This window comes from Streptomyces olivaceus (assembly GCF_000721235.1).
GTDB classification, from domain to species: domain Bacteria; phylum Actinomycetota; class Actinomycetes; order Streptomycetales; family Streptomycetaceae; genus Streptomyces; species Streptomyces olivaceus.
In genome coordinates this window covers 1-57,671 of the sequence record NZ_JOFH01000021.1, presented here as the reverse complement: position 1 = coordinate 57,671, position 57,671 = coordinate 1, and the positions used below count along the sequence as shown (strand labels likewise).

At 72.8% G+C, this 57,671-nt stretch carries 42 protein-coding genes, 1 tRNA gene and 1 pseudogene (1 of these 44 running past the window's edge); 30 read left to right on the top strand and 14 right to left on the bottom strand.

Going from position 1 to position 57,671, the window contains the following annotated elements; all coding sequences use genetic code 11:
• Positions 1 to 341, top strand: partial view of an MBL fold metallo-hydrolase gene (locus IG94_RS0123555; protein ID WP_031040554.1) — the 3' end only. The gene continues 502 nt to the left of window position 1, outside the view; 341 of the gene's 843 nt are visible here — the last part of the coding sequence; its start codon lies off the left edge, out of view; the stop codon is at positions 339 to 341.
• Between the two features lie 22 nt (positions 342 to 363).
• Here the strand turns inward: IG94_RS0123555 and IG94_RS0123550 are convergent, their stop codons facing one another.
• Positions 364 to 1,038: a Crp/Fnr family transcriptional regulator gene (locus IG94_RS0123550; RefSeq protein ID WP_003975365.1), complete on the bottom strand. Its 675-nt coding sequence runs from the start codon at positions 1,036 to 1,038 to the stop codon at positions 364 to 366.
• A 369-nt stretch (positions 1,039 to 1,407) separates the two neighbouring features.
• On the opposite strand from IG94_RS0123550, the gene nth reads away from it, so the two are divergent.
• Genes nth through IG94_RS0123535 form a run of 3 tightly spaced genes read left to right on the top strand, consistent with a single transcriptional unit; the run spans position 1,408 to position 4,618 of the window.
• On the top strand, positions 1,408 to 2,490 hold the full coding sequence (nth, locus tag IG94_RS0123545) for an endonuclease III (protein WP_372459483.1): 1,083 nt from the start codon (positions 1,408 to 1,410) through the stop codon (positions 2,488 to 2,490).
• A 52-nt stretch (positions 2,491 to 2,542) separates the two neighbouring features.
• Positions 2,543 to 3,373: an NUDIX hydrolase gene (locus IG94_RS0123540; protein WP_031040550.1), complete on the top strand. Its 831-nt coding sequence runs from the start codon at positions 2,543 to 2,545 to the stop codon at positions 3,371 to 3,373.
• A 45-nt stretch (positions 3,374 to 3,418) separates the two neighbouring features.
• Positions 3,419 to 4,618 carry a MarP family serine protease gene (locus IG94_RS0123535; RefSeq protein ID WP_031040547.1) on the top strand — a complete coding sequence of 400 codons (1,200 nt, stop codon included), beginning with the start codon at positions 3,419 to 3,421 and terminating at the stop codon, positions 4,616 to 4,618.
• 111 nt (positions 4,619 to 4,729) lie between these two features.
• Here the strand turns inward: IG94_RS0123535 and IG94_RS43625 are convergent, their stop codons facing one another.
• The 6 genes from IG94_RS43625 to IG94_RS0123510 all read right to left on the bottom strand — a co-directional run bounded on the left by IG94_RS43625 (position 4,730) and on the right by IG94_RS0123510 (position 13,032).
• Positions 4,730 to 4,915, bottom strand: a complete 186-nt coding sequence (locus IG94_RS43625) for a hypothetical protein (RefSeq protein ID WP_078892405.1) — start codon at positions 4,913 to 4,915, stop codon at positions 4,730 to 4,732.
• A 158-nt stretch (positions 4,916 to 5,073) separates the two neighbouring features.
• Entirely contained in the window at positions 5,074 to 6,063 is a 990-nt protein-coding gene (locus IG94_RS0123530; RefSeq protein ID WP_031040544.1) for an alpha/beta fold hydrolase, read from the bottom strand.
• Complete coding sequence (locus IG94_RS0123525; protein WP_031040541.1) at positions 6,060 to 6,548, bottom strand: phage holin family protein; 489 nt, start codon at positions 6,546 to 6,548, stop codon at positions 6,060 to 6,062. The genes IG94_RS0123530 and IG94_RS0123525 overlap by 4 nt, the downstream gene beginning before the upstream one ends.
• Before the next feature lie 136 nt (positions 6,549 to 6,684).
• A complete protein-coding gene (gene nhaA / locus IG94_RS0123520; RefSeq protein WP_031040537.1) occupies positions 6,685 to 8,109 on the bottom strand; it encodes a Na+/H+ antiporter NhaA in 1,425 nt (474 codons plus the stop codon).
• Positions 8,110 to 8,345: 236 nt separating this feature from the next.
• Complete coding sequence (acs, locus tag IG94_RS0123515; RefSeq protein ID WP_031040534.1) at positions 8,346 to 10,301, bottom strand: acetate--CoA ligase; 1,956 nt, start codon at positions 10,299 to 10,301, stop codon at positions 8,346 to 8,348.
• Between the two features lie 310 nt (positions 10,302 to 10,611).
• A complete protein-coding gene (locus IG94_RS0123510) occupies positions 10,612 to 13,032 on the bottom strand; it encodes a bifunctional SulP family inorganic anion transporter/carbonic anhydrase (RefSeq protein ID WP_031040530.1) in 2,421 nt (806 codons plus the stop codon).
• Between the two features lie 292 nt (positions 13,033 to 13,324).
• Here IG94_RS0123510 and IG94_RS0123505 point away from each other — a divergent pair, with 292 nt between their 5' ends.
• Positions 13,325 to 14,647, top strand: a complete 1,323-nt coding sequence (locus IG94_RS0123505; protein WP_052410820.1) for a polysaccharide deacetylase family protein — start codon at positions 13,325 to 13,327, stop codon at positions 14,645 to 14,647.
• A gap of 52 nt (positions 14,648 to 14,699) precedes the next feature.
• Here IG94_RS0123505 and IG94_RS0123500 read toward each other — a convergent pair whose 3' ends face one another.
• Positions 14,700 to 15,680 (bottom strand): ATP-binding protein, encoded by a 981-nt coding sequence (locus IG94_RS0123500; protein ID WP_031040523.1) that lies wholly within the window; start codon positions 15,678 to 15,680, stop codon positions 14,700 to 14,702.
• Between the two features lie 111 nt (positions 15,681 to 15,791).
• Between IG94_RS0123500 and IG94_RS0123495 the strand changes: the two genes are divergently transcribed.
• Positions 15,792 to 16,616 (top strand): Fic family protein, encoded by an 825-nt coding sequence (locus IG94_RS0123495; protein ID WP_031040520.1) that lies wholly within the window; start codon positions 15,792 to 15,794, stop codon positions 16,614 to 16,616.
• A gap of 493 nt (positions 16,617 to 17,109) precedes the next feature.
• On the opposite strand, the gene IG94_RS0123490 is transcribed toward IG94_RS0123495, so the two are convergent.
• Entirely contained in the window at positions 17,110 to 17,967 is an 858-nt protein-coding gene (locus tag IG94_RS0123490) for an HAD family hydrolase (RefSeq protein ID WP_078892402.1), read from the bottom strand.
• A 661-nt stretch (positions 17,968 to 18,628) separates the two neighbouring features.
• Between IG94_RS0123490 and ssd the strand changes: the two genes are divergently transcribed.
• The 7 genes and pseudogenes from ssd to IG94_RS40705 all read left to right on the top strand — a co-directional run.
• Positions 18,629 to 19,795 carry a septum site-determining protein Ssd gene (gene ssd, locus IG94_RS0123485; protein ID WP_031040514.1) on the top strand — a complete coding sequence of 389 codons (1,167 nt, stop codon included), beginning with the start codon at positions 18,629 to 18,631 and terminating at the stop codon, positions 19,793 to 19,795.
• 544 nt (positions 19,796 to 20,339) lie between these two features.
• Positions 20,340 to 21,512, top strand: coding sequence for a TadA family conjugal transfer-associated ATPase (locus IG94_RS38820; protein ID WP_043484388.1), 1,173 nt, complete (start codon positions 20,340 to 20,342; stop codon positions 21,510 to 21,512).
• Positions 21,509 to 22,408 (top strand): type II secretion system F family protein, encoded by a 900-nt coding sequence (locus tag IG94_RS0123475; protein WP_031040509.1) that lies wholly within the window; start codon positions 21,509 to 21,511, stop codon positions 22,406 to 22,408. Before IG94_RS38820 ends, IG94_RS0123475 begins: the two co-directional genes overlap by 4 nt.
• Positions 22,405 to 23,202, top strand: a complete 798-nt coding sequence (locus tag IG94_RS0123470; RefSeq protein WP_031040507.1) for a type II secretion system F family protein — start codon at positions 22,405 to 22,407, stop codon at positions 23,200 to 23,202. Before IG94_RS0123475 ends, IG94_RS0123470 begins: the two co-directional genes overlap by 4 nt.
• 210 nt (positions 23,203 to 23,412) lie before the next feature.
• Complete coding sequence (locus IG94_RS40710) at positions 23,413 to 23,640, top strand: DUF4244 domain-containing protein (protein WP_031040499.1); 228 nt, start codon at positions 23,413 to 23,415, stop codon at positions 23,638 to 23,640.
• Between the two features lie 85 nt (positions 23,641 to 23,725).
• Positions 23,726 to 24,091: a TadE family type IV pilus minor pilin gene (locus tag IG94_RS0123460; RefSeq protein WP_031040497.1), complete on the top strand. Its 366-nt coding sequence runs from the start codon at positions 23,726 to 23,728 to the stop codon at positions 24,089 to 24,091.
• Between the two features lie 20 nt (positions 24,092 to 24,111).
• A pseudogene (locus tag IG94_RS40705) lies at positions 24,112 to 24,480 on the top strand (Rv3654c family TadE-like protein); the annotation flags it as partial.
• Positions 24,481 to 24,626: 146 nt separating this feature from the next.
• Here the strand turns inward: IG94_RS40705 and IG94_RS0123455 are convergent.
• Positions 24,627 to 27,017, bottom strand: a complete 2,391-nt coding sequence (locus IG94_RS0123455) for a DEAD/DEAH box helicase (RefSeq protein WP_052410819.1) — start codon at positions 27,015 to 27,017, stop codon at positions 24,627 to 24,629.
• Positions 27,018 to 27,181: 164 nt separating this feature from the next.
• Here IG94_RS0123455 and bldG point away from each other — a divergent pair, with 164 nt between their 5' ends.
• From bldG to IG94_RS0123395, 12 genes are all read left to right on the top strand, one after another.
• Complete coding sequence (bldG, locus tag IG94_RS0123450; protein WP_003975386.1) at positions 27,182 to 27,523, top strand: anti-sigma factor antagonist BldG; 342 nt, start codon at positions 27,182 to 27,184, stop codon at positions 27,521 to 27,523.
• A 109-nt stretch (positions 27,524 to 27,632) separates the two neighbouring features.
• Positions 27,633 to 28,064 (top strand): ATP-binding protein, encoded by a 432-nt coding sequence (locus IG94_RS0123445; protein WP_031040490.1) that lies wholly within the window; start codon positions 27,633 to 27,635, stop codon positions 28,062 to 28,064.
• 401 nt (positions 28,065 to 28,465) lie between these two features.
• Positions 28,466 to 30,886: a sodium-translocating pyrophosphatase gene (locus IG94_RS0123440; RefSeq protein ID WP_031040487.1), complete on the top strand. Its 2,421-nt coding sequence runs from the start codon at positions 28,466 to 28,468 to the stop codon at positions 30,884 to 30,886.
• 226 nt (positions 30,887 to 31,112) lie between these two features.
• Positions 31,113 to 31,685, top strand: a complete 573-nt coding sequence (locus IG94_RS0123435) for a hypothetical protein (protein WP_031040485.1) — start codon at positions 31,113 to 31,115, stop codon at positions 31,683 to 31,685.
• Positions 31,686 to 31,817: 132 nt separating this feature from the next.
• Positions 31,818 to 33,335: a DUF7059 domain-containing protein gene (locus IG94_RS0123430; RefSeq protein ID WP_031040483.1), complete on the top strand. Its 1,518-nt coding sequence runs from the start codon at positions 31,818 to 31,820 to the stop codon at positions 33,333 to 33,335.
• A 267-nt stretch (positions 33,336 to 33,602) separates the two neighbouring features.
• Positions 33,603 to 33,800, top strand: a complete 198-nt coding sequence (locus IG94_RS0123425) for a hypothetical protein (protein WP_031040481.1) — start codon at positions 33,603 to 33,605, stop codon at positions 33,798 to 33,800.
• 268 nt (positions 33,801 to 34,068) lie between these two features.
• Positions 34,069 to 36,948 (top strand): type I DNA topoisomerase, encoded by a 2,880-nt coding sequence (topA, locus tag IG94_RS0123420; RefSeq protein ID WP_031040478.1) that lies wholly within the window; start codon positions 34,069 to 34,071, stop codon positions 36,946 to 36,948.
• Positions 36,949 to 37,135: 187 nt separating this feature from the next.
• Complete coding sequence (tmk, locus tag IG94_RS0123415) at positions 37,136 to 40,534, top strand: dTMP kinase (RefSeq protein ID WP_031040475.1); 3,399 nt, start codon at positions 37,136 to 37,138, stop codon at positions 40,532 to 40,534.
• A gap of 199 nt (positions 40,535 to 40,733) precedes the next feature.
• A complete protein-coding gene (locus IG94_RS0123410) occupies positions 40,734 to 41,939 on the top strand; it encodes a DNA polymerase III subunit delta' (RefSeq protein ID WP_031040472.1) in 1,206 nt (401 codons plus the stop codon).
• A 101-nt stretch (positions 41,940 to 42,040) separates the two neighbouring features.
• Entirely contained in the window at positions 42,041 to 43,657 is a 1,617-nt protein-coding gene (locus tag IG94_RS0123405) for an alpha/beta hydrolase (RefSeq protein WP_031040468.1), read from the top strand.
• Positions 43,658 to 43,770: 113 nt separating this feature from the next.
• Positions 43,771 to 43,844 (top strand) — tRNA-Thr (locus tag IG94_RS0123400).
• A 210-nt stretch (positions 43,845 to 44,054) separates the two neighbouring features.
• Entirely contained in the window at positions 44,055 to 46,436 is a 2,382-nt protein-coding gene (locus tag IG94_RS0123395; protein WP_078892399.1) for a tetratricopeptide repeat protein, read from the top strand.
• Here the strand turns inward: IG94_RS0123395 and IG94_RS0123390 are convergent.
• Positions 46,367 to 47,860 (bottom strand): hypothetical protein, encoded by a 1,494-nt coding sequence (locus tag IG94_RS0123390; RefSeq protein WP_248783085.1) that lies wholly within the window; start codon positions 47,858 to 47,860, stop codon positions 46,367 to 46,369. The genes IG94_RS0123395 and IG94_RS0123390 overlap by 70 nt on opposite strands.
• Positions 47,861 to 48,434: 574 nt before the next feature.
• Positions 48,435 to 49,031 (bottom strand): hypothetical protein, encoded by a 597-nt coding sequence (locus IG94_RS39720; RefSeq protein WP_157852302.1) that lies wholly within the window; start codon positions 49,029 to 49,031, stop codon positions 48,435 to 48,437.
• Between the two features lie 160 nt (positions 49,032 to 49,191).
• Here IG94_RS39720 and IG94_RS0123380 point away from each other — a divergent pair, with 160 nt between their 5' ends.
• A complete protein-coding gene (locus tag IG94_RS0123380; RefSeq protein ID WP_031040456.1) occupies positions 49,192 to 49,980 on the top strand; it encodes an FHA domain-containing protein in 789 nt (262 codons plus the stop codon).
• Positions 49,981 to 50,054: 74 nt separating this feature from the next.
• On the opposite strand, the gene IG94_RS0123375 is transcribed toward IG94_RS0123380, so the two are convergent.
• Positions 50,055 to 52,061, bottom strand: coding sequence for a serine/threonine-protein kinase (locus IG94_RS0123375; protein WP_031040452.1), 2,007 nt, complete (start codon positions 52,059 to 52,061; stop codon positions 50,055 to 50,057).
• 215 nt (positions 52,062 to 52,276) lie between these two features.
• Between IG94_RS0123375 and IG94_RS0123370 the strand changes: the two genes are divergently transcribed.
• From IG94_RS0123370 to IG94_RS0123355, 4 genes are all read left to right on the top strand, one after another.
• Complete coding sequence (locus IG94_RS0123370; RefSeq protein WP_031040449.1) at positions 52,277 to 52,855, top strand: TetR/AcrR family transcriptional regulator; 579 nt, start codon at positions 52,277 to 52,279, stop codon at positions 52,853 to 52,855.
• Between the two features lie 132 nt (positions 52,856 to 52,987).
• Positions 52,988 to 53,404: a Dabb family protein gene (locus IG94_RS0123365; RefSeq protein ID WP_031040446.1), complete on the top strand. Its 417-nt coding sequence runs from the start codon at positions 52,988 to 52,990 to the stop codon at positions 53,402 to 53,404.
• A 197-nt stretch (positions 53,405 to 53,601) separates the two neighbouring features.
• Positions 53,602 to 55,200, top strand: coding sequence for a sensor histidine kinase (locus tag IG94_RS38810; protein WP_224326488.1), 1,599 nt, complete (start codon positions 53,602 to 53,604; stop codon positions 55,198 to 55,200).
• Between the two features lie 4 nt (positions 55,201 to 55,204).
• Entirely contained in the window at positions 55,205 to 55,858 is a 654-nt protein-coding gene (locus IG94_RS0123355; protein WP_031040440.1) for a response regulator, read from the top strand.
• Positions 55,859 to 55,904: 46 nt separating this feature from the next.
• Here IG94_RS0123355 and IG94_RS0123350 read toward each other — a convergent pair whose 3' ends face one another.
• Complete coding sequence (locus IG94_RS0123350; RefSeq protein WP_031040438.1) at positions 55,905 to 57,605, bottom strand: bifunctional 3'-5' exonuclease/DNA polymerase; 1,701 nt, start codon at positions 57,603 to 57,605, stop codon at positions 55,905 to 55,907.
• Positions 57,606 to 57,671 lie beyond the last annotated feature (66 nt).

Sequence of the window (57,671 nt, the reverse complement as noted above, 5' to 3'; positions counted from 1 at the left end):
CGACGGTGGTGGCCCACCCGGACGGCCGCCTCGGCGACTACCTGGACTCGCTGCGCAGGCTCAGGTCGCTCACGGCCGACGACGGCGTGCACACGGTGCTTCCCGGCCACGGGCCCGTGCTGGAGGACGCCCAGGGCGTCGTGGAGTACTACCTGGCCCATCGGGCCCACCGTCTCGCCCAGGTGGAGACGGCGGTCGAGGACGGCCACCGGACGCCCGGGGAGGTCGTCGCCCACGTGTACGCGGACGTCGACCGCTCCCTGTGGCCCGCGGCGGAACTCTCGGTGCGGGCACAGCTGGAGTACCTGCGCGAGCACGGGCTGATCCAGCGTCCGGAGTGATCGCCTCCGGACACCCCCGGCGTCAGCGGGAGCGCTTGGCCAGCCGCTCGACGTCCAGCAGGATCACCGCGCGGGCCTCCAGGCGGAGCCAGCCGCGCTGGGCGAAGTCCGCCAGCGCCTTGTTGACCGTCTCGCGGGACGCGCCGACCAGCTGGGCCAGCTCCTCCTGCGTCAGGTCGTGGACGACGTGGATGCCCTCCTCGGACTGCACGCCGAAGCGGCGCGAGAGGTCGAGCAGGGCGCGGGCGACACGGCCGGGGACGTCCGAGAAGACCAAATCCGACATGGCGTCGTTGGTCTTGCGCAGGCGGCGGGCGACGGCACGCAGCAGGGCGGTGGCCACCTCGGGGCGGACGTTCAGCCAGGGCTGGAGGTCGCCGTGGCCGAGGGCGAGCAGCTTGACCTCGGTCAGCGCGGTGCCGGTCGCCGTGCGCGGGCCCGGGTCGAAGAGCGACAGCTCGCCGATCAGCTCGCTGGGACCGACGACGGCGAGCATGTTCTCGCGCCCGTCGGGGGACGTGCGGTGAAGCTTGACCTTGCCTTCCGTGACCACGTAGAGGCGGTCCCCGGGGTCCCCCTCGTGGAACAGGGTGTCGCCGCGGGCGAGGGTCACCTCACTCATGGAGGCGCGGAGCTCCGCGGATTGCTCGTCGTCGAGCGCCGCGAAGAGCGGGTTGCGCCGCAGAACGTCGTCCACGAGTTCTCTCCTTGTCGACCGGCTCAGAGGATCTTGTTCCCCCGGTGTACCAGGGGTCCGTGGTGCCCATTTTGCCGGACAGTCCAAACAGTGTGATCTGTCACAAGGATGCCGCACTGGTGTCCCGGGGTACGCGGCAGGGGTCCAATTGGACGCCGATCTTCGAGGTCCGGGGCAGATGTCGGTGTCGGGTCGTAGGCTGGCCGGGTGTCCAAGTCGCCGGTGAGAGCACAGGCCTGGGGGGCTGCGCGGGTGGGTGCACGTCGCGATTCCGCTGTGGGCGAACAGGGTCCCGATGGCGGTAGGGAAGCGGCGAAAACGAAAAAGCGGTCGACGCCTGCCGAGAGGGTGACCGCGGAGAAGGAAGCCGTGACGAAGAAGGCCGCGACCGGTACCGAGAAGACTCAGCGAGCCGGGAGGAATGAGAAGGCGGCGCCCGCCAAGAAGTCGGCGCCGGTGAAGAAGGCCGCCGCCGCGAACGCGAAGCAGCCGGCTGCCGCCAGGAAGTCGGCGTCCGCGAAGAAGACCGCGCCCGCCAGGAAGTCGGCGTCCGCGAAGAAGACCGCGCCCGTCAAGAAGCAGGCACCCGCCAAGAAGCCCGTCGTCGCGCCGAAGAAGGCCGCCGCGGCCGTCGAGGGCGTCGCCCCGGCGAAGGCGGTCGCCGCGCAGCCGCCGCGCGGCGAGTCGCGCACCGCCCTGGTCCGCCGCGCCCGCCGGATCGACCGCGAGCTCGCCGAGGTCTACCCGTACGCCCATCCGGAGCTGGACTTCGAGAACCCGTTCCAGCTCGTCGTGGCGACGGTGCTGTCCGCCCAGACCACCGACCTGCGCGTCAACCAGACGACACCGGCCCTCTTCGCCAAGTACCCGACGCCGGAGGACCTGGCCGCCGCCAACCCGGAGGAGGTCGAGGAGATCCTCCGCCCGACCGGTTTCTTCCGGGCCAAGACCAAGTCCGTCATAGGGCTGTCCAAGGTCCTGGCGGAGGACTTCGGCGGCGAGGTCCCCGGTCGCCTCGAAGACCTCGTCAAGCTGCCCGGTGTCGGCCGCAAGACCGCCTTCGTGGTGCTCGGCAACGCCTTCGGCCGCCCCGGCATCACGGTGGACACGCACTTCCAGCGCCTGGTGCGCCGCTGGCGGTGGACCGAGGCGACCGACCCGGACAAGATCGAGGCCGCCGTCGGCGCGCTGTTCCCGAAGAGCGACTGGACAGACCTCTCCCACCACGTGATCTGGCACGGCCGCCGCATCTGCCACGCCCGCAAGCCGGCCTGCGGTGCCTGCCCCGTCGCCCCGCTGTGCCCGGCGTACGGCGAGGGGGAGACGGACCCGGAGAAGGCGGAGAAGCTGCTGAAGTACGAGAAGGGCGGCTTCCCCGGCCAGCGGCTGAATCCGCCCCGGTCGTACCTGGAGGCGGGCGGCAAACCGGCGCCGCCGCTGGGGGCCGGGTGACGGAACGATCTCGGGGGTGTCGGGCGTTGGAGTCGGCAGGGCGGGGGTGGAGATGACACGGGTGAGCGGCACGCGGGGCGCGGAGCTCAGCAAGGAGGGCCTGCCCGGCTGGCTGGACCCGGTGGCGCGGGCGGCCGAGACGGTGCGGCCCACCCAGCTCAGCCGCTTCCTGCCGCCGGCCGACGGTGCGGGCCGCCAGTCCGCCGTCCTGATCCTCTTCGGCGACGGCACGCGCGCGGACGCCGGAGAGCCCACCGGAGAGTCCATGCGCGAAGGCGCTGCCGGTCCCACGCGCTCAGGCGCGGCTGCTGATCCCGCGCGCGCAGCCGCCGCCGGAGACGGCCCGCGCGAGGTCCGGGAGAGGAAGACCGGCCGCGGCCCCGAGCTGCTGCTCATGGAGCGGGCCGGTTCCCTGCGTTCTCACCCCGGCCAGCCGGCCTTCCCGGGCGGCGCCCTCGACCCCGAGGACGGTGATCCGCGCGGTGACGGGCCCTTGCGGGCGGCCCTGCGGGAGGCCGAGGAGGAGACCGGCCTCGACCCGGCCGGCGTGCAGCTCTTCGGGGTGCTGCCCAAGCTCTACATCCCGGTCAGCGGCTTCGTCGTCACTCCCGTACTGGCCTGGTGGCGCGAACCCAGCCCGGTCGGCGTCGTCGATCCGGGGGAGACGGCGCGGGTCTTCACGGTCCCCGTGGCGGATCTCACGGACCCGGCCAACAGGGTGACCACCCTGCACCCCAGCGGCCACCGGGGCCCGGCATTCCTGGTCGAATCGGCGCTCGTGTGGGGGTTCACGGCGGGTGTCATCGACCGGTTGCTGCACTTCGCGGGCTGGGAGCGGCCGTGGGACCGGGAGAAGCAGGTCCCGCTGGACTGGCGCGCATGACAGGCTGGCCCGCGTACCGAAGACGACAAGGCGAGGCCTGAATCAGTGAACGTGCTGGACATCCTGTTGCTGCTGGCCGCTGTCTGGTTCGCGATTATCGGGTTCCGCCAGGGCTTCGTCGTCGGCATCCTCTCGGTGATCGGCTTCCTCGGCGGCGGTCTCGTCGCCGTCTACCTGCTGCCGGTCGTCTGGGACGCGCTGACGGACAACGCTGAGGTCAGCACGACCGCCGCCGTGGTCGCGGTCGTCATCGTCATCGTGTGCGCTTCCGTCGGCCAGGCCCTGACGACCCATCTGGGCAACAAGCTGCGCCGCCACATCGTGTGGTCCCCGGCGCGTGCCCTGGACGCCACCGGCGGCGCCCTGGTCAACGTCGTCGCCATGCTCCTGGTCGCCTGGCTGCTCGGCACCGCCCTCTCGCAGACCACCATGCCCACGGTGGGCACGGAGGTGCGGCGGTCCACGGTGCTCGCGGGTGTGCAGGAGGTGCTGCCGGAGGGCGCCGAAACCTGGTTCGACGGCTTCACCTCGATCCTCGCGGAGGACGGGCTGCCCCAGGTCTTCAACCCGTTCACCGACGAGGCGAGCCCCGAGGTTCCGGCGCCCGACCCGGCCCTGGCGAGCAGCCAGGTCGCCGTCACCGCCAAGCGGTCCATCGTCAAGGTCATGGGCACCGCCCCCGACTGCGGCAAGGTCCTGGAGGGCACCGGCTTCGTCTTCGGCGACCGCCGCGTCATGACCAACGCCCACGTGGTGGGCGGCGTCGACGAACCCACGGTGCAGATAGGGGGCGAGGGCCAGAAGTACGACGCGACCGTCGTCCTCTACGACTGGCGGCGCGACATCGCCGTACTGGACGTGCCGGAACTGAGCGCGCCCGCGCTGCGGTTCGCCACCGGTGACGCCGCCCGCAGCGACGGCGCGATCGTCGCTGGCTTCCCGGAGAACGGGGCGTACGACGTCCGCGCCGCGCGCGTACGCGACCGCATCACGGCCAACGGTCCGGACATCTACCACCGCGACAGCGTCCGCCGCGACGTGTACTCGCTGTTCACGACCGTCCGTCAGGGCAACTCGGGCGGCCCGCTGCTGACGCCCCGCGGCGAGGTGTACGGCGTCGTCTTCGCCAAGTCCCTGGACGACCCCGACACCGGTTACGCGCTCACCGTGGACGAGATCCGCGAGGACATCGCCAAGGGCCGCACCGCCAGCCAGCAGGTGGACAGCGACAGCTGCGCGCTCTGACCGGAGTCCCGGCGGCCGCGGTGCGTGCCGCGTACTCGCGTACGCCGGTCGCGGCGCGGGACGCCCGGGGTCATCGCGGTGCGGATCGCCCCGGGGCGATCGCGGTGCGGGTCAGGTCCGTGGATGGCGCAGGCGGGCGGATACCCAGCGGGCCCGGCGGCGCAGGATGTGCGGAATGCCCACCCGCAGGTCCGCACCCGCGAGTTGCGGGGTGCCGCCTGGTCGGTGGGTGCTGCTCGCGCCGCTCGTGGAGCGGCCGTCGCGTGCTACGTCACTGTAGTCGTGCGTCCAGCCCATACCGGGACGTCTGCCCCCGCCCGAAGGTCGATAACCACTCCCGGCGCCCCCAATTGGCGTATGCGCGGGGCAAGTGGCCGTCGATCTGACGGGCGTTCCGGTTCGTATACCGGATGGGATCGTTCGGTCACCGAACGAGACCGAATCGTATCGAACCGTCACCTGTCGGGCTCGGGATCCTTCAGCCAGTTGATCAGTTCGGTCGAGAACGCGACCGGGTCCTCTTCGTGCGGGAAGTGGCCGAGTCCGTCGAACAGCCGCCAGCGGTACGGCGCTTCGACGTACTGCCCGGATCCGGCCGCGCTGCGCGTGCGCATCACGGGGTCCAGTGAGCCGTGCAGGTGCAGGGTCGGCACGCGCACCGGGCGCTTCATCCGGCGGTAGAACTGGATGCCGTCCGGACGGGCCAGCGACCGCACCAGCCAGCGGTACGGCTCGACGGAGCAGTGCGCCGTGGAGGGGATGCACATGGCGCGGCGGTACGCCGACACCGCTTCCTCCTCCAGCATCCTCGGCCCGGCCCAGTCGTGGAGCAGCCGGCCGACCAGCGCGCCGTCGTCCGCGGTCAGTTGGCGCTCCGGGACCCACGGCCGCTGGAAGCCCCAGATGTAGGAGCCCGCCCGGCTCTGGCGGACGTCGCCGAGCATGGCCGAACGCCAGCGCCGGGGATGCGGCATGGAGGAGACCGCCAGCCGCCGCACCAGCTTGGGCCGCATCGCGGCGGCCGTCCAGGCCAGGTAGCCGCCGAGGTCGTGGCCGACCAGCGCGGCGTCCGGCTCGCCGAGCGAGCGGACCACGCCGGTGATGTCGAGCGCGAGACCGGCCGGGTCGTAGCCGCGCGGGGTGCGGTCGCTGCCGCCGACGCCGCGCAGATCCATGGCCACCGCCCGGAAACCCGCGTCGGCGAGCGCCGTCAGCTGGTGCCGCCAGGTCCACCAGAACTGCGGGAATCCGTGCAGCAGCAGCACCAGCGGCCCGTCGCCCAGCTCGGCGATGTGGAAACGGGCGCCGTTGGCCGCGACGTCCCGGTGGATCACCTCGCGCCCGCCCGGGACCTCCAGGCGTACGACCGAGGTGGGGTGCTGCGCCGAGGAGGAATGGCCCGAGGGGGAGGAGGATTGACCCGAAGGGGTGGTGGAGCCCGTCATGAGGACGAGCGTGCCACAGCCTCGATGGCTTCGGGGGACCGGTCCGCCGGCAGTTCCGGACGCGGGTGCGGCTTGGCGTTCTGCAGGACGCCCGCCGACTCCTTCACCGACGCGGCGACCTTCTGCGGGCCACGGCCCTTCTTGGCCTTCTTCAGGAAGACCACGCCGATCAGCGCCAGGAGGCCGGCGACGAGGACGTTGGCCGCGAAGGACAGCAGGAAGCAGACCGCGAGGTTCCAGCCGCTCCAGGTCCGGATGCCGTAGGCCAGGGCGAAGCTCAGCATCGGCAGCGAGAAGAGCAGGACCAGGCCCGCGGCGGACAGCGCTCCGCCGCTCGTCGCCCCGCGCTTGACGTCCTTGCGCAACTGGGCCTTGGCCAGTGCGATCTCGTCGTGCACGAGCGCCGACATTTCGGTGGTCGCCGAGGCGAACAGCTGGCCGATGCTGCGTTCGGTGCCGACCGGGCTGCCGTCGGGTGCGCTCATCGCGGTCTCCCTCTTCTACTGGCTCATCTGCGTACGGTTCCGTGGCGTCGAGGCGTCCCCGGTCCTGCCGGTCTCCCGGTCCGGCCGGGTGCGGTCCGACTGCGAACGGTCCCCTCTTTTGTACCGTCTCGTCAGATCATGCCGGACCGTCGCCCTCCTCGCCTGCCCCGCCCGTCACTTCGGCAAGCCGCGCCGACTTCATCTCTTCGGCGATCCGGCGGTGCTCGGCGGCCTTCTTCTCGTAGACGGCGGCCACGCGCAGGTGGTACTCGGGATCGTCCTGCTCGTAGATGTCCGGAATACCGCTGAGGTCGTCGTCGCGCTCCTCCTCCGCGACCATCCCCCGGTACTTCGCGTTGCGTACCTTCAGCAGCACCGTCGCCAGGGCAGCCGCGATCAGGGAGCCGGTCAGGACAGCGGCCTTGACCTGGTCCGTCATCGACCCCTCGCCCTCGAAGGCCAGCTCGCCGATGAGCAGCGAGACGGTGAACCCGATGCCGGCCAGGGTCGCCACCGCGAACACGTCGGCCCACTGCAGGTCGTCGCTGAGCGACGCGCGGGTGAAACGCGAGGTCAGCCAGGTGCCGCCGAAGATGCCCAGCGTCTTGCCGACGACGAGACCCAGCACCACGCCGAGAGTCTCCGGCTGGGTGAACACGTCGGCCAGCGCCCCGCCGGACACCGCCACTCCCGCGCTGAACAGGGCGAACAGCGGCACGGCCAGCCCCGCCGACAGCGGGCGCACCAGGTGCTCGATGCGCTCGCCGGGGGAGTGCTCCTCGCCCTCGCGGGTGTGGCAGCGCAGCATCAGGCCCATCGCGACACCGGCGATGGTGGCGTGGATGCCGCTGTTGTACATCAGGCCCCAGATCACGAGGCCGAGCGGGACGTACACGTACCAGCCGCGCACCCCGGCCCGGAGCAGCAGCCAGAAGACCACGAGGCCGACGGCCGCGCCGCCGAGCGCGGCGAAATCGAGGCCGTCCGTGAAGAAGACCGCGATGATCAGGATCGCGAACAGGTCGTCCACGACGGCGAGCGTCAGCAGGAACGCGCGCAGCGCGCTCGGCAGCGAGGTGCCGATGACGGCGAGTACGGCGAGCGCGAAGGCGATGTCGGTGGCCGTGGGCACCGCCCAGCCGGCCAGGGAGCCGCCGCCGGCGGTGGCGGTGACGGTGTAGACGAGCGCCGGTACGGCCATGCCGCACAGCGCGGCCACCACCGGGAGGGCGGCGGCCTTGGGGTCCTTGAGGTCACCGGCGACGAGTTCGCGCTTCAGCTCGATGCCGGCGACGAAGAAGAAGACCGCGAGGAGTCCGTCGGCGGCCCAGTGTGCGACCGAGAGGTTCAGCCCGAGGGCCGAGGGTCCGAAGTGGAAGTGGCTGACGCTCTCGTAGCTGTCGTGCAGCGCCGGTATGTTCACCCAGACCAGGGCCGCGATCGCGGCGACGAGCAGCAGGACGCCGCCGACGGTCTCGGTGCGCAGCGCGTCCGCGAGGTGGTTCCGCTCCGGGAGGGACAGCCGGCCGAAGGCCTTGCGGGGGGTGCGGGGCGCGGTCACGGGGAAATCCTCCGGTCGGTGGGCAGCACGGAACACGTGCCGACCAGACTTCCCGGCGCACCATGAGGGTCCTGATGATTCTCCTACGTCCTCCCAGCTTACCCGGGTCCCGGGCGCCACACAGGGCGAGGGCACCCGGCGCGTGCGCGATGCCGGGTGCCCTCGGTGTACGTGGCACGGTCGTACGTGGTTCGGTCCTCGCCGCGCGAGGCACGGTGCCCGTGGTGCGTGGTGGCTCAGTCCTCGCTGGAGGCGGCCGGGAGCTTCGTCTGGATGAGATCCATGACCGTCGAGTCCGTCAGGGTCGTGACGTCGCCGAGCTGGCGGTTCTCCGCCACGTCGCGCAGCAGGCGCCGCATGATCTTGCCGGAGCGGGTCTTCGGCAGCTCCGCCACCGGCAGGATCCGCTTCGGCTTGGCGATCGGCCCGAGCGTGGCACCGACGTGGTTGCGCAGCTCGGCGACCAGGTCCTCGCTCTCCGCCGCCGTACCGCGCAGGATCACGAAGGCCACGATGGCCTGCCCGGTCGTCTCGTCCGCCGCGCCGACCACGGCCGCCTCGGCGACCGACGGGTGGGAGACGAGGGCCGACTCGACCTCGGTGGTGGAGATGTTGTGGCCGGAGACGAGCATCACGTCGTCGACCCGGCCCAGCAGCCAGATGTCGCCGTCGTCGTCCTTCTTCGCGCCGTCGCCGGCGAAGTACTTGCCCTCGAACCGCGACCAGTACGTGTCGATGAACCGCTGGTCGTCGCCCCAGATGGTGCGCAGCATGGACGGCCACGGCTCGGTGAGGACGAGGTAGCCGCCCCCGCCGTTCGGCACCTCGTTGGCCTCGTCGTCGACGACGGTGGCGGCGATGCCGGGCAGCGGGCGCTGGGCGGAGCCCGGCTTGGCGTCGGTCACGCCCGGCAGCGGAGAGATCATCATCGCGCCGGTCTCGGTCTGCCACCAGGTGTCCACGACCGGGGTGGCGTCGGCGCCGATCGTCTTCCGGTACCAGATCCAGGCCTCCGGGTTGATCGGCTCGCCGACCGAGCCGAGGACCCGCAGGGAGGACAGGTCGAACTTCGCGGGGATGTCGTCGCCCCACTTCATGAACGTCCGGATCGCGGTGGGCGCGGTGTAGAGCGTCGTCACGCCGTACTTCTGCACGATCTCCCAGAACCGGCCCTGATGCGGGGTGTCCGGGGTGCCCTCGTACATGACCTGCGTCGCGCCGTTGGCGAGCGGGCCGTAGACGATGTACGAGTGCCCGGTGACCCAGCCGACGTCGGCGGTGCACCAGTAGACGTCGGTCTCCGGCTTGAGGTCGAAGACGGCCCAGTGGGTGTAGGCCGTCTGCGTGAGGTAGCCGCCGGAGGTATGCAGGATGCCCTTGGGCTTGCCCGTCGTACCCGACGTGTACAGGATGAACAGCGGGTGCTCCGCGTCGAACGCCTCCGGCGTGTGCGCGGCGGACTGCCGGTCGACGGTCTCGTGCCACCACTTGTCGCGGGAGTCGTCCCAGGCGACCTCCTGGCCGGTTCGGCGCACGACGAGCACGTGCTCGACGATCCCGGCGCGCTCGACGGCCTCGTCGACGGCGGGCTTGAGCGCGGAGGGCTTGCCGCGGCGGTAACCGCCGTCGGAGGTGATGACGACGCGGGCGTCGGCGTCCTGGATGCGGGTGGCGAGCGCGTCGGAGGAGAAGCCGCCGAAGACCACCGAGTGGGCGGCGCCGATCCGGGCGCAGGCCAGCATCGCGATCGCCGTCTCGGGGATCATCGGCATGTAGACGGCGACCCGGTCGCCCTTCCGCACGCCCAGCTCCAGCAGCGCGTTGGCGGCCCTGGAGACCTCGTCCTTGAGATCGGCGTAGGTGAGGGCGCGGCTGTCGCCGGGCTCGCCCTCGAAGTGGATGGCGACGCGGTCGCCGTGCCCGGCCTCGACGTGGCGGTCGACGCAGTTGTACGCGACGTTGAGCTTGCCGTCCTGGAACCACTTGGCGAACGGGGGGTTCGACCAGTCGAGCGTCTCGGTCGGCTCCTCGGCCCAGGTCAGCCGACGGGCCTGCTCGGCCCAGAAACCGAGCCGGTCGGCCTTGGCCTGTTCGTACGCCTCCGCCGTGACATTGGCGTTCGCGGCCAGGTCGGCGGGGGGTGCGAACCTGCGTTCTTCCTTGAGCAGGTTGGCCAAGGATTCGTTGCTCACGACATCTCCCTTTCTCAGGGTTGTCCGTTGTGTCCCAGGCCACAGCTCATCAGACCCGGGGGGTCGATGACAAGGGTCGACAGCCAACTGGTTTAGACCTGTCGTGGTTGCTCTGCGCGGCCCCGTCACCCGTACCCACGGACGTCGGCGGTGCCCAGTTCACCCTTTGTAACGCCGGTCACACCTCCAGGTCTCCGTGCCGGTCCGACACGCCGGTGCGCGGCATCGGCAAGGGGCCGCGCACCGGTGGGTCGGACCGGTGGCCGGCACCGGTGGGCCGGCGTCTGTGGCCGGCCACCGGTGGCCGGCGTCAGGCGGTGAGGTCGGTCTCCAGTACCCGCCTGAACACGGCCTCCCCGTCTTCCCCGGCCTCCTCGGCGAGGAGGTATGCCTGGGCCTCGCCGACGTGGAAGTACATGCCGTGCAGCTCCAGCCCCCCGTCGGCCCCGCCCGCGGCCAGCGCCCGGGACACCGACTCGTGGGCCCGCAGATGCTCCAGCTGCTGGACCACGTTGGCCAGGCAGAGCCGCTCGGCCGTGTCGGCGGCTGCGCGTCCGGCCAGCCGGGGTCCGCCGGCGCCGTCCCCGTCCCCGGGGGTGCGGGCCAGGCTCGGGAGTCCGTGCCGCAGCCACCGCTTGAGCGGCGTCTGCGCACCGCCGGGCTCGGTACTGAGCAGGGCCTGCATGGCTCCGCAGCCGGAGTGTCCGCACACGGTGATGGACCGCACCTTCAGCACGTCCACCGCGTACTCGATCGCCGCGGACACGGAGTCGTCTCCGCTCTCCTCGCCGGGCGGCGGCACGAAGTTGCCCACGTTGCGTACGACGAACAGGTCGCCGGGACCGCTGGAGGTGATCATCGACGTGACCACGCGTGAGTCGGCGCAGGTCAGGAAGAGCTGAGAGGGCTGCTGTCCCTCCCGCGCCAGCCGGGCCAGCTCTCCGCGTACGTGCGGGGCGGTGTTGCGCTGGAAGGCGCTGATGCCGCGCGCCAGATCGGTGGGGCTGCTCGTGGTGGTCCCCTCTCTCCGGCCGGCCCCGCCCGTCCCGCCGGCCAAGTCGGCCACGCCGGTCGTGTCCTGCGAGCCGGCGTCGGGCGGGGCGGTCGCGGTCGGTGGCCGTTCGCACTGGTGGTTGCGCCAGGCTGTCCAGGGGCGGCAGCGGCAGTCGTCCACCTCGACCGGTTCGGAGATCCGGATGCCGGGGCGGCGGCCGGTGATGTCGACGGAACCGCCCTGCGCGGTGTGGGTCTTCTGCCAGTCCTGCAGCGTCTCGTACGCCGCGTGGTCCATGAACGACCCGTCCAGCTCCACGACCGCGTCCGCCCCGTGGGGAACCTGGTGCAGGACGCGGCTGAGCCGCGGAACGGCGAGGAAGGTCAACTGGCCGCGCACGTGGATGTGGTGACCGCCCTGGGTCTCTTCGTGGGTGATCCGGGTCCGGGTCAGGCGGTGCAGGGCGACGCCGACGGCGACCGCGATGCCGAGGGCCACGCCTTCCAGGACGCCGAAGAAGACCACGCCGCCGGTGGTGACCGCGTAGACCAGCACTTCACGGTGGCGGGTCACCGTGCGGATGTGGTTCAGCGAGACCATCTTGAGGCCGACGGACATGACGAGGGCGGCGAGCGAGGCGAGCGGGATCAGCTCCAGGGCGGGGACCAGGAGCAGGGCGGCGATCACGACGTAACCGCCGTGCAGCATCGTGGAGTTCCGGCTGACGGCACCGGCCGCCACGTTCGCCGAGCTGCGCACGGCGACCCCGGCGATGGGCAGCCCGCCGAGTGAGCCCGAGACGATGTTGGCGGCGCCCTGCCCGAGCAGTTCGCGGTCGAGGTCGGAGCGCCGGACGCGGCCGGTCAGACCGGGGCGGGCGGCGACCAGCTTGTCCACGGCGACGGCACCCAGCAGCGACTGCACGCTGCACACGAGCGTGGTGGTGAGGACGGCGGCGACCATGCCGAGCACCGGACCGTCGGGCAGCGCGGCCAGGGCGTGGCTGCTCCACGAGGGCAGGTCCACCTTGGGCAGGCGCAGACCGGTGAGGGCGGCGAGCGCGGTGGCGGCGGCGACGGCGATCAGGGCGGCGGGCAGCTTGCCCAGCACTCGCCCGACCCGGCCCGGCAGGCGCGGCCAGAGGAAGAGGAGAGTCAGTGTCAGGGCGCTCACCGCCACGTCGGCGGGGTGCAGGTTCGCCAACTGGGCGGGAAGCGCGGCGAGGTTCTCCGGCACGGCGCTCTGCGGGGTGCCGCCGAGGACGATGTGCAGCTGGGCGACGGCGATGGTGACGCCGATACCGGCGAGCATGCCGTGCACGATGGCGGGGCTGACCGCGAGCGCCGAGCGCGCCACGCGCAGGCAGCCCAAACCGAGTTGGGCGAGACCGGCGAGAACGGTGATGGCGCAGGTCGTCCGCCATCCGTACTGCTGGATGAGGTCGGCGGTGACCACGGTGAGTCCGGCGGCGGGGCCGCTGACCTGGAGCGGGCAGCCGCCGATCCGTCCGGCGACGATGCCGCCCACCGCGGCCGCGACGAGGCCGGCCTGGAGGGGTGCGCCGGTGGCGAGGGCGATGCCCAGGGAGAGGGGGAGGGCGATCAGGAAGACCGCGATCGACGCCGACACGTCGGCGCCGGCGATGCGGAAGCGCCGGGGGCCGGGCGGCGGGCTGTGGGGTGGGTGGACGTGCTTGGTCCGGGCCGAATCGGCGGGGGCGGGGACACAGGCTGACATGGGCCGTCTCCTACAGGCTGCGACTGCGCTCAGTGATCAGTGATTGCGCTCAGTAAATAGAGAGTAATTCAGAGTAAAGAAGAGGCATAGACTTTTAGCGCGAATGGAGTAACGCCCTGGGTATTCGAGTGAACGCGTAATTTCATCGGCTTGTCGTACTAATTCCTTCTCCTTTCCGTGTCACCTTGACGGCGCTGACGGCACGTTCCGGCCCAGCACCCGACATGTCGAAACGTCGGCGTTCGGCCCGAGAGAAGGAAGAAGGTGGGCGGACATGGCCGCCACCCGCAGAATGGCCACTCGCGGGACGGCCTCCCGCGGAAAAACCTCCCGCAGGACGGCCTCTCGTAGGACGGCCGCGTGCGCCGTGGTCGCCGCGGTCTGTGCCGCGTCGCTCGCCGGTTGCGCGACCAACGGCGGCACAGGGTCCGGCGAAGGAACGCACGGGCCGCAGAAGGAGAAGGGGAAAGCGGCCCCGGCGCCGAAGAACGCGGTCCGGCTGATCGGTGACGGATCCACCGCGTACACCGGGGCCCAGCCGCACCTGCCGCGGGCCGAACGGCTCAAGCCCGGCGAGAAGCCTCCGCAGTTCGTGGTGTTCTCGTGGGACGGCGCGGGAGAGGACAGTCAGAAACTGTTCTCCCACTTCCGCGAAGTGGCCAAGGAGAACAACGCCAAGATGACGTACTTCCTGAGCGGCGTGTACATGCTGCCCAAGGAGAAGCGGGACCTGTACCAGCCGCCCCAGCACTCTCCGGGCCGCTCCGACATCGGTTTCAACGACGAGCAGGGCATCACCGACACCGCCACACAGCTGCGCCAGGCGTGGCTGGAGGGCAACGAGATCGGTACCCACTTCAACGGCCACTTCTGCGGCGCGGGCGGCGGTGTCGGCGAGTGGTCCGTCGAGGAGTGGAAGGAGGAGATCAGCCAGGCCAAGCAGTTCGTGAAGACCTGGAAGACCAACACCGGACTGAAGAACGCGGCGCCGCTGCCCTTCGACTACGACAAGGAGCTGATCGGCGCCCGCACCCCGTGTCTCGAGGGTCAGAAGAACTTCGTCAAGGCCGCCGGCGAGATGGGCTTCCGCTACGACAGCAGCGGGGTGAACAACCAGGTCTGGCCGTCGAAGAAGGAGGGCCTGTGGGACCTGTCCATGCAGCTCGTGCCGTTCCCCGGGCACTCCTACGAGCAGCTCACCATGGACTACAACTACATGGTCAACCAGTCGGGCACGGCCACCCAGGGTGACCCCGACAAGCGGGAGTTCTGGGGCGACCAGATGCGTGACAGCCTGCTCAAGGGCTTCCAGCGGGCCTACGACGGCAACCGCGCGCCGCTGATCATCGGCAACCACTTCGAGTCCTGGAACGGCGGCACCTACATGCGCGCCGTCGAGGAGGTCGTCGAGACGGTGTGCAACAAGAAGGACGTGCGCTGCGTCTCCTTCCGGCAGCTCGCCGACTGGCTCGACGCCCAGGACCCGAAGGTCCTGAAGCAGCTGCGCACCCTCGGCGTCGGCGAGGCCCCCAAGAAGGGCTGGCCGTCCTTCCTGTCGGCCGCGCCCGCCCCGGCGCCCAAGGGAGTACCCGGGGCGCCGGCCGCCAAGCAGTAGCTCAACCCCGGTCCAGCGGGATCCAGCAGAATCCAGCAGGGCCCCGGAGCGGTCACGCGGGGGCGGTGGCCTCCTCGCCGAGGACGAAACCGGGGTCGACCTGCGCCGCCAGGTCGGCCCCGGTGCGCTCGTTGCCCCAGCTCCGGGCGTTCTTCAGGTGGAAGTGGACCATCTGCCGCGTGTACCGCGGCCAGTCCCGCAGCGGGTAGGTCCCGTCGACGGCCGTGTGCAGGGCGCGCAGCGCACGGGCGTTGGCGTCCTCCAGGAGCTCGAACCGCGGCGGGCGGCCCTTCTCCATGGCGCGCACCCAGTCCGAGTGCCCGACGGTGACGAGCAGGTCCTCCCCGACCTGCTCGCGCAGGAAATCGAGGTCGTCCTGCCCCTGCACCTTGTTGCCGACGACCTTCAGGGCGACGCCGAAGTCACGGGCGTACTCCTTGTACTGGCGGTAGACGGAGACTCCCTTCCTGGTCGGCTCGGCCACGAGGAAGGTGAGGTCGAAGCGGGTGAACATGCCCGAGGCGAACGAGTCGGAGCCGGCGGTCATGTCCACCACCACGTACTCGTCGGGGCCGTCCACCAGGTGGTTGAGGCACAGCTCGACCGCGCCCGTCTTGGAGTGGTAGCAGGCGACGCCCAGATCGGCGTCGGTGAAGGGGCCCGTGACCATCAAACGGACGGTTCCGCCGTCGAGTTCCACCGGTCGGGCGCAGGCGGCGTAGACCGGGTTCTCCTCGCGCACCCGCAGCAGGCGCGAGCCCGCGCCGGGCGGGGTCGTCTTGATCATCGTCTGGGCGGAGGGGATGCGCGGGTTGGTGCCGCGCAGGTGGTCCTTGATCAGCCCGAGGTGCTCGCCCAGCGCGGGAAGTCCGGACGCCTCCGCCTCGTCGAGGCCCAGCGCGGCGCCCAGGTGCTGGTTGATGTCGGCGTCGATCGCGACGACGGGCGCGCCGGTCGCGGCGAGATGGCGGACGAACAGGGAGGACAGGGTGGTCTTGCCGCTGCCGCCCTTCCCGACGAAAGCAATTTTCATGTTCACCAAGCGTAGTGGCGCGATAGCTGTAGGTGGCAGCGGAGTCCGGTGATACGTGAGGAAGACCACTCAATCGTGGGGCGTGCCGCGCCGGTGCGTAGGGTCGTACTCATGAGTACGACAGGCGCGACCGCCGATCCGCTCGCGGCCCTGGGCGCCCTGCCCGGCGTGGCCGAGTCCGTGGAGTCCGTGCGCAAGGCCGTGGACCGGGTCTACGGTCACCGGATCATGCGGCGCCGCAGCAACGAGATCACCTCCGAGGCGGCGCTGCGCGGCGCCCGGGGCTCCGCGGCGCTGTCCGGGGCGGACTGGGCCCTGGAGGAGGTGCGCAGGCGCACCGACTTCAGCGGTGACGACGAGGCGCGCGCGGTGGGTGCTGCGCTGCGGCTGACCGCCGAGGCGGGGCAACTGCTGTCCATCTGGCGCCAGTCGCCGCTGCGGGTGCTGGCCCGGCTGCACCTCGTGGCCGCCGCGGACAAGGACGAGCGGGTGGGGCGTCCCCGTCGGGCGGGCGAGCCCGTCGACGAACCGCTCGTCGGGCTCCCGCTGCCCGACGCCGGGGAGGCGCACGGCCGGCTGGACGGCCTGGCCGCACTGGTCGCGGCGGGCGGTTCCGCGCCCGCGCTGGTGACGGCCGCCGTCGTGCACGGCGAACTCCTGACCCTGCGGCCCTTCACCTCCCACAACGGCCTCGTCGCGCGCGCGGCCGAGCGCATCGTTCTGGTCGGCAGCGGCCTGGACCCCAAGTCGGTCTGCCCGGCCGAGGTCGGATACGCGGAACTGGGCCCGGCGGCCTACCTGGAGGCGCTCGACGGCTATGTCTCCGGGACCCCGGAGGGCATGGCGGCCTGGATCGCCCACTGCGGCAGGGCGGTCGCGCTGGGCGCCCGCGAGTCCACGGCGGTCTGCGAGGCGCTCCAACGCGGCGCGGCGTAGGCGGGCGGGCGGCGCGCGCGAAGCGGGAGAAGCGGCCTCCAGGGGAAGAAATGCGGCGGTACGAACGCTCGTACCGCCGCTGGCACGACCACCGGGTTACCAGGCGTCCTCGTTGTGTCGCCCATCAGGTCGGGATCTCTGCCCGTCACCTGGTGCGGCTGGCCCGTAATCGACGGGTCGACGTCGCGTGGGTACCCGGTGTTCGTGCTCGGTCCGTGGGGCCAACTGCGTCTTTAAGGTGATCCTTTCGGATGTCCTCGGTCTCGCGGGCCGTTGATTCCTTTGTACTCCTGGCTCCGGGTAAGCGGAAGTGCCGACCGCACTTCTTTACTTTTGCACTCATACACGGGTGAAGTACGCAGACTGCTGGGTGCTGGGTGCTGGGTGCTGGGTGCTGGGTGCTGGGTGCTGGGTGCTGGGTGCTGGGTGCTGACGGCTGGGCGCCGACGGCCGGGTGCCGGTGGCCGGGTGTCAGCGGGATCGCGGGACCGGTTCAGGCCGCCGTGGGCCGCCGCCGGCTCGCGTACCAGACGAGTCCGGCGGTGGCCGCCGCGGCGCCCACCGCGGCGGCGGCGACCAGTGCCGGGCGCGGTGGTACGGGAAACCTTCGGATCCGCCGCTTCAGCCGTACCGGCCGGTGGAAGTCGAGAATCGGCCACTCGCGCGCGAGGGCCTCTCGACGCAGCGTCCGGCCCGGGTTCACCGCGTGGGGGTGGCCGACCGCCTCCAGCATGGGCAGATCGGTCGCCGAGTCGCTGTAGGCGTAGCAGCGTGAGAGGTCGTACCCCTCGGACTCGGCCAGTTCCCGGATCGCCTCCGCTTTCGTCGGGCCGTACGCGTAGTACTCCACCTCCCCGGTGAAGCACCCGTCGTCGCCCACGATCATCCGGGTCGCCACCACCCGGTCCGCCCCCAGCAGCTCGCCGATCGGCTCCACGACCTCGGCGCCCGACGTGGAGACGATCACGACGTCGCGGCCGGCCATGTGGTGCTCCTCGATCAGGGAGGCGGCCTCGTCGTAGATGATCGGGTCGATGAGGTCGTGCAGCGTCTCGGCGACCAGCTCCTTGACCAGTTGGACGTTCCAGCCGCGGCACAGCGCGGAGAGGTACTCGCGCATCCGCTCCATCTGGTCGTGGTCGGCGCCGCCGGCGAGGAACACGAACTGGGCATATGCGGTACGCAACACAGCCCTGCGGTTGATCAGCCCGCCTTGGTAGAACGACTTGCTGAACGTGAGCGTGCTCGACTTCGCAATGACCGTCTTGTCCAGGTCAAAGAACGCCGCTGTGCGGGGCATCGAGTGCGGCATGGAGTGGGGCAAGGAGTGGTTATCCACGCCCCTGAGCATAGGCGCAGCCCATTCGGCGTAAGGTGGGGCGCGTGGGTTTGCCTGAGAGGGCTCTCGGGTACACCATGGAAGTCACGGATCGTTCGCGACCGTGCTAACCCGGTCCGACTCCTCCCCCCCCCGAGTCGGCCGTGGAGACGACCCCCGCTCTCCCCCCCGGCGGGGGTCGTCGCATGTCCGGGTGCGTTTTCTCGTTCTCGTCGTGATCAGGCTCCGCGCCGTGCCGGTGCGGGGCCTTCGCGCTGTCGGAGTGCCATCTGTCACGCAGAGTAGCTGATATATCGCTCTCCGGCCTGCCGCGAATAGTGTCCTGCGCCTCGCCCGGGACCCGTCCCGAAGGCGGTCCTGGGGCGGTCGGGAGGCCGGTCGTGCGGCTGTTCCGGAGGTGTTCTCGGACGCTTTGCGGGCCGCTCCGCGGACAGTTCTGCGGGTGTCGCACACGGGGTGGAACAGGGTCTGTGCGAGTCACCGGTATGGGTGACGGCGATATTCACAACCAGCAAAGTGTCCACAGTTTCGGACCAAGATCCACACGATTTCCCGGTTCGCTGCACCGTGATTCCCATGCGCCCGGGCCGCGCCGAGTTCGACGGCCGGATCTGTTCGCCGGGCGTGCGTTGTCGGCACGGCCGCGGACTCGCGGCGAAGGGGGAAACCGACCATGTCCGAAACCATCACCCACGACCCGCCACCCGCCCCGGGAGGGCGGCAGAGCGGGCCTCTGATCGTCACCGAGGACACCGAACTCCTCGACGACCTGTTGCGCCTGTGCGCGGCGGCGGGCGCCACACCGGAGGTGCGTCACTCGGTGCCCGGGGCGGCCGGGTACCGAGCCGGGGCGGCCGGCGCCGTCGCCGGGCCATCGGCGGCGTATCCGCAGCGAGGTGGCTGGGACGCCGCGCCGCTCGTCCTCGTCGGGGACGACGCCGCGCGCCGCGTCCGGGGAGCCCTGCGGAGACGGGGAGTGGTCCTGGTGGGCCGCGACCAGGACGATCCGGGGGTCTGGCAACGCGCTGTCGAGATCGGCGCCGACCACGTGCTGATGCTCCCCGACGGCGAGCAGTGGCTGGTCGACCGCATCGCCGACGTCACCGAAGGCGTGAGCCGTCCGGCCCTCACCGTCGGTGTCATCGGCGGCCGGGGCGGCGCCGGAGCCTCCACCCTGGCCTGCGCGCTGGCCGTCACCTCCGCGCGGGAGGGGAAGCGCAGCCTGCTGGTCGACGCGGACCCGCTGGGCGGCGGCCTCGACGTGCTCCTGGGCGGCGAGACCGCCGACGGACTCAGGTGGCCGGCGTTCGCCGCCTCACGAGGGCGGGTCGGAGGCGGCGCCCTGGAGGCGTCTCTGCCCGAACTCCATTCGCTGCGGGTGCTCAGCTGGGACCGGGGCGACTGCGTCGCCGTACCGCCGCCGGCCGTACGGGCGGTGCTCGCGGCGGCCCGACGCAGGGGCGGCACGGTCGTCGTCGACCTGCCGCGCCGGATCGACGACGGTGTCGCCGAGGTCCTCTCGCAGCTCGACGTCGGGCTCCTGGTCGTCCCCGCCGAGCTGCGGGCCGTCGCGGCGGCGGGCCGGGTGGCCACCGCGGTCGGCATGGTCCTGCGCGACCTCCGTGTGGCGGTACGGGGGCCTTACGCCTCGGGGCTCGACGACCGCGAAGTGGCCCGGCTGCTCGGGCTGCCCCTGGCCGGTGAGGTGCCGGTCGAGTCCGGGCTCCTGCGCGCCACGGAGAGCAGGCGTCCACCAGGTACGTCCGCGCGTGGCCCGTTGGCGCGCTTCTGCCGGGAGTTCTGGGAGCGGGCGCTGGCCGAGACGGACGGGGTGGTGTGAGGCGATGCGGATGGTGTTGCCCGGCGCGGGCGCGGAAGGCCGCATGTCGGCAGGGGCAGGGGCAGGGGCAGGGGCAGGGGCAGGGGCGGAGACGGAGGCTGAGGCTGAGGCGGGCGCTGGGGTGAGGACTACTGCTCGCGCGGGGAGAGGGGCGTGGGCGGGTCCAGGGGCCGGGGAAGTGACGGCGGGGCTGGTGGGCCGGGTGCGTGCGGTCGGTGGCGTGAGTGTGGCGCGGCGGATCGAGGAGCGGATCGAGGAGTGGTCTGTGCTCGCGGCAGAGCCGGGCGCAGATGGCGGGGCACCTGGAGCACCCGCGGCGGGCCAGTCGGCGGGAGAGGGAGCGCGAGCGGGAGGGGATCGGGTCGGTGGAGACCCGGGGGCCTCCCATGGCCCGGAAGCCGGGGCGGCGGCCCGTGGGCCGGAGGCCGGGACGGTCCCTCGGTGGGCCTCGCCGACGCTGCGGCGGGAAGGCGACCCGGGGCGGGGTCCCTCCCGGCCTCCCGGAGGCACAGCTCCGGGGAACCACCCGGCCCCGGCTCCCGGGTTGCTGGACGGCGTACGGCGGTGGCTTGCCGCGAGTGGGGCGGAGCCCACACCGGCGCGGGTGGCGCAGGCACTGCGCGAGCAGGGCCGGGTGCTCGGTGACGCCGAGATCCTGGGCGCCGCGGAACAGCTCAGGTCGGAACTGGTCGGCAGCGGGCCACTGGAGCCGCTGCTCGCCGACGAGTCGGTCACCGACGTGCTGGTGTCCGCGCCGGACCGGGTCTGGGTGGACCGGGGCGGCGGCCTGGAACTCGCGCCGGTCTCCTTCCCGGACGTCCGGGCCGTGCGACGGCTCGCACAGCGCCTGGCCACCGTAGCCGGACGCCGGCTCGACGACGCCCGGCCGTGGGTGGACGCCAGGCTGCCCGACGGCACCCGGCTGCACGCGGTGCTGCCACCCGTCGCTGTCGGATGCACCTGTCTGTCGCTGCGGGTGGTCCGGCCGCGTGCGTTCACGCTCGAGGAGCTGACGGCGGCGGGCACCGTGCCGCCCGGCGGCGACCGCGTGCTGCGCGCACTCCTGAGGGCCAGGCTGTCCTTCCTGGTCAGCGGAGGCACGGGCACGGGCAAGACGACGCTGCTCAGCGCGCTGCTCGGGCTTGTCGGACCGGATGAGCGCATCGTGCTTGCGGAGGACTCGGCTGAGCTGCGGCCCGACCATCCGCACGTGGTCCGGCTGGAAACAAGACCGGCCAACCAGGAGGGCGCGGGCCTGGTCACCCTGGAGGACCTGGTGCGGCAGGCACTGCGGATGCGGCCGGACCGGCTGGTCGTGGGCGAGGTCCGTGGCCCCGAGGTCGTCCATCTGCTCGCCGCGCTGAACACCGGCCACGAGGGCGGGTGCGGCACGGTGCACGCCAATGCCGCCGCCGACGTTCCGGCCCGGCTGGAGGCGCTCGGCACGGCCGCCGGACTGGATCGTGCGGCCCTGCACAGCCAGCTCGCCGCAGCCCTCTCGGTCGTCCTGCACCTGGTCCGCGACCGTACCGGCAGACGCCGGATCGCCGAGGTGCACGTACTGGAGCGCGACCCGTCGGGGCTGGTCCGGACGGTACCGGCGCTGCGGTGGGGCGCGCAGGCATTCGTGGCCGAACGCGGTTGGGAACGCCTGCGGGAGCTTCTCCACGGCGAGGGACTCGCGGAGCGGACCCCCGAAGGGGAGGCGCAGAGGTGACCGGGACCGCGTGGATCGGTGAGTTGTCGACGGGCGTGGCGCTGGCGTGCGTCGGGTCGGCAGCGTGGCTGGCGGGCGGCTGGCACTCCGGGGTGCGACGGGCGCGGGCGGTGCTCGCCGAGCGGGGCACCGGGCGGGCCGGGCTCGGAGGCGGGGCCGGGCGGCCCGTGGAGCGCCGGACGACGGACGGGCTGCGGCGCGTCCGCGGCAGGTTGCGGCCCGAGTGGTGGTCCCTGGCGGCCGGGCTCGCGCTGGCCCTGGCGGGCGGCTCGGTGCTGCCTGCCGTCGCGGGGGCGGCCGGAGTGCCCGTGCTGCGGCGAACGCGGCTGGCCGCGCGGGAGAGACGGGCCAGCGAGCGCCGGCAGGACACGGTGATCGCGCTCTGCGGGACGCTCGCCGGGGAGGTCCGGGCGGGGCGACAACCCGGCGAGGCACTGATGTGCGCCGCGCGGGACTCCGGCGGGCTCGGGGACGCGCAGGCCGCGGTCCTGGCGGCGGCCCGCTTCGGCGGGGACGTCCCGGCGGCGCTCGCCGCGGCTGCCCGGCGACCGGGGGCCGAGGGGCTGGGCGGCCTCGGCGCCTGCTGGCGGGTGGCCGTCGACCAGGGCGCGGGACTGGCGGCCGGGCTCGACCGGCTGGAGGCCGCGCTCCGTGCCGAACGGGATCAGCGTTCCGACCTGCGGGCCCAGATGGCGGGTGCCCGTGCCACGGCGCTGATGCTCGCCGGCCTGCCGGTCCTCGGCCTGCTGCTGGGGGTCGCCCTCGGGTCCGACCCGCTGCACGTGCTGCTGCACACCGGAGCCGGGCTGGGCTGTCTGCTGGCCGGCGGAGTCCTGGAAGGACTGGGTGTGTGGTGGGTGACGCGGATCGTCCGCGGAGCGGAGGCGGCGTCATGACCGGCGAGGTCGTCCACAGGCTGGGGGCGGTGGTGGGGACGGTGCTCGCTGCCGTCTGGCTGGCGCGGATCTTCGGGGGTGTTCGGCGGGAGCGCACGGTACGCAGACGGCTCACCGGACTGCTGGCGTCCGAACCTGCCCGCTTGAGGCCGCGGTACGCGCGGACGTGGGCAACGGCTCGCGGCTGGCTGCCGCTACTGGGCGTGGTGGGCGCCGGGTGGGCCCTGGTCGGGGGCTTCGCCGGTGTCGCGGCGGGGCTGGTGTGCGCGGCCGCGCTGCGGTGGTGGCGGTCACGGCGCGAGGCCACCGGGGTGACGGCGGACCGGGCCGGCGCCGCGGAGGCCGCCCGTCAACTGCCGCTCGCGGCGGACCTGCTGGCGGCCTGCATCGCGGCGGGCGCGAGCCCGGTGGCCGCGGCGCGTGCGGTGGGTGAGGCGCTGGGCGGCCCCGTGGGTGAGGCGCTGGGGCGGGGCGCCGCGGAGGTGCGGCTCGGGGGTGAACCGGGCGGTGCCTGGAGCGGGCTGAGCGCGGTTCCGGGAGCAGGGCCCTTGGCACGGCTGCTGGAACGGGCCGACGTGTCGGGCCTGCCCGCCGCCGGTCCAGCCGCCCGGCTCGCGGCCCAGGCCCGAGCCGACTGGGCCCGTACGACGACGGCCAGGGCTCGCCGGGCGGCCGTGATGGTCACCGCGCCGGTGGGGCTGTGCTTCCTGCCCGCGTTCATCGCGGTGGGCGTACTGCCGGTGGTCATCGGACTGGCCGCCGGAGCACTGGGCGACGGGGGAGGTGGCGGCTGACGGAAGCGGGCGGGGCGGCGGGGCGGGTGGAACGGCACGCAGTGGCACGGCGGCACAACGGCGCAGCGGCATAGCGGCATAGCGGCGCGGCGGGGCGAGCTACCGAGGACGAGCAGATGAGCAGATGAGCAGTCGGGCAAGCAGGCAAACGAGCAGGCAGCCGGACAGGCGAACAGCCGAGCAGCGCGATGGAACTTCACGGGAGTTGCGATGAATCAGACGGTACGGGCACGGCTGAGTGCCCTGGTGTGTGGCGCACGGACGGCACTGCGGTGGCGGGCGGCGCGGCGGGACGCGGGGATGGTGACTTCCGAGTACGCGATGGGGATCGTCGCTGCGGTGGCGTTCGCCGTGGTCCTGTACAAGGTCGTGACGAGCGGCACGGTCAGCGCGGAGCTGCAGGGCATCGTGAAGCGGGCCCTCGATGCGGGGATGTGAACGGGCGGTCGGGGCGCGGGCGAGGCCGGCGGACGCCGGGGCGGTACGCCCGGGACGCGCCGGCCGCCGCCTGGACCGGGGCTTCGTGACGGCGGAGACGGCCGTGGTGCTGCCGGTGTTGGTGGTGTTCGCGATGGCGCTGGTGTGGGGGCTGCTCGTGATGGCCGCCCAGATCCAGTGTGTGGACGCCGCGCGGACCGGGGCCCGTGCGGCGGCGCGGCAGGATCCGGACGACGCGGTCCTGGCCTTGGCTCGTGAGGCGGCCCCGGACGGAGCCCGGGTCACGCTCGGCCGGGAGGCGGATCTGGTCCGCGTGGCCGTGGTGGCGGAACCGCCGGTGCTGCACGGACTGCCCTTCGAGGTACGGGCGGAGGCGGTGGCTTCGGCAGAGCAGACCGTGGGGACGGAGCAGCCGGTAGGGGCGGCGCAGGCGGCGGGGGAGGACTCGTGAGGAGGCGCACGGCCTTCGGCCTGTCGGCCGAACGGAGCGGCGGTGGAGCCGACCGGGGCTCGGCGACCGTGTGGAGCGTGGGTGCCGTCGCCGTTCTGTGCGTGGTGTTCGGCGTCGTGCTGGCTCTGGGGCAGGCAGTCGTGGCCCGGCACCGGGCAGCCGGGGGCGCCGACATGGCGGCACTCGCGGCAGCGGACCGCTGGGCCAGGGGCGGCACGGCTGCGTGTGCCGAGGCCGAGCGCGTTGCGCGGGCCCAGGGGACACGGCTCGTGCGCTGCGTGCTCACCGGGCAGGTCTCGGACGTGACGGCGGCGTCGGGCACAGGGCCGTTCACGGCGGAGGTCCGGGCGAGGGCGGGCCCGGCCACGGAGGCACCCGCCCCCGCCCCCACCCACGCTCGTGCACCCACGTCCGTCGCCGGGCCCGTCCCCGTCCCCGTCCACGCCCCTGTCCCGGCTCCCGGTGTCCGTCTGGCCGGTGCCGGTTACCGCGTCTCGGCTTCCGGCGTCCGTCCGGTGTCCCCCGACCGGCGCGTCTACGCTTCCGGCGCTTGCCCGGCCTCTTCCGCTCCCCGCAGCAGGACCGTGAGGAGCCGTACCGCGCCCCGTTTGTGCAGTGGGTCGTTGCCGTTGCCGCACTTGGGGGACTGGATGCAGGACGGGCACCCGGCGTCGCACTCGCAGGAGGCGATGGCCTCGCGGGTGGCCGTGAGCCACTCGCGAGCCGTGTGGAAGGCCCGCTCGGCGAAGCCCGCGCCGCCGGGGTGGCCGTCGTACACGAAGACGGTCGGCAGCAGCGTGTCCGGGTGCAGCGGGACGGACACGCCGCCGATGTCCCAGCGGTCGCAGGTCGCGAAGAGGGGCAGCATGCCGATCGAGGCGTGCTCGGCGGCGTGCAGGGCGCCGCCGAGGATCTCCGGGTTGATCCGGGCCGCGTCCAGCTGGTCCTCGGTGACCGTCCACCACACCGCGCGGGTGCGCAGCGTCCGGGCGGGGAGGTCGAGCTTGGTCTCGCCCAGGACCTCGCCGGTGATCAGGCGCCGGCGCAGGAAGGAGACCACCTGGTTGGTGACCTCGACGGAGCCGTAGCAGAGGCGTCCGTCTCCCCAGGGGACCTCGACGTCGGTCTCCAGGACCGAGATCGCCGTGGTGTCGCGGGCCATCGTCGAGTAGGACGGGGTGGCCTGCTCGACCAGCGCGACGGAGTCCTCCAGGTCGAGGGAGCGGACGAGGTACGTGCGCCCCTGGTGGAGGTGGACGGCGCCGTCGTGGACGGTCGTGTGGGCGGCGCCCGCGTCCACTGTGCCCAGCAGTCGTCCCGTACCGGCCTCGACGACCTGCACCGGGCTTCCGCCCTCTCCGCGGATGTCCGCCAGGTCGGCGGCCCGTTCACGGCGTGTCCAGTGCCAGGCCCGGGTCCGCCGGCGCAGCAGCTTCGCCGCCTCCAGCTGGGGCAGCAGCTCTTCGCAGGCGGGGCCGAAGAGCTCCAGGTCCTGCTCCGTCAGGGGCAGTTCGGCCGCCGCCGCGCACAGGTGGGGGGCGAGGACGTACGGGTTGTCGGGATCGAGGACGGTGGATTCCACCGGCTGGTCGAACAGGGCCTCCGGATGGTGCACGAGGAAGGTGTCCAGCGGGTCGTCACGGGCGACCAGCACCGCCAGCGCGCCCTGACCGGCGCGGCCGGCCCGGCCCGCCTGCTGCCACAGGGAGGCGCGTGTGCCCGGATAGCCGGCGATCACCACGGCGTCCAGGCCGGAGATGTCGAGGCCGAGTTCCAGGGCGTTCGTGGCCGCGAGGCCGAGCAGCTCGCCGGAGTGCAGGGCGCGTTCCAGGGCGCGTCGCTCCTCCGGGAGGTAGCCCCCGCGGTACGCGGCCACCCGGCGGGGCAGGGAGCGGTCGACGTCGCCGAGGCGCTCCTGGGCGATCACCGAGATCAGCTCGGCACCCCGCCGGGACCGCACGAACGTGATCGAGCGCATGCCCTGCACGGTGAGGTCGGTGAGCAGGTCGGCCGCCTCCGCTGTGGCCGTGCGGCGGACCGGCGCGCCCTTCTCGCCCTCCAGTTCGGTCAGCGGTGGTTCCCACAGGGCGAACACCAGTTCACCGCGCGGTGAGGCGTCGTCGGCGACCTCGACGACGGGCAGTCCGGTGAGCCGGCGGGCGGCCACCGCGGGCTCGGCGGCGGTGGCGGAGGCGAGCAGGAACACGGGCGACGCGCCGTAGCGGGCACACAATCTACGCAGCCTGCGCAGCACCTGGGCGACGTGGGAGCCGAAGACGCCCCGGTAGGTGTGGCACTCGTCGATGACGACGTACTTCAGCGCCTTCAGGAAGGAGGACCAGCGAGGGTGGGACGGCAGGATGCCCCGGTGCAGCATGTCCGGGTTGGTCAGCACGTAGGTGCCGTACTGGCGGATCCACTCGCGTTCCTCGAACGGCGTGTCGCCGTCGTACACCGCGGCCCGGACGGATGTGCCGAGAGGTTGTGAAAGTTCCTTCACAGATCGGCACTGGTCGGCCGCGAGGGCTTTGGTGGGGGCCAGGTAGAGGGTGGTGGCGCCGCGCCCGTTGGGCGCCTCGGAGCCGTCCACCAGGGCCGACAGGACCGGCACCAGGTAGGCGAGGGACTTGCCGGAGGCGGTTCCGGTGGCGACGACCACCGAGTCGCCGTCCAGGGCGTGCTCGGCCGCGCGTGCCTGGTGGGCCCAGGGACGCTCGATGCCGGCGGCCCGGACGGCGGCGACGATCTCCGGCCGAATCCGGTCCGGCCAGACCGCATGACGGCCCGCACGCGGGGGCAAGTGCTCCGTATGAGTGATGCGCGCAGCCCGGCTCGGTCCCGCGGCGAGCCGGGCCAGGACCGTGCCTGGTTCCGGCCGGGAGGCGGGCTCCATCGGGGGTCGATCGGATCGGTGATTCTTGGCCATCGGTACCGAGTCTGTCACTGGCGTGACGGACAATGAGGGGGAAGGCGTCGTGCACGCCTGCCGGTAAGTGATTGAATGCCATCGCGGCTGGCGAACCGTCCTGGGGGCTTCAAGCCGAGGTGTCCCGAGGGACGACCGCTCGATAGCAAGGTGCTGGAGGATCCGTGGACCTGTCCCTGTCGACCCGTACCGTCGGCGATCGTACGGTCGTCGAGGTCGGTGGCGAAATTGACGTATACACCGCGCCCAAGCTGCGTGAGCAGCTGGTCGAGCTCGTGAACGACGGGAGTTTCCACCTCGTCGTCGACATGGAGGGCGTGGACTTCCTCGACTCCACGGGGCTCGGCGTGCTGGTCGGCGGACTGAAGCGGGTGCGTGCCCATGAGGGCTCGCTGCGCCTGGTCTGCAACCAGGAGCGCATTCTCAAAATCTTCCGTATCACCGGCCTCACCAAGGTGTTCCCCATTCACACCTCGGTCGAGGAAGCGGTGGCGGCCACCGACTGAGACGACCGGTTCCGGGCCCGCGGGTCCGGGACGGCAGTACAACGAGGGGGGTCCGGGCTGTCGGCGGCCCGGACCCCCGAAAGCACGCCCGTAGTTCCGAGGGGGATGCATGGCCACCGTCGAACTCCGCTTCAGCGCGCTGCCCGAGCATGTCCGTACCGCCCGTCTGGTGGCGGCTGCGGTGGCTCGCAGGGCCGGAGTGGACGAGGCCGTCCTCGACGAGGTCAGGCTCGCCGTGGGCGAGGCCTGCACCAGGGCGGTGGGCCTGCATCAGCATGTCGGCATCACGGCGCCGGTCACCGTGTCGCTGATCGAGGAGGAGAAGCAGTTCTCCATCGAGGTCGGCGACGAGGCGCCGCACACGGCTCCGGGGACCAAGGCCCCCGGAGCCGCCGCCGACGAGCTGGAGGCCGAGGAGGACGAGATGGGCCTCGCGGTCATCAGCGGACTCGTCGACGACGTGGAGGTCAGGGCGGGTGAGGACGGCGGACTGATCCGCATGACCTGGCCCACCGCACCGGCGGTGTTGCCGCCGATCTGAGCCTGCCGCCGCTCTGAGCCTGTCGGCGGTCCGGCCCCTCGTATCCGGTCCGGCCCCTACGTATCCGTCCGAAGCAATCACCCGAAGGGCCCCACCTGGTGGGGCCCTTCGGCATGTGCGGACATACATTGGTGCCGTACGGGTGCCAAGAGAATTCATTCACGATCAATGGCCCGGAGATCGCCCACCCCATAGATCGCCCACCCCATGGATCCCCCGTAGATCGCGCGGAGATCGCCCGGAGATCGCGCAGAGAAAATTAATGCCGGAAAGGCATTACTACTCCCCGTGTCCTTGTGGTTGACAGGGTAATTGCTTTTGTCGTGCACTGTTTTGATCAGGTTCCGGTACCTACAATCCCGTCCACATCTTGAGCTCAGCCCAAGCGTCAAGGAGGACGAATGGCGGAGCTTTCCACGTCATATCAGTCGGGCCCCCGTCAGTTCGGAGATCCCTCGACCCTCGCGGCCGCCGTACTGACCGACGGAAACCGTGTCCTCGTCGTCGTCATCGCGGTCGTCGCGCTGGCAGCACTGGTGCTCGCGGGCATCCTGGTGCGCCAGGTGCTGGCCGCGGGCGAGGGGACCGACAGCATGAAGAAGATCGCGGCGGCCGTCCAGGAAGGCGCGAACGCCTATCTGGCCCGTCAGTTGCGCACGCTCGGCGTATTCGCCGTCGTCGTGTTCTTCCTGCTCCTGCTGCTGCCCGCGGACGACTGGAATCAACGTGCCGGTCGTTCGATCTTCTTCTTGATCGGCGCGGCGTTCTCGGCGGCCACCGGGTATATCGGCATGTGGCTCGCGGTGCGCAGCAATGTGCGCGTCGCCGCGGCGGCCCGGGAAGCGACTCCGGCCCCGGGAGAACCGGAAAAGGATCTCACCCTCGTCTCGCACAGAGCGACGAAGATCGCTTTTCGTACGGGGGGCGTGGTCGGCATGTTCACGGTGGGGCTCGGCCTGCTGGGCGCCTGCTGCGTGGTGCTGGTGTACGCGGCCGACGCGCCGAAGGTCCTGGAGGGTTTCGGGCTGGGAGCCGCGCTGATCGCCATGTTCATGCGGGTCGGCGGCGGCATCTTCACCAAGGCCGCCGACGTCGGCGCCGACCTGGTCGGCAAGGTCGAACAAGGCATTCCGGAGGACGATCCGCGCAATGCCGCGACCATCGCCGACAACGTGGGCGACAACGTCGGCGACTGCGCGGGGATGGCCGCCGACCTCTTCGAGTCGTACGCCGTCACCCTGGTGGCCGCACTGATCCTCGGCAAGGTGGCCTTCGGCGACTCCGGGCTGGCGTTCCCGCTGCTGGTCCCGGCGATCGGTGTGATCACCGCCATGATCGGCATCTTCGCGGTGGCGCCCAGGCGCTCCGACCGCAGCGGCATGAGCGCGATCAACCGGGGCTTCTTCGTCTCCGCGGTGATCTCGCTGGTGCTGGTGGCGGTCGCCGTCTTCGTCTACCTGCCCGGCAGCTACGCCGACCTGGACGGCGTCACCGACGCGGCGATCGCCGGCAGGAGCGGCGACCCGCGGATTCTCGCGCTGGTCGCGGTGGCGATCGGCATCGTGCTCGCCGCCCTGATCCAGCAGCTCACCGGCTACTTCACCGAGACCACCAGGCGCCCCGTCAAGGACATCGGCAGGACCTCGCTCACCGGTCCCGCCACGGTCGTCCTCGCCGGTATCTCGCTCGGCCTCGAATCCGCCGTCTACACCGCCCTGTTGATCGGCCTCGGCGTCTACGGGGCCTTTCTGCTCGGCGGCACGTCGATCATGCTGGCGCTGTTCGCGGTGGCGCTGGCCGGCACCGGCCTGCTCACCACGGTCGGCGTGATCGTCGCCATGGACACCTTCGGGCCGGTCTCCGACAACGCGCAGGGCATCGCCGAGATGTCCGGCGACGTCGAGGGCGCCGGCGCCCAGGTCCTCACCGACCTGGACGCGGTCGGCAACACCACGAAGGCCATCACCAAGGGCATCGCCATCGCCACCGCGGTCCTCGCGGCGGCCGCCCTCTTCGGGTCCTATCGCGACGCCATCACCAGCGGCGCCGCGGACGTGGGCGAGAAACTGAGCGGTGACGGCGCGCCGATGAGCCTGATGATGGACATCTCGCAGCCCAACAACCTGGTCGGCCTCATCGCCGGCGCTGCGGTCGTCTTCCTCTTCTCGGGGCTGGCGATCAACGCGGTGTCGCGGTCGGCGGGCGCGGTGGTCTTCGAGGTGCGGCGGCAGTTCCGGGAACGGCCCGGGATCATGGACTACAGCGAGAAACCCGAGTACGGCAAGGTCGTCGACATCTGCACCAGGGACGCGCTGCGGGAGCTCGCCACGCCCGGCCTGCTCGCCGTGATGGCGCCCATCTTCATCGGGTTCACGCTCGGCGTAGGTGCCCTCGGCGCGTTCCTCGCGGGCGCGATCGGCGCGGGCACGCTGATGGCGGTGTTCCTCGCCAACTCCGGTGGTTCCTGGGACAACGCCAAGAAGCTCGTCGAGGACGGCCACCACGGCGGCAAGGGCAGCGAGGCCCACGCCGCCACCGTCATCGGCGACACGGTGGGCGACCCCTTCAAGGACACCGCGGGTCCGGCCATCAACCCGCTGCTGAAGGTGATGAACCTGGTCGCGCTGCTCATCGCGCCCGCGGTCATCAAGTTCTCCTACGGCGCCGACAAGAGCATCGGCGTCCGGGTCCTGATCGCCGTCGTCGCGTTCGTCGTCATCGCGGCGGCGGTCTACGTCTCCAAGCGGCGCGGCATCGCCATGGGTGACGAAGACGACGCCGAACAGGGCCCCAAGTCCGCGGATCCGGCGGTGGTTTCGTGACGGCCGCCGCGGGGCCACCGTAGAAGGAGCAGCTCAAAGGGCGGGCGGATGGCGCGTGTTGACGTGCCGTCCGCCCGTTTCGTAGTGGGATGCGCTCTATCACCGTGAGCCTTCTCTCTCTTGGTGCAAATGGCTTCAATACGGTCTTAACGGCTGTTCGTCCGCCGGATGTCCCCCATCCGGCGTGTATGTTCCGGGGCCGAGAGCCACGGAAGGGACCAACCCGGTGAACAAGAAGCTCGCGGCCGCACTGTCCGGCGGTGCGGTACTGGTACTGGCGCTGACGGGCTGCGGCAGCGGCGACGACAACGAGAAGCTGGACGCCTGGGCGAAGGACGTCTGCGACGGAGTACAGCCGCAGGCCAAGAAGATCGAGGCGGCCAACGCGGCGATCCAGAAGGAGACCTCGGACAACAGCACGCCGGCCGAGGTCCAGAAGACCGACGCGAAGGCCTTCCAGGACATGTCCGACGCCTACAAGGCCATGGGCGCCACCGTGCAGAAGGCCGGTTCCCCGGACGTCGAGGACGGCGAGAAGAAGCAGAAGGACGCCGTCACCGAGCTGAACGGCCTCTCCTCCTCGTACGGCTCCCTGAAGAAGCAGATGGAGGAACTCGACACCAAGGACCAGGCGAAGTTCGCCGACGGCCTCAAGGACATCGCCACGGAGCTGAACAAGCTCAGCAAGAGCGGCAGCAACGCGCTGAAGACCCTGGAAGAGGGCGATGTCGGCCAGGCGATGGCCAAGCAGGAGAGCTGCAAGTCGGCCTCGGTGACGCCGTCGGCCGCGGCCGGCTGACCGCGCCCGGCCGGACACCGGCCCCGCGGACACCCGGCCGGCGGTGACCGGCCCCGCGGACACCCGGGCGGCGGTGACCGGCCGGGCGGGGACCGCGGGGCCGCGACGGGCACGCGGGGCCACAATGGGGGTGTGAGTAACGCCAGCCTGTCCCCCCTGCCCTCCGCCGACCGCCCCGACGCCACCGCCCGGCTGCGGGACGCCCTGCTCGGGGCGTCCTTCACCGCCGACGGACTGCTGGAGCTGCTCGGCGCACCCGCCTACGCGGCCCTGTCGCGCAGCGAGACCGTGCCCGCGCTCCGTGCCACCCGCGGCGACACTCCGCTCGCGCTGCTCGTCCGGCTGTTCCTGCTGCAGCAGCCCGTCCTCCACGCGCGCGTGGAGCGCTTTTTGCCCGTCGACGCCTGCCTGGAGAGCGGCTGGCTGGTCCGCGCGGGCGACGACGAGGTGGCGGCCACCGTGGACGTACGGCCCTTCGGCGGACCCGGCGGCGAGGACTGGTTCATCGTCTCCGACCTCGGCTGCGCAGTGGGCGGCGCCGGAGGCATCGGCAACCACGCCGAGGGCGTCGTCCTGGGCGTCGGCGGCGCCTCCACGACCCTCGCGGGCCTCACCGTCCGCGAGCCCGTGGCCGCGGCCCTCGACGTCGGCACCGGCTCCGGCATCCAGGCACTGCACGCCGCCGCGCACGCCACGCGCGTGACGGCGACCGACGTGAACCCGCGCGCGCTGCACATCACCGCGCTCACCCTCGCCCTCTCCGGCGTCCAGGCCGCCGACCTGCGCGAGGGCTCCCTCTACGAGCCCGTCCACGACGACGAGACGTACGACCTGATCGTCTCCAACCCGCCCTTCGTGATCTCGCCCGGCGCCCGCCTCACCTACCGCGACGGCGGAATGGGCGGGGACGATCTGTGCCGGTCGCTCGTTCAGCAGACGGGCGAGCGACTGAACGAGGGCGGGTTCGCGCACTTCCTCGCCAACTGGCAGCACGTGGACGGGGAGGAGTGGACGGACCGGCTGCGCTCCTGGGTGCCGCGCGGCTGCGACGCGTGGATCGTGCAGCGCGAGGTGCAGGACGTCACGCAGTACGCCGAGCTGTGGCTCAGGGACGCGGGCGACCACCGGGGCGACCCGGCCGAGTACCAGGCGCGGTACGACGCGTGGCTGGACGAGTTCGAGGCACGCAAGGTCAGGGCCGTCGGCTTCGGCTGGATCACCCTGCGCCGGACCGGAGCCGCGGAGCCCTCGGTCGTCGCCGAGGAGTGGCCGCACCCGATCGAGCAGCCGCTTGGCGAGGCCGTCCGCGCCCACTTCGACCGCGTCGACTACCTCCGCGCCCACGACGACGCGGCGCTGCTCGAAGCCCACTTCACGCTGGCCGGCGAGGTCGTCCAGGAACAGGTAGGACTGCCCGGCGCGGAGGACCCGGAGCACGTCGTGCTGCGACAGAACCGCGGCATGCGCCGCGCCACCCGGGTCGACACCGTCGGAGCCGGTTTCGCGGGCGTCTGCGACGGCACGATGAGCGCCGGCCGCATCCTGGACGCCATCGCCCAGCTGGTCGGCGAGGACCCGGTCGCCCTGCGGGACCGCACGCCCGCCCAGATCCGACTCCTGGTGGAGCAGGGCTTCCTCGAACCGGCGTAGCGAGATGGGCGCGGTGAGATCGGGGTGATGAGACCGGTGTGATGAGGCTGTGTGGTGGGACAGGTGTGGTGAATGCGACGTGGTGAGACCGCCGCGGGAAAACGCGCCACTGCGGGAAAACGTGCCACCGCCGGAAAACGAGCCACCGTCCGTAACCGGCCGCCCCGTCGTCCCGGCGTTCACCTCGGGTTCGCCTGCCCGCCAGCCGCGCGTGACAGCCTCCCGGAGGCTGGACACGCGCGGCTGGAGAAAAGGGGCACGGGGACCATGGAGAGCGGACCGGCGATCTTCGCGGGATTGGTGTTCGCCCTGTTCGGGGCGGGTCTGCTGGTGTGGACCACGGCGCGGGTGCGACACGGCCGGCCCGTCGCGCACGGTGTGAGTCCGGTCGCATCGGCGACCGCCGCGGCTGTCGCCGCAGTGATCGCGCTGGCCCTCGGGGCATGGTGCCTCACGCAGGTCTGAGGGGCCGGATCCGGACCCCTGCCGCACCCCCGGCCGGGTAACCGGGAGGTCGCGCTCCGGATATGCGCGCCGGGACCGGAACGCGCACCGGGCGGCAGGAACACGGTTCGTCGGGTTACCGTTCGAGTGGCCGTTGTGGGCTTTTCCCGTTTGACACGGGGGCGGGAGGTACCGTCACACTCCGCAGCGTCACGACCGAACCACAGAACGACCCGACCCGGGACCTCGACCTGGGGAGGCCCAGCGTCGACCGGAAAGAAGAGCGAAGTTGTCCCCGACCAGCGAGACCGCAGACGGCGGCCGCCGACTCGTCATCGTCGAGTCGCCTAACAAGGTGAAGACGATCAAGGGCTATCTCGGTCCTGGCTACGTGGTCGAGGCGAGTGTCGGGCACATTCGCGACCTGCCCAGTGGCGCGGCGGAGGTACCGGAGAAGTACACCGGGGAGGTCCGCCGCCTCGGCGTGGACGTCGACCACGACTTCCAGCCGATCTACGTGGTCAACGCCGACAAGAAGTCCCAGGTCAAGAAGCTCAAGGACCTGCTGAAGGAATCCGACGAGCTCTACCTCGCCACTGACGAGGACCGCGAGGGCGAGGCCATCGCCTGGCACCTGCAGGAAGTCCTCAAGCCGAAGATCCCGGTCAAGCGCATGGTGTTCCACGAGATCACCAAGGACGCCATCCGCGCCGCCGTCGCCAACCCGCGCGAGCTCAACCAGAAGCTCGTCGACGCCCAGGAGACGCGCCGCATCGTCGACCGCCTCTACGGCTACGAGGTCTCGCCGGTCCTGTGGAAGAAGGTCATGCCGCGCCTGTCGGCCGGCCGTGTCCAGTCCGTCGCCTCCCGCCTCGTCGTCGAGCGGGAGCGCGCCCGCATGGCGTTCCGCTCCGCCGAGTACTGGGACCTCACCGGCACCTTCGCGACCGGCCGCGCGGGGGACGCCTCCGACCCGTCGTCGCTGGTCGCCCGCCTCCAGACGGTCGACGGACGGCGCATCGCGCAGGGCCGCGACTTCGACTCCCTGGGCCGGCTCAAGAGCGCGGACACCCTCCACCTCGACGAGGCGAACGCCCGCGCGCTCGCCGCCGCTCTCGAGGACACGCGGTTCTCGGTGCGGTCGGTCGAGTCCAAGCCGTACCGCCGCTCCCCGTACGCCCCGTTCCGTACGACGTCGCTGCAGCAGGAGGCCAGCCGCAAGCTCGGCCTCGGCGCGAAGGCGACCATGCAGGTGGCCCAGAAGCTGTACGAGAACGGCTACATCACCTACATGCGTACGGACTCCACGACCCTCAGCGACACCGCGCTCACCGCGGCCCGCGCCCAGGTCACGCAGCTGTACGGCACGGACTACCTGCCGCCGCAGCCGCGCACGTACGCCGGCAAGGTCAGGAACGCGCAGGAGGCGCACGAGGCGATCCGCCCCTCCGGCGACCGTTTCCGCACGCCCGCCGAGACCGGTCTGACCGGCGAGCAGTTCAAGCTGTACGAGCTGATCTGGAAGCGGACCGTCGCCTCCCAGATGAAGGACGCCACCGGGAACAGCGTCACGGTCAAGATCGGCGGCACCTCCGCCGACGGCCGGGACGTCGAGTTCAGCGCGTCCGGCAAGACCATCACCTTCCACGGCTTCCTCAAGGCCTACGTCGAGGGCGCCGACGACCCGAACGCCGAGCTGGACGACCGCGAGCGCCGTCTGCCGCAGGTCGCCGAGGGCGACGCGCTGACGGCCGAGGAGATCGCGGTCGACGGCCACGCCACCAAGCCCCCGGCCCGCTACACCGAGGCGTCGCTGATCAAGGAGCTGGAAGACCGCGAGATCGGCCGCCCGTCGACGTACGCGTCGATCATCGGCACCATCCTGGACCGCGGCTACGTCTTCAAGAAGGGCACGGCGCTCGTCCCGTCCTTCCTCTCCTTCGCCGTCGTCAACCTCCTGGAGAAGCACTTCGGGCGGCTCGTCGACTACGACTTCACCGCGAAGATGGAGGACGACCTCGACGCCATCGCCCGCGGCGAGGCCCAGTCGGTGCCGTGGCTGCGGCGCTTCTACTTCGGCGAGGGCGACGAACCGGGCCCCGCCCCCGGCAACGGCGGCGCGGCCGACGCGGGCAACGGCGACGGGGACCACCTCGGCGGCCTCAAGGAACTCGTGACCGACCTCGGCGCGATCGACGCCCGAGAGGTGTCCTCCTTCCCCGTCGGCAACGACATCGTGCTGCGCGTCGGCCGCTACGGCCCGTACGTCGAGCGCGGCGAGAAGGACTCCGACAACCACCAGCGCGCCGACGTCCCCGAGGACCTGGCGCCGGACGAGCTGTCCGTGGAGCTGGCGGAGGAACTGCTCGCCAAGCCGAGCGGCGACTTCGAACTGGGCACCGACCCGGCCACCGGGCACACCATCGTCGCCAAGGACGGGCGCTACGGCCCGTACGTCACCGAGGTGCTCCCCGAGGGCACCCCGAAGACCGGCAAGAACGCCGTGAAGCCGCGTACCGCGTCGCTGTTCAAGTCGATGTCGCTGGACACGGTGACCCTGGACGACGCCCTGCGGCTGATGTCGCTGCCGCGGGTCGTCGGCGCCGACGCGGAGGGCGTCGAGATCACCGCGCAGAACGGCCGCTACGGCCCGTACCTGAAGAAGGGCACGGACTCGCGGTCCCTGCAGACCGAGGAGCAGCTCTTCGGGATCACGCTGGAGGAGGCGCTGGCGATCTACGCCCAGCCCAAGCAGCGTGGCCGGGCCGCGGCCAAGCCGCCGCTGAAGGAGCTGGGCACCGACCCGGTCAGCGAGAAGCCCGTCGTGGTCAAGGACGGCCGCTTCGGCCCGTACGTCACCGACGGCGAGACCAACGCGACCCTGCGCTCCGGCGACAGCGTCGAGGAGATCACGCCCGAGCGCGGCTACGAGCTGCTCGCCGAGAAGCGCGCCAAGGGGCCTGCCAAGAAGACGGCGAAGAAGACCGCCAAGAAGGCGACCGCGAAGAAGACGGCCGCCAAGAAGGCACCGGCCAAGAAGACGGCGGCGACCAAGAAGACGGCCGCGGCGAAGACGACGACGGCCGCCAAGAAGACCGCCGCGAAGAGCACGGCGAAGAAGACGACCGCCGGAACGGCCGCCAAGAAGGCGACCGCGTCGGAGGACTGAGCCCCGGTCGGAGCCGGCGCACGGACGGCCCGGAGACGGCTCGGAGACGGCCGGGACCGCCCATCGCTCTTCGCGAACCGTGCACGCTCTTCGCAAAACGAACGCCCCGGCATCATTTCGGTGTCGGGGCGTGCGTACGTTCGGCCGGGCGCGCCGGACTGTCGGTGGCGACCTATAGGCTGAACGCATGACGCGAGCCGAGCAGCCAACGGCCCCTCACCCCGCCCCCGACGACGCCCTGGTCGCGGACTCCCGCGAGCGCGCCGTCCGCGCCCTGCTGCGCCGCCCGCAGCTGAGGCGGTTGTGGAGTGCACAGCTGGTGGGGGGTGTCGGCGACATCCTCGCCCTCCTGGTGCTGGTGCTCCTCGCCGTCCAGGCCGCCATCGGCGCGGGCTCGTTCGGCGGGGGCTACCGGGGCGTGGCGTTCGCAGTGGCGACCGTCTTCGGCGCCCGCATCCTCGCGACACTGCTCTTCGGTGCCGTGCTGCTCGGGCCGCTCACGTCGCTCACCTCCCAGGACGGTCCGCTCGACCGGCGCTGGACCATGGTCGGTGCCGACGGGCTGCGCGCCGCACTGCTGATCGTCGCGCCGCTGTGGATCGACTGGATGCCGGGCGACGCGCTCGCCGTGCTCCTGGTGACCGCCTTCGTCACCGGCGTCGCCGAGCGCTTCTGGACGGTGTGCCGGGAGAGCGCGGCGCCCGCGCTGCTGCCCGCGCCGCCCCCGGAGGGCGCGACGGTACGGCCGCTGCCCGACCACATGGACGCGCTGCGCCGCCTGTCGCTGCGCACGACCTTCGTGGCCGTCCCGCTCGCCGGCGCCGCCCTGGTCGTCGCGGGGCTGGTGAACAACCTGCTGGGCACCGGCGTCGACTGGTTCGCCGAGCACCAGGCGGCGCTCGGTTCGTACGTCGCGGCCGGACTCTTCGCGGCGTCCCTCTCCGTGGTGGCCCTCCTGGAGCTGCCCGGGGTCCGCACTCCGCGCGCGCGGTCGCCGCTGGAGGGCCTGCGGCGCCCCAAGAGCGGCACCGGCGTCGACAAGGGCCGCACCGGAGCGCTCCCGCTGCTGGTGTTCGCCTGCGCCGCGGTCGCCGCGGTGATCTCCGCCGCGGTCGCCGTGGCGGTGCTGCACGCCAAGGACCTGGGCGGCGGACCCGTGCTGTACGGGCTGACGGTGGGCGCGCTGACCGGCGGCGTCGTCGTCGGCATCCGCACCGCCCCCGCCCTGCTGCCGTCCCTGTCCCGCCGGCGCCTGCTCGCCCTGGCGACCGCGTTCGTCGGCGTCGCCCTGCTGGCCGCCGGACTCGTACCGGACGACACCACCGTGCTGCTGCTCCTCGCGCTGGCCGGCGTCGGCGCCGGGGTGGCCGCGAACACCGGGCACGCGCTGCTCGACCAGGAGACCGAGGACCACCGCCGCGCCCGCACGACCGAGCACCTGCACGCGGTCGTCCGGGTCTACGTGGCGCTCGGCGCGGTCGTCGCGCCCGTGGTCGCCGCCGCGATCGGACCGCACCGCCTGGAGAACGGGAAGTTCGTCTTCGCCCACGGCGGCGCCGCCTTCCTGCTCATGCTGCTCGGCGCGCTGCTGCTGCCGCTGGCCGCGCTGGTCCTCGCCAAGGTCGACGACCGCTCCGGCGTGCCGCTGCGGCACGACCTGCGGGACGCGATCCTCGGGGGCGACGACCCGGAGCCGATCCCCGCGACGAACGGTTTCTTCATCGCCCTGGAGGGCGGCGACGGCGCCGGCAAGTCCACCCAGGCCGAGGCACTCGCCGAGTGGATCCGCGGCAAGGGACACGAGGTCGTGCTCACCCGTGAGCCGGGGGCGACGCCGGTCGGCAAGCGGCTGCGCTCGATCCTGCTGGACGTCTCCAGCGCCGGTCTGTCGCACCGCGCGGAGGCACTGCTGTACGCCGCCGACCGCGCGGAGCACGTCGACACCGTCGTCCGGCCCGCCCTGGAGCGCGGCGCGGTGGTCGTCTCGGACCGGTACATCGACTCCTCGGTGGCCTATCAGGGCGCCGGCCGCGACCTGTCGCCCACCGAGATCGCCCGCATCAACCGCTGGGCCACCAACGGGCTCGTACCGCACCTGACCGTCCTGCTGGACGTCGCGCCGGAGACGGCCCGCGAGCGGTTCACCGAGGCTCCCGACCGGCTGGAGTCGGAGCCCGCCGAGTTCCACGCGCGCGTGCGCTCCGGTTTCCTCACCCTGGCCGCCGCCGACCCCGGGCGCTACCTCGTGGTGGACGCGGGCCAGGAGCCCGAGGCCGTCACCACCGTCGTACGCCGCCGGCTCGACCAGGTGCTGCCGCTGTCCGAGGCCGAGATCAAGGCCCAGGAGGAGGCGCGCCGCAAGGCCGAGGAGGAGGCCCGGCGCAAGGCCGAGGAAGAGGCCGCGCGCAAGGCGGAGGAAGAGCGCCTGGAGCGCGAGCGCCTCGAGGAGGAGGCGCGGGTGCGCGCCGAGGAGGAGGAGCGCAAGCGGCGCGAGCTGGAGGAGGCTCAGCGGCGCGAGGCCGAGCGGCAGGCGGAGGAGGCCCGGCTGCGGGCCGAGGAGGCGCGCCGCAAGGCAGAGGAGGAGCGGGCCCGGCTGCTCGCCGAGGAGAAGGCGCGCGCCGAGGAGGAGGCCCGGCTGCGGGCCGAGGAGGACCGGCGCCGCAAGCAGGCCGAGGAGGAGGAGCGGCTGCGAGCCGAGGCCGAGGCCCGGCGCCTGGAGAAGCAGCGCAAGGCCGAGGAGGCCCTGCTGCGGGCCGAGGAGGCACGCCGGGCGGCGGAGCACGCGGCCGCGGCGGCCGCCGCGGGCCCGAAGACGTCGGCCCCGTCCGCCGCCGACGCACCCCGGCCGAAGCCGTCCGCGGCCCCGCCCTCGGACGCGGTGACCGTGCCGACGCCGGTCGTGACCCCGACGAACGCCTCCGGCGGTCCCGTGGAGGACACGGCGATCCTGCGCCCGGTGCGCGACACGCCCGACGCGGACACCACCGACCCGCGCGACGCCGACGCACAGGATGCCGACACGCGCGGCAGCGAGTCGCGGGACGGCCGCGGCGACGACGCGCGGACGTCCGGAGCCCAGCAGTCCGGAGAGTCCGGAGGGGCCGGAACCCAGGAGTCCGGAGCGTCCGGTTCGCGGGGGACGGAGTCCGAGTCCGAGGTGACGGCCGAGCTGCCCGTGCCGCCGGCGCCGGCCGGTGCGGCGGACGAGACCGCGGTGCTGCCGGCGGTGGAGCCGCGGGACGTCGAGGAGACGGCGGTGCTGCCGCCCGTGGTGCCGGGAGCCGCCGACGAAACGGCCGTGCTGCCGCCCGTACGCGGGGACGACCCCGCCGACCGGGTCCCGCCGGGCTACTTCCGCGAGGAGGACCCGGCCACCGGCGCAGGCCACGCCGACGAGCCCCGGGACCGCACCCGCGAGCTGCCGCAGATCGACCCCGACCAGGCGCCGCCCCGCAGGCGCCGCCCGGACTGGGCCGAGGAGACCCCGCTGGACGACCTGCCGACGCTGGCGGACGAACTGCTCGGACCGCGGGACGAGGACGACGACGAGGGCGGCCGCCGGGGCAGGGGCCGGGGACGGCGCTGAGCATCCGGCCCGCGGGACCCCGGGTCCCGCGGGCCGGCCCGCGTTGTCGGTGCCGACCCGCACAATGGAGGGCGCGGCGCGGACCTGCGTCGCGCGGTGCGACAGGCCGGTGTGACGGCCCGGAGCGACGGGCCGGTACGACGGCTCGGCGTGGCGGGGCGGTACGAGGGGCCGGTGTGACGGAAGGACGGCGTGACCCATGACCGTGTGGGACGACCTCGTCGGGCAGGAGAAGGCGAGCGAGCCGCTCGCCGCAGCGGCCCGGGACGCCGACGCCTTCGTCACCGCCGCCGCGGCCGACGGCCCGCTGCCGCAGGCGACGAGCATGACGCACGCCTGGCTGTTCACCGGCCCGCCCGGCTCGGGCGTGACGCAGACGGCCCGGGCCTTCGCCGCCGCGCTGCAGTGCGTGAGCCCCGACCGCGCCCTCGGCGGCGTCCCCGGCTGCGGCTTCTGCGACGGCTGCCACACGGCGCTGATCGGGACCCACGCGGACGTCAGCACGGTGGTCGCCGTGGGCGCGGAGATCAGGGCCCAGGACATGCGGGACACCGTCCGCAAGTCGTTCACCTCACCGGCGAACGGCCGCTGGCAGATCATCCTCGTCGAGGAGGCCGAGCGGTTGAACGAGAAGTCGGCCAACGCGGTTCTGAAGGCCGTGGAGGAGCCTGCCCCGCGCACGGTCTGGCTGCTCTGCGCGCCCTCCGTGGAGGACGTCCTGCCCACGATCCGCTCCCGCTGCCGCCACCTGAACCTGCGCACCCCGTCGGTCGGGGCCGTCGCCGACATGCTGGTCCGGCGCGAGGGCGTCGAGCCGGACGTGGCCGCGGCGGCGGCGAGCGCCACGCAGGGCCACGTGGACCGGGCCCGCCGCCTGGCCACGGACCCGGCGGCCCGGGCCCGCCGGGCGGCCGTGCTGAAGCTGCCGCTGCGGGTCGAGGACGTCGGCGGTGCTCTCAAGGCGGCCCAGGAGCTGGTCGACGCCGCGGCGGAGGACGCCAAGCAGCTCGCCGAGGAGATGGACACCAGGGAGACCGAGGAGCTGAAGGCGGCGCTGGGCGCGGCCCAGGGCGGCCGGCTCCCGCGCGGCACGGCAGGCGTGATCAAGGACCTGGAGGCCGACCAGAAGCGCCGCAGGGCGCGCACCCAGCGCAACAGCCTCGACCTCGCCCTGAGCGACCTCACCGCCTTCTACCGCGACGTCCTCGCCTACCAGCTCGGCTCCCGCGTGGCGATCGCCAACGCCGACGCCGAGGACGCCGTGGAGCGGCTCGCGCGCGGCGGCTCGCCCGAGTCCACGCTCCGCCGCATCGAGGCGATCGCCGCCTGCGGAGAGGCCCTGGACCGCAACGTGCCGCCGCTGCTGGCGGTGGAGGCGATGACGATGGCGCTCAGATCGGGCTGAGCCGCGCGCGGGAGCCGGGTGTCCGCTTGACGCCGTAACACGAATGAGCCAACGGTGCCACGCACCGCAACAGTGTTGTCGCGGAGAGTTACGCTCGGTGAATGCACACAAGGCGCACTCACCGCAGGACCCGCATCGGCGGCACCCGTGTCCGAGCCACCCTCGTCGCCGCCGCGCTGCTCGCCACCGCGTGCTCGGCCTCGGGCGCGTCGACGTCCGCCGGTTCCCAGGCGGAGGCGGCCGGCTCCACCGAGGCGGCGACGGCGTCCCTGGCCCCGCTGCCCAAGGCGACGCCCGCCGAGCTGTCGCCGTACTACGAGCAGAAGCTCGGCTGGCGCGACTGCGGGGTCCCCGGCTTCCAGTGCGCCACCATGAAGGCCCCCCTCGACTACGCGAAGCCCGCCGACGGCGACGTCCGGCTCGCGGTGGCCCGCAAGAAGGCCACCGGCCCCGGCAAACGCCTCGGCTCGCTCCTGGTCAATCCGGGAGGGCCGGGCGGCTCGGCGATCGGCTACCTCCAGCAGTACGCCGGCATCGGCTACCCGGAGAAGGTCCGCGCCCAGTACGACATGGTGGCCGTCGACCCCCGGGGCGTGGCCCGCAGCGAGCCGGTCGAGTGCCTCGACGGCCGTGAGATGGACGCGTTCACGCGGACGGACGCCACCCCGGACGACGAGCGCGAGACGGACGAGCTGGTCGACGCCTACAAGGACTTCGCCGAGGGCTGCGGCAAGGACGCGCCGAAGCTGCTGCGCCACGTCTCGACGGTCGAGGCGGCCCGCGACATGGACGTCCTCCGCGCGGTGCTCGGCGACGAGAAGCTGAACTACGTCGGAGCCTCGTACGGCACCTTCCTGGGCGCGACCTACGCCGGTCTCTTCCCGGAGCGGGCCGGCCGCCTGGTCCTGGACGGTGCGATGGACCCGTCCCTGCCCGCGCGCCGCCTGAACCTGGAGCAGACGCAGGGCTTCGAGACGGCGTTCCAGTCCTTCGCCAAGGACTGCGCGGGGCGGTCCGACTGCCCCCTCGGCGGCAAGGGCACCACCCCCGACCAGGCGGGCAGGAACCTCACCTCCTTCTTCGACGACCTGGACGCCAAGCCGCTGCCCGCCGGCGACGCGGACGGCCGCAGGCTCACCGAGTCCCTGGCCACCACCGGCGTGATCGCGGCCATGTACGACGAGGCCGCCTGGCAGCAGCTGCGCGAGGCGCTGACCTCGGCGATGAAGAAGAAGGACGGCGCCGGCCTGCTGGTCCTCTCCGACAGCTACTACGAGCGCGAGGCGGACGGCAGCTACAGCAACCTGATGTTCGCCAACGCCGCCGTGAACTGCCTCGACCTCCCCGCCGCCTTCTCCTCACCGGACCAGGTCCGAGAGGCCCTCCCGGAGTTCGAGAAGGCCTCCCCGGTCTTCGGCGAGGGCCTCGCCTGGGCCTCGCTGAACTGCACGTACTGGCCGGTTCAGCCCACGGGGGAGCCGCACCGCATCAAGGCCGCCGGCGCCACCCCGATCGTCGTGGTCGGCACCACCCGCGACCCGGCCACGCCCTACCGCTGGGCCGAGGCCCTGGCCGACCAGCTCTCCTCCGGCCGCCTCCTCACCTACGAGGGCGACGGCCACACCGCCTACGGCCGCGGCAGCACCTGCATCGACTCGGCCATCGACACCTACCTCCTGACCGGCACGGCCCCGAAGGACGGCAAGCGCTGCTCGTAGCCCCCACCCGCCCCACCAGCCCCGCCCCGGGACGCTCCGGGGCGGGTACGAAGCACCCCGGGAAACTGTGTAGACTTACCGACGTTGCTGATCGCACCATAGGTGCACAGCGCGCCGCCTTAGCTCAGATGGCCAGAGCAACGCACTCGTAATGCGTAGGTCTCGGGTTCGAATCCCGAAGGCGGCTCTCTAGTGAAACCCAGGTCGGGTATCTGACCTGGGTTTTTTCTTTTAGTGGTCTCTGAGATACCGGGGGTACTGGCGGGTCGGGCACTGTCCGTCGTCGCGTGGTGGCACGTGTGGCCAGGGAGCCGGTCGAGGAACCCCCGTTCGTGCCTCGGTCGGGTCGATACCATTGCGGCTCCGGCGAGTTGGGGGGTTCTGGGTGGAGCCGTTGGTGAGTGTGGCGCTCTCGGCTGTCGGCACCGTTGCCTCGGGGGCGCTGTCCGGAGCGGGTGGCGAGGTGGGCAGGCGGGCCTCCGAGCGGTTGCACGGGCTGCTGGGTCGGGGACGCGCCGCGGGCGGGGGAGCGGGCGCCGGTTCCGGAGGCGGTGAGGAGCGGCCCACTCTGCCCGTCACCGAGCAGGAGCAGAGAGCGGCCGCGTTACGGCTGGTGGAAGTCGCCCGTCGGTCCCCGGAGGCCGCTCGTGAGGTTGCCGAGTGGGTCCGGGAGGCCTCCTGGCTGGCGCCGCGTGCCGTGCCCGCTGTCGCCGACGGTGCCTCGCGTCCGCAGATGCTGCCGCCGACGACCTCGGCCTTCACGGACCGCGAGGACGTGACCGCGTGGATCACTGCCCTGCTGGAGGGCGCCGGCCCCGTGCCGGGGGCGCCGGTGATCGCCGCCCTCACCGGGCCGGGCGGCATCGGGAAGACGGCCGTGGCCGTTCAGTGCGCGTACGCGCTGCGGGAGCGGTTTCCCGACGGGATCCTGTTCGTGGAACTGGCCGGCGCGTCGGCCGGCACGGCTCTCCCGCCCTCCGACGTGCTGGCGCGGTTCCTGGAGCGGCTCGGCGTGCCGCCCGCCATGGTGCCGGGCGACGAGGCGCGGCAGCGTGACCTGTTCCGCGACTGCACGGCCGACCGGCGCATGATGGTCGTCCTGGACAACGCCCATTCCGACGCCCAGGTCGTTCCGCTGCTCCCGGCTTCGTCCGGGTGCCTCGTCCTGGTGACGAGCCGGCACCGGCTGGGCCGCCTCGTGGCCGAGCACGGGGCCCGCCCGCGTGTCCTCGGGCCGTTGTCCACCGCGGATTCCGTGCTCCTGTTGCGGCGGGTCGCGGGGAACGAGCGGGCCGCCGCTCCGGACGCGGTCGTCGAGGCCGTGGCGGAGGCGGCCGGCGGGGTGCCTCTCGCGTTGTGCACCACGGGGGCCGGGCTGGCGGTCCGCGAGCATCTGGCCTGGGAGCGGGTGGCGCGGCAGTTGTCCGAACGGGAACAGAGTGCCGATGACGCGGGGGGTTCCGTGGATCCCGTCCGGCAGGCGCAGGATGCCGCTTACCGTGAACTGGCTCCGGAGTGTGCCGCTTTCTACCGGGCGCTCGCGGTGTGGGCCTGGCCCACCGTGACCGTCATGTGCGCCGCTCGCGCCGCCGACGTGGAGGAGGAGCGGGCCCGGGCGCTGCTGGAGGAACTGGCCCGGGTGCATCTGCTGGAAGAGGTCGGTGAGGAGCGCTACCGCTTCCACGATCTGGCGCGGGCGCACGCACGGGAACGCGCGGTGGAGGAGGACGGCCACGGCCGGATGGCCGCCGGGGTCCGCCGGGTCGCGGTCGCGTATGTGCGGTGGGCGGCGGAGGCGGACCTGCGGGTCATGCCGTTGCGCTGGCGGCTCGGCCCCGCCTATCGGGCGCTCGTTCTGCCGGAGGACCGCGAACCGGCGGACGGCAGGCGCGCGCTGGCGGCGCTCCGTCGTGAGCGGGAGAACCTCGCGGCGGTCGTCCGGGCCGCCGATCACCACGGCTTCGACGACCTCGTGTGGCAGTTGTGCGAGGCGATGTGGGGTCTGCATCTGCTGCTCGGCTTCCATGCCCAGTGGATCGACACGCACCTGCTCGGAGTCGGGGCCGCCCGGCGCTGCGCGGAGGAGTTCGGCGACCGGCGTGCGGTGGGCCGGATGCTGGTGCAGCTCGCCTTCGGCCAGATGGGAGCCGGGCGGGCGGACGACGCCGAGCGCGCCCTGGCCGAGGCCGTGGCCGCGGAGCAGGCGTGCGGCCACCGGCGCGGGCAGGCGAGCGCGGTCGAGGCTCTGGGGCTGCTGCGTCTCAAGCGGTGGAAGTACGCGGAGGCCCAGGGGTGCTTCGAGGAGGCGCGGGAGATCCTGCGGGGTGTTCGCGAGGGAGAGGACGGGTGGGAGGACCTGCCCCGTGCCACGGCCCTGCTGGAGCATCACATCGGGCGTGCCGAGGCGAAGCAGCGGCACTTCGCGGAGGCTCTCGCTCGGCTGAACGACGCCCTGGCGCGGTTCCGCCGGCTGCCCGGCGGTGGCGACGCCTACAACGAGGGCCGGGTCTACATGAGCCTGGGTGACGTGCACCTGGAAGCGGGGGACACGGACCTCGCGCTGGTGTGCCTGGACAAGGCCGTCATGGCGATGGAGACGGCGGGCGCGGGGCTGCAGCTCGCCGACGCCTTCGAGTCGAGGGCCCGGTGCCACCGGCTCTCGGGCCGTCCGGCGCAGGCGGCGGAGGACCTTCGCGCCGCCGCTCTGCGCTACGAGGAGAACGGGGACCGGATCGGTGCCGAGCGGCTCCGGGCGGAACTTGCCCAATCGGAGGCGTGAGACCCGGCCGACGGTGGGGCCGGCGGGGGCTGCGGGAGCGGTTCGACGGTGACGTGATGTGCCGCGGTGCCGGTGCGTACGGTGATCACGGGCAGGGCGGCGTCCAGGGTGTGCCCGTCCGTGAGCCAGGCGTGCAGCGCGGAGGCGTAGACGGCGGGGTCGCACAGGTCGGGGCGCCCGTCGGGGTCCGTGGCGGCGGACAGCCGGACGAGGTCTCCCTCCCGGGTGCGTACGACGCAGCGGTCCGGGCCGTCGACATAGGCGACCAGCCCGCAGTACGGATAGCGGTCGAGTGCCTCCGACGCCCACGCGGCCGGCGGGCCGAGCCGTGCGTCGTCCTCGGCGGCGCGCCGTACGACGACATCGGCGACGCTCAGCCGGCCGGTCTCCCGCGTCTCCTCGTCGGCCGCGCTGTGCGCGGTGTACGCGGTGCCGGCCGGTGCCGCCGGGTCCCGCGCCGGGTCGGGGTCGGGGGCGTCGCCGACGACGGCGTACCTGGTGACGGCGAGTTCCGGCGGGTCCGCACTGAGCTGCCGTACGAGGACGCGGATCGGCGCGGTGACGCGGGTGGGCGTGTACGGCGGCAGCGGCAGCGGGTCGAGCAGCGCGGGGTGCGCTTCGGGCTCGGGTATGCCCATGAGGTCGTAGAACAGGCGGCGCAGCAGTACGGCCGACTCTCCCGGTGACGAACTGGTCTGCTCCGCGAGCGCCTTGTAGCGGTCGGGGTGGTGCGCGTCGATCGCCCGGTCGATCTGCGCGCGGAGGCTGCCGCGGCGGAGGAGGCGGGGAGCCGTACGGCCGAGGGCGGCCACCGGGGAGCGCGGGTCCAAGTCCTCCTGCGGGAAGGCTCCGAGGACGACGGGGATGCCTATGGACGCCGCGTAATAGGTGACGCTGGAGTGGTCCCCGAGGACGCAGTCGGCGGCGATCAGGGCCTGTCTCCACCCGTCGAGCGGCGGGATCGCCTCAAGGCCGGCCCGCCGGGCGCTGTCCAGCCACGCCTGGACCTGGCCGGGACCGTGGCCGTACCAGATGTTCGGGTGCAGCACGGCGGCTGTCCGGTACTCGTCGGCCGGCAGCTCCGCCGCCAGTCGCGACAGCAGCCAGGGGAGCAGATCGGCCGCACCCGGCTCGTCCGCTCCTCCGGCCGGGTCGCCGCCGAACAGGGAACGGGACGCCCAGGTCGAGCTGACGACGATCAGCCGCTGGCCGGGTCCCACGCCCAAGGCGCGGCGGAAGCGGTCGCGTTGCGGGAGAGCGGCGAGAATACGGTCGTAGCAGGGGTCCCCGGCGAGTACCGCGGTGGGCGCCGCCTCGGGGCAGGCCGAGCGGAGCCTGTCCAGCTGTTCGGGGTGGGACAGCACCGTGGCGGTCGCGAGCGGACGCCCGTCCTCCAGCAACCAGTCCGGCGCAAGGCCGAACACCGGTGGTGGTTCGGTGGTTCGGTGGTTCGGTGGTTCGGTGGTTCGGTGGTTCGGTGGTTCGGTGGTTCGGTGTAGCCAGCCTCTTATTGTATCCCGTTCCGTGGGACAGAACGGTCAATTTGCCCCGCAGTGAACCGAGTTCGCCGCCATAGCTCGCCGACACCACCAGGTCGAAATCCGTGTCCTTGGCCTGTTCCCAAGGGAGGACGGGCAGGCCCGCCCGGGCCAGCAACTCGGGTACTCCGGCAAGGAACGGGGAGGATCCCGTGCAGGTGGCGAACATCTGCACACGGACGTCGCTGTGGAACAGCGGGAGTACGTCCAGCAGGCGGGTCGCGGACGTCACGTTGTGGACGACGAGGAGGACGCGCCGGCAGCCCGTACGCGTGATCCACCGGTCCGCGTCCTCGCCCACCGGTACGCGCAACCGCGCCGTCCCGCCTGCCACTCCGGTCCGCCCCCTGACGTGATCGAGATCGAATCCGCTGATCCGGCTGCCCCACCGGATGCTATCGGGGCGCACACTGCGGAACCCGGGCGGCGGGACTGCCGCCGCGTCGCGATCCCTGCCTCCTCACGGCTCGACGGTGCTGAGGAAGATCCCCCACTCGCTCCGGGTGAGGTCGGCGGCCTCGGCGCAGATGCTCTCGGCCTCCGCGTGCAGGGGTGGGGGAGGCTGCGGTGCCTCGCTGAGGCCGTAGCAGGGGATCGGGTGGCGCAGCCGGGCCAAGCCGTCCTGCACGGCACCGGCGGTGGTGAGCACCGCGCCGTAGAGCAGGTCGGCGTTCTCCGGGTCCTTCTGCCGCAGCCGTCGCTCCGTGTCGGCGGCGACCTTCCCTGCCGCGGTGAGCGCCGCCCCGCAGTCCGCGTCGTCCAGCGGGGCGTCCGTCGTGCACGTGTCGAGGGCCGCGCCCGGGTGGGCCTTGCTCGCGGCCCGGAAGGCGGCCTGGATGTCGCGCGCCAGGGGTGACGTCGTCGGCGGCTCGGAGGAGGCCGGGGCGGAGGGCGGCGCCGGGGACGACGGCCGGGACGCGGGGGAAGACGCCGAGGGAGAGGCCGACGGCGCGCTGGGTTCCGCCGGGGCGCCTCCGCAGGCGGAGAGCAGTGCCACGGCGGCCACGGCCGGCAGCAGGAGGAGGGGCCCGTAGGTCCTGCCTGGTCCTGAGAACATGCCGGGAGCGTAGGGGCGGGGCGTGGGGAGGGGTCCCGTGTCCGGGAAGGGACCGTGTCCGGGAGGGGCCCGCGTCCGGGAGGGGTCCCGGGCGAGACCGTGGACACTGGTGAACGGCCCCGCCCGCGCAGGGAAGCCCCGCCGACCGAGGAGACCAGCGATGCCCCTCTCCGCCAGCCTCGCGCGTGGTGTCGCACCCACCACACCCGGCGTCCTGCACGCCCGCACGGTCACCGGAGAGCTGAGCGCGCCGCCCCGCCAGGGGCTGACGGTCCGCTTCGGGCGGGGCGAGAAACCGGACGTGGACCTGGGGGTCGGCGTGGACGACCTGCGGGTCAGCCGCCGGCACGGGGAGCTGACGTACCGCGCGGGGCAGTGGTGGCTGCGCAACACCGGGCAGCAGCTGGTCCGACTGCCCCGCGGCCGGATGATGCACCTCAGCAGCGAGCCGGTCCCCCTCACCACCGGGTACACGCCGCTGTTCGTGAAGGGCTCCGGCTACCGCGAGCACCTGGTCGAGCTGTACGTGGCCGGCCACGACGACCAGGGCCCGGTGTCGCGACGGCGCGCCGAGACCGCGCGCCCGCAGACCTGGGCGCTCGACGACGACGAACGGCTGCTGCTGGTCGTGCTCGGCCAGCGCTACCTGCTGTACGAGGAGGACCCGCGTCCCCTGACGTACGCCGCGGCCGCCAAGCAGTTCGCCTACCTGCGCCCGGACGCGGGCTGGAACGAGCGCAAGATCGAGTACCGGATCGAGGCGGTACGCCGTCGCCTGCACCGCACCGGCTTCCGGTACCCGCTGATCCACGACACGTCGCAGGGCCGTCCCGGCGACAACAGCCTGCTGCACAACCTGATCAAAGGGCTGGTGGAGTCGACGACGCTCGTACCGCCGGACCTGGACCTGATGGAGGACGACGCGGTCTGGCCGGACTCGGCCGGCTGAGAGCACGTCAACGGCAGTTCCGCGTTCCGTCGTTGCGGCGGCTGCACGTGACCGTCACACCGCGGGCGGTCGGGTCACCGCGCGCGGAGGCTCGCGGCGGCGGCGGTCGCGAGGTCGGTAGCCATGGTGCAGAGCTGGTCCACGGGCCGCCCGCCGGTGACGTCCAGGCGCACCATCTCGGCGGCGGTCTCGCCGTCCTGGCCGCTGTACCGGCGGTACTCGACGAACGCCGAACAGGTGTCGGCGTCGTCCGGTCCGACGACGGTGCGGTATCCGCTCAGCGTGCGGCTGGTGGCGCCGCCCACCGCGGACCTGGGCTGATCGCGGAAGAAGGCGATCGTCGCGTTCAGTTCGTCGACGTCGCTGGACCACTTGCAGCGCCACTTCGCGACGCCGACCTCCGGCACGTCGACCTTGAGGCCGGGCACGGCGGACAGCGCCTTGGCGTCGAGGAGCGCGCAGGCGTCCGCCCAGGCCAGCGAGGTGCGCGGATAGGCGGGCGAACGACGCGGGACCGGGCCCCGGTCGAGGACCTGGGCCGCGCTCGCGGCGGCCTTGTCGGCGACCGTGCACAGGGTCGTGCTTCCGCCGACCACGGAGCCCTTGCCCATGTTGACGCGGACCTCGACCCGGGCGGTGTCGCCGCCGGAGGTGAGCAGCCGCTTGCACTCGTCGCCGTCGGCCTGCTCCTCCCGGATGCCGATCCTCCCGACGGTGCGGACGGGCCTCGAACCTTCGGGCGGCGAGCCGTCGAGGAGCCGGATCGAGGTGTCGATGCGGGTCTCGTCGTCGACGCCCACGAGCACGTCGCAGCGGTCGAAGTTCCCGTAGTCCACGTCCACGCGCACGTCCCCGGCGCCGAACTGGCCGAGCGCGGCGGGGTCGGCCAGCGCGCACACGTCGGCCGTGCGCGGGTCGCCGACCAGGGCCCCGGTACCGCCGTTCGCGGTGGCGCCCGTCGTACGGTCCCGAGCGGCCCGGGAAGGGGAGGACGCGGCCGTCCCGTCGCCCCCGTGGTCCTGGACGGCGACCAGCCCCAGGGCCACCACGGTGCTGACGGCGAGGGCGGCGGCGAGCAGCGGCCGGCGCCGCAGCCCGCGCCCGGTGACGGTACCGGCCGTGCCGGGGGAGGGGGAGGAGGGCTCCGGTCCGGCTCCGGCGACGTCCGCCAGGAGCCGCCCGGCCTCGGCGGCGTCGGGGCGCTGCCGGGGGTCGCGGTGCAGCATGGCGGTGAGTACGGGGCGCAGGGGCCCCACGGCGGCGTCCAGTTCGACGACGCCCTGTTCGGCCTTCCAGTGCCGCAGGCGGTCGGTCTCCGCGCCGCCGTCCGCCGTCCCCGCGGGGCCCGCGTCCTCGCCGGGCGGGCCGCCGCGCGGCGGCACACCGGCGACCAGGGCGTGGACGGTGGCTGCCAGGCAGAACACGTCCGAGGCCGGCCGGGGAACATTGCCCCTGGCCAGCTCGGGGGCCGCGTAGTCGGGGGTGAAGCTGGACGGGCCGTTGACCGTGATGGTCTCGATGCCGCCGACCCGGTAGGCGGCACCGAAGTCGAGTAACTTCGCGGTCCCGTGCCGGGTGAGGCCGACGTTGGCCGGCTTGACGTCGCAGTGGACGATGCCGTCCTCGTGCAGGGCGGCCAGCGCATCGGCGAGCTGGGCGCCGATGCGGGCCGCTCGCGCGGGAGACACCGGGGGGCTGCGGTCCAGGCCGCCGCCGGGCACGTACTCCATGACGAACCAGAACGTCGGCTCTCCGGGACCGGAGCGCGCTCCGGTCCCGCCGCGTGTCCCGTTCCCTGTTCCGCCCTGTGTTCCGTCCCGTGCTCCGTCCCCGTCCGGCGGTGCGGACACGACGTCGAACAGGGTCACGACGTGGGGATGGCCGCGGAACTTGGCCATCGCGCGCGGTTCGCCCAGCAGCCGGCGTACGGCGGTCTCGCCCGTGCCGTCCGCCCGCTCGGGTTTCAGCGCGACGTCCTGCCCCACCACCGTGTCGTGGGCCAGCCACACGTCGCCGCCGCGCCCCGTGCCGATGACCTGCTTGAGGACATAACGGCCGGCGAACTCGTCCCCGGAACGCACGGATGATCCCCCTCGATCGAGTCCGGACGGCGTACGGCCCAAGTCCGTACGCACGGGTCGAACCTACTGCGTACGGCGGACCGTACACAGGGTCTTCCCGGAGCATTCGCGAGCCGTACTTCCGTGTGCAGGCGGGGAGATGGCGCCGCCGGGACCGGTCCCGGCGGCGGCGCTCCGGGGTTGACGCCAGAGAGTGTGAGTGGTTTATTACTCACATGCCGAGTCCCGGATCGATCCGACCGCAACGACAGCTCTCGACCGCCGACGACCGTCGCAGGACGGTCCTGGAGACGGCCGTCAGCGCCTTCGCGGACCGGGGGTACTTCGGTACCACGACCACGGACGTGGCCAAGCGGGCCGGTATCTCGCAGGCGTACGTCTACCGGCTCTTCCCCGACAAGGAGGCGCTGTTCGTGGCGGTGGTGGAGCACTGCTTCGTCCGGATCCGGGAGAGCCTCCAGGACGGGGTCGCCGAGGCAGCGGGGAGTTCGCCGCAGGACGTGCTGGACGCGATGGGCGGCGCCTACGCCCGGCTCATCTCCGACCGCGACCTGCTGCTGCTCCAACTCCACGCGCAGTGCGCGGCGGCGGCGGAGCCCGCGGTCCGGGAGGTGGTGCGCACCGGCTACGCGCGGCTGGTCGAGTACGTCAGGGGTGTCTCCGGTGCGCCGGAGGCCGACGTCCAGCGCTTTTTCGCGGTGGGCATGCTCTGCCACCTCGTCGTCGCCACCGGCGCCCACGAGGTCGACGCCCCGTGGGCGCGGACCCTGTCCGACGGGATCCGTCACCACTGAGAGGCCGGCGCCGCGCTTCGCGGCCTCTTTTTCGGGCTCAAGAGTGAGTGATCAACCACTCACGTCACGCACCACGCCACCCGCGGCAACTCGTACGACGTCACGACGTCACCCAGGAAAGGAAGCACTCCGATGATCCACCACTGCGTCCGCTTCAGCATCAGGCCCGGTGCCGCACCGCAGGAGCTCGAAGCCGCTCTCGACAGTCTGCGCCACCAGGGCGAGACCATCCCCTCCGTCCGGTCCTACCTCGTCGGCCGCGACCACGGCGGTGCGTACGAGTGGGGCGCGACCTTCCAGATCGACGACCTCGACGGCTACTGGGAGTACCTCGTCCACCCGGCCCACCGGCACACCGACGAGATCGGGCTGCCGCTGGTCGACCGGTTCGTCTCGTTCGACCTCACGGACGACACGGACCCCGAGGTCGGGAGCAGGATCGCCGAACTGCACCGGCGCCGCTACGAGGCCGACCCCGGGCTGACTGAACTGGTCTCCGCCCTCGGCGAGTACGAGGGAAGCGCCGCCCCCGGACCCCACGCGGCCTGATCCGGCGTTGGGGGGTCTGCGTCCCGCGGTCCGTGTCCGCCGGTCCGCGTCCGGCGTTCCGCGTACCGCGTCCGGTGCGCGCGTCGCTGTGCCGATCGGACCGGGGGTGTGGCCGGTCGGCCGACGCGGGCCGTGGACCCGGGTGCCTAACGTCGTCCCGTGCAAGCTGATTCGGTCGGGCGGATAGCGTTCCAGGGATGCGTATGAGTCAGGTCTCCGACGGCACGCGCGCGCCGCGGCCGTCCGTGCGGGTACGGGTACGGGTACGGGTGCGGCGTGCGCTGACCGGTGCGCCCGGGCGGGTGCGGCGCGAGGCGGTGGCCGTATGGGCCGAGGTGCGCGGCGCCGAGCGCCGCACGGTCGTCGTCGAGGCGGCCCTCATGGTCCTCACGGCCGCCTTCGGGCTGACGCCGCTGCTGGTGGCGGTCGAACCGGTGCATCCGGTACTCGCGGTGCTGGAGGCGCTGTGTGCGGCGCTGCTCGTGCCCGCCCGCCGTGTCCGGCCGGTCCTCGCCGTGCTGGGCGCCTCCCTCCTGATGCTGGGGGCCAACGTGTGGACGCTGGCCGCGACACCGCTGATCGTGATGTCCGCGACCCGGCGCATCGCACCGACGCGGCGTGCGTGGCAGGTCGTCGGGGCGGCCTGCGCGGTGATCGGCGTGCTGGGCGTCTTCGTCGTCCCCTACCCGGAGGGGAGCGTCGCGCTCCAGCTGTCCGGCATCGTGATCACCCTGGTGCTGCTCCTGGTGCTCCCCGCGCTGGCCGGGACGCTGCTGGGGCAGCGCAGGCCGCTGGTCAGTCTGCTGCGCGAGCGCAACGCCTACCTGGAACAGGCGCGCACGCTGACCGCCGAGGCGGCCCGGCGGGAGGAACGGAACCGGATCGCGGGCGAGATGCACGACCTGTTGGGCCACCGGCTGAGCCTGATCTCCGTGCACGCCGGGGCACTTGAGATGGCGGCCGCGCGGAAGGCGCCGGACCTCACCGGGCAGAGCGAGCTGCTGCGCACGACCGCCGGTACGGCCATGGAGGAACTGCGGGAGATCCTCGGCGTCCTGCGCCACTCCGACCTCGACGCCCCGGCGGACGACCGGCCCGGGGACGAGCGGGGGACGCGGGAGGACATCGCCGCCCTGGTGACGGAGTCGCGGCGGGCGGGCAGCGCCGTCGAACTGGACTGGTCCGTTCCCGACGCGGAGGACGTCGGGCCGCGGGCCCGGCAGGCCATTCACCGGGTGGTCCGCGAAGGACTGACCAACGTGCTGAAACACGCCTCCGGGGCGCCCACCTGGGTGCAGGTCAGGAGCGCGGGCGGCGGGATCGAGGTGTCCGTCACCAACGCTCCGCCGCCCTCGGCCGGCCCCTCGAAGGGCGGGAGCCACAGCGGACTGGCCGGCTGCCAGGAGCGGATCACGCTGCTCGGCGGCACGTTCGAAGCGGGCGCCCTGGTCAACGGCGGCTTCCGCATGGCCGCCCAACTGCCCGCGCAGGGACACCGGCTCCACGAGGGCCAGGGACACCGGCCTCAGGAGGGCCAGGGGCAGCAGCTCCGGGAGAACACCGTGCCGGGTGCCGCACCCGTCCCGCCCTCCCCGGTCCAGCCTCCCCCGGCCTCGCCCGCCCAGGCCTCCCCGGTCCCGTCCGCCCGCCCCGGGCGCGCGGGCGCCCGCGCGCCGCTGCCGGACGAGATACTCACCTGGCCGCGCGTGCTCGGTTCGGGCTGTGCGGCAGTCGTCGTGGTGCTGCCGACGGTCGGCTTCCTCGTCGGACTGCTGGTGTTCGCGGTTCTAGGATGAGGTGATGATCCGAGTCCTGATCGCCGACGACGAGGCGCTGATGCGCGCGGGGATCCGCCTCATCCTGGAGAACGCCGACGACATCGAGGTGGTCGCCGAGGCGGGCGACGGCAGGGAAGCAGCCGCGGCCTGCCGCACGCAGGAGGTCGACGTCGCCCTGGTCGACGTCCAGATGCCGGTCAGGGACGGTATCGCCGCCGCCGAGGACATCAGCCGTCTCTCGCCCCGCACCTGTGTCGTGATGCTGACGGCCTTCGGACAGGACGCGCACGTGACGCGTGCCCTGCGGGCCGGGGCGAGCGGCTTCCTCCTCAAGGACACCGGCCCCGCCGACCTGATCCGTGCCGTCCAGCTCGCCGCGAAGGGCGAGCCGGTGCTGGCCCCCCGGATCACCCGGCAGCTGCTGGAGCGGCACGTGCGGTCCGGCCGTGAGACCGAGGCCGCCCTGCGCCGGATCGAGGAGCTGACGCCGGCCGAGCGCGACGTCCTGCGGCTGCTCGGCACCGGTCTGTCCAACGTGGACATCGCCGACGCGCTGTACCTGAGCGCCGGCACGGTCAAGGCGCACATCAGCCGCATCCTCACCCGCACCGGCTGCGCCAACCGCGTCCAGGCCGCCGTCCTCGCCCACGACGCCGGGCTGCTCGGCGAGCGCTGACAAGCAAGCAAGCGGGCGGCGACGGTGGATCCCTCCCGCCCGCCGGTCACTTCGCGTCCCCGTAGCACTCCACCACCGCCGTGGTGAACGGGAACCGCACCGGCGTCGGTCCGAACGTCAGCCGTCCGGCCAGCTCGGCCGCCTCCCGGATCGCCGAGACCACGGTGGCTGCCTCCTCCTCGGGACAGTGCACGATCACCTCGTCGTGCTGGAAGAAGACCAGCTCGGCCGCCATGTCCGCGCAGGTCCGCCGCAGTGCCGCGAGCAGCAGCAGGGCCCAGTCGGCGGCGCTGCCCTGGACGACGAAGTTGCGCGCGAACCGGCCCCGCGCACGGGCGTCGGAGGAGGCGTACCCCGGGGTCCACTCCTGGGGGCGGTCCGCGGAGCCGGCGTCGTCGGAGGGGCCGTCCTGCGGCAGCCCGGCCTCCTCGGCGCCGTCGCCCGCCCCGGCCGCCGGCGGGCAGGTCCGCCCGAGCCAGGTCCGCACGAGCCGCCCCTCCTCACCCGCGCGGGCCGCGTCGTCGACGTACGCCACCGCCGCGGGGAAGCGGCGCCGGAGCGCGGCGAGGTTCTTGAGGCCGTCGCCGGAGGTCTGCCCGTACACCGCGCCGAGCACGGCGAGTTTGGCCTGGGCGCGGTCTCCCGAGAAGGCCCGGTCGGACACCGACTGGTAGAGGTCGGTCTCCCGGCCGGCCACCTCCATCAGCCCCGGGTCGCGCGAGATCGCGGCCAGCACGCGCGGCTCCATCTGGTCGGCGTCGGCGACGACCAGCCGCCAGCCCGGGTCGGCGACGACGGCCCGCCGGATCACCTTGGGGATCTGCAGCCCGCCCCCGCCGTTGGTGACCCACCGTCCGGTCACGGTGCCGCCGGCCAGGAACTCGGTGCGGAACCGTCCGTCGCGCACCCAGTCCTGGAGCCAGGACCAGCCGTGGGCGACCCAGATCCGGTACAGCCTCTTGTACTCGATCAGCGGCTCGACGGCCGGATGGTCGACGGACTCCAGCTCCCAGCGCCGGGTGGAGGCGACCTTCACCCCCGCCTGCCCGAACGCCTTGACCACGTCGGCGGGCAGGTCCGGCCTGACCCGGCGGCCGAAGGCCGCGGACACCTCGTCCGCCAGCTCGGCCAGGCGGCGCGGCTCGCCGCCGCCCGCGTACCGCTCGCCGAGCAGGCCGTGCAGGACCTCGCGGTGCACGTCGGCCCGCCAGGGCAGCCCCGCGCGGTTCATCTCCGCGGCCACCAGCATCCCCGCCGACTCGGCCGCCGTCAGCAGCCGCATCCGGTCCGGGTGCGCGCTGAGGCTGTGGCGGCGCTGCTGCTCGGCGTAGACGGCGAGCAGGTCGGGCAGCGGGAGATGGACGGCCCGGGGCTCGAACAGCGACGACTGCGCGCCCGGTTCGGCGGAGCGCTGCGGCGGGTCGGGCGGTACGGGGCCGTCGCGCAGCCGGGCCAGGGCGGCCGCGGCCGAGCGCGGCTCCCCGTACCGGCCCTCGTGGCCGAGCAGGAGGGTCTCGGCGGCCTCCATGTCGTAGCACCGCTCCACTCGCACCCCCGCGGCGAGCAGCTGCGGCGCGATCTCGGCGGTGGACCGCCAGACCCAGCGCGCGACGTCCGGTCTGCTCCGCACGGCCTCGGCGAGGCCGGCCTCGTGCCGGACGGGTCCGGCGGGCAGCCCGCCGGGGCCGAGGGGGGCGACGTCCACGCCACCGTCCTCGGCCACGGCGAGCGCCCACCGGTCGGCCATGACGCGAGTCTCGCACCAGGGTCTGACAGTGACCCCGGGCCCGCCCGCCCCCCCGGCCCCCGGATC

Coding starts and splice junctions, on each gene's coding strand:
- IG94_RS0123540 (WP_031040550.1), top strand. CDS start 2,543: ATGACACGGGTGAGCGGCACGCGGGGCGCGGAGCTCAGCAAGGAGGGC.
- IG94_RS43625 (WP_078892405.1), bottom strand. CDS start 4,915: ATGGGCTGGACGCACGACTACAGTGACGTAGCACGCGACGGCCGCTCC.
- IG94_RS0123530 (WP_031040544.1), bottom strand. CDS start 6,063: ATGACGGGCTCCACCACCCCTTCGGGTCAATCCTCCTCCCCCTCGGGC.
- IG94_RS0123525 (WP_031040541.1), bottom strand. CDS start 6,548: ATGAGCGCACCCGACGGCAGCCCGGTCGGCACCGAACGCAGCATCGGC.
- IG94_RS0123510 (WP_031040530.1), bottom strand. CDS start 13,032: ATGTCAGCCTGTGTCCCCGCCCCCGCCGATTCGGCCCGGACCAAGCAC.
- IG94_RS0123505 (WP_052410820.1), top strand. CDS start 13,325: ATGGCCACTCGCGGGACGGCCTCCCGCGGAAAAACCTCCCGCAGGACG.
- IG94_RS0123500 (WP_031040523.1), bottom strand. CDS start 15,680: ATGAAAATTGCTTTCGTCGGGAAGGGCGGCAGCGGCAAGACCACCCTG.
- IG94_RS0123495 (WP_031040520.1), top strand. CDS start 15,792: ATGAGTACGACAGGCGCGACCGCCGATCCGCTCGCGGCCCTGGGCGCC.
- IG94_RS0123490 (WP_078892402.1), bottom strand. CDS start 17,967: ATGCTCAGGGGCGTGGATAACCACTCCTTGCCCCACTCCATGCCGCAC.
- ssd (WP_031040514.1), top strand. CDS start 18,629: ATGTCCGAAACCATCACCCACGACCCGCCACCCGCCCCGGGAGGGCGG.
- IG94_RS0123470 (WP_031040507.1), top strand. CDS start 22,405: ATGACCGGCGAGGTCGTCCACAGGCTGGGGGCGGTGGTGGGGACGGTG.
- IG94_RS40710 (WP_031040499.1), top strand. CDS start 23,413: ATGAATCAGACGGTACGGGCACGGCTGAGTGCCCTGGTGTGTGGCGCA.
- IG94_RS0123455 (WP_052410819.1), bottom strand. CDS start 27,017: ATGGCCAAGAATCACCGATCCGATCGACCCCCGATGGAGCCCGCCTCC.
- IG94_RS0123445 (WP_031040490.1), top strand. CDS start 27,633: ATGGCCACCGTCGAACTCCGCTTCAGCGCGCTGCCCGAGCATGTCCGT.
- IG94_RS0123440 (WP_031040487.1), top strand. CDS start 28,466: ATGGCGGAGCTTTCCACGTCATATCAGTCGGGCCCCCGTCAGTTCGGA.
- IG94_RS0123425 (WP_031040481.1), top strand. CDS start 33,603: ATGGAGAGCGGACCGGCGATCTTCGCGGGATTGGTGTTCGCCCTGTTC.
- tmk (WP_031040475.1), top strand. CDS start 37,136: ATGACGCGAGCCGAGCAGCCAACGGCCCCTCACCCCGCCCCCGACGAC.
- IG94_RS0123410 (WP_031040472.1), top strand. CDS start 40,734: ATGACCGTGTGGGACGACCTCGTCGGGCAGGAGAAGGCGAGCGAGCCG.
- IG94_RS0123405 (WP_031040468.1), top strand. CDS start 42,041: ATGCACACAAGGCGCACTCACCGCAGGACCCGCATCGGCGGCACCCGT.
- IG94_RS39720 (WP_157852302.1), bottom strand. CDS start 49,031: ATGTTCTCAGGACCAGGCAGGACCTACGGGCCCCTCCTCCTGCTGCCG.
- IG94_RS0123380 (WP_031040456.1), top strand. CDS start 49,192: ATGCCCCTCTCCGCCAGCCTCGCGCGTGGTGTCGCACCCACCACACCC.
- IG94_RS0123370 (WP_031040449.1), top strand. CDS start 52,277: ATGCCGAGTCCCGGATCGATCCGACCGCAACGACAGCTCTCGACCGCC.
- IG94_RS0123365 (WP_031040446.1), top strand. CDS start 52,988: ATGATCCACCACTGCGTCCGCTTCAGCATCAGGCCCGGTGCCGCACCG.
- IG94_RS38810 (WP_224326488.1), top strand. CDS start 53,602: ATGCGTATGAGTCAGGTCTCCGACGGCACGCGCGCGCCGCGGCCGTCC.
- IG94_RS0123355 (WP_031040440.1), top strand. CDS start 55,205: ATGATCCGAGTCCTGATCGCCGACGACGAGGCGCTGATGCGCGCGGGG.
- IG94_RS0123350 (WP_031040438.1), bottom strand. CDS start 57,605: ATGGCCGACCGGTGGGCGCTCGCCGTGGCCGAGGACGGTGGCGTGGAC.